Annotated in this window: 54 protein-coding genes and 1 tRNA gene (1 of these 55 running past the window's edge); 32 read left to right on the top strand and 23 right to left on the bottom strand. The window is 70.3% G+C overall.

Annotated features, from left to right (window positions below):
* Window positions 1-1,159: the 3' portion of an NO-inducible flavohemoprotein gene (hmpA, locus tag BLR02_RS21330; protein ID WP_090664584.1), read on the top strand. It extends 56 nt beyond the left edge of the window; 1,159 of the gene's 1,215 nt are visible here — the last part of the coding sequence; its start codon lies beyond the left edge, outside the window; its stop codon occupies window positions 1,157-1,159.
* Between the two features lie 48 nt (window positions 1,160-1,207).
* On the opposite strand, the gene BLR02_RS21325 is transcribed toward hmpA, so the two are convergent.
* Both BLR02_RS21325 and BLR02_RS21320 read right to left on the bottom strand, forming a co-directional pair.
* Window positions 1,208-1,963 carry an alpha/beta hydrolase gene (locus BLR02_RS21325; RefSeq protein WP_090569793.1) on the bottom strand — a complete coding sequence of 252 codons (756 nt, stop codon included), beginning with the start codon at window positions 1,961-1,963 and terminating at the stop codon, window positions 1,208-1,210.
* The gene (locus BLR02_RS21320) at window positions 1,960-3,129 is read right to left on the bottom strand and encodes a fumarylacetoacetate hydrolase family protein (RefSeq protein ID WP_456303773.1); all 1,170 of its coding nucleotides are present in this window, start codon (window positions 3,127-3,129) and stop codon (window positions 1,960-1,962) included. The genes BLR02_RS21325 and BLR02_RS21320 overlap by 4 nt, the downstream gene beginning before the upstream one ends.
* 128 nt (window positions 3,130-3,257) lie before the next feature.
* On the opposite strand from BLR02_RS21320, the gene BLR02_RS21315 reads away from it, so the two are divergent.
* From BLR02_RS21315 to BLR02_RS21305, 3 genes are all read left to right on the top strand, one after another.
* On the top strand, window positions 3,258-3,971 hold the full coding sequence (locus BLR02_RS21315) for a DUF2243 domain-containing protein (protein WP_090664583.1): 714 nt from the start codon (window positions 3,258-3,260) through the stop codon (window positions 3,969-3,971).
* Window positions 3,972-4,072: 101 nt separating this feature from the next.
* The gene (locus BLR02_RS21310; RefSeq protein ID WP_143018228.1) at window positions 4,073-5,311 is read left to right on the top strand and encodes a hypothetical protein; all 1,239 of its coding nucleotides are present in this window, start codon (window positions 4,073-4,075) and stop codon (window positions 5,309-5,311) included.
* Between the two features lie 94 nt (window positions 5,312-5,405).
* Window positions 5,406-6,374, top strand: a complete 969-nt coding sequence (locus tag BLR02_RS21305; RefSeq protein WP_090664581.1) for an SDR family NAD(P)-dependent oxidoreductase — start codon at window positions 5,406-5,408, stop codon at window positions 6,372-6,374.
* A 10-nt stretch (window positions 6,375-6,384) separates the two neighbouring features.
* Here BLR02_RS21305 and BLR02_RS21300 read toward each other — a convergent pair whose 3' ends face one another.
* On the bottom strand, window positions 6,385-7,002 hold the full coding sequence (locus tag BLR02_RS21300) for an NAD(P)H-dependent oxidoreductase (protein ID WP_090664580.1): 618 nt from the start codon (window positions 7,000-7,002) through the stop codon (window positions 6,385-6,387).
* Window positions 7,003-7,104: 102 nt separating this feature from the next.
* On the opposite strand from BLR02_RS21300, the gene BLR02_RS21295 reads away from it, so the two are divergent.
* Window positions 7,105-7,704: a TetR/AcrR family transcriptional regulator gene (locus tag BLR02_RS21295; protein WP_218128018.1), complete on the top strand. Its 600-nt coding sequence runs from the start codon at window positions 7,105-7,107 to the stop codon at window positions 7,702-7,704.
* A 351-nt stretch (window positions 7,705-8,055) separates the two neighbouring features.
* Complete coding sequence (locus BLR02_RS21290) at window positions 8,056-10,512, top strand: P-loop NTPase (protein ID WP_176849723.1); 2,457 nt, start codon at window positions 8,056-8,058, stop codon at window positions 10,510-10,512.
* A gap of 414 nt (window positions 10,513-10,926) precedes the next feature.
* Here the strand turns inward: BLR02_RS21290 and BLR02_RS21285 are convergent, their stop codons facing one another.
* Window positions 10,927-11,688 (bottom strand): SDR family NAD(P)-dependent oxidoreductase, encoded by a 762-nt coding sequence (locus BLR02_RS21285; RefSeq protein WP_090664577.1) that lies wholly within the window; start codon window positions 11,686-11,688, stop codon window positions 10,927-10,929.
* Window positions 11,689-11,846: 158 nt separating this feature from the next.
* Here BLR02_RS21285 and BLR02_RS21280 point away from each other — a divergent pair, with 158 nt between their 5' ends.
* Both BLR02_RS21280 and BLR02_RS21275 read left to right on the top strand, forming a co-directional pair.
* The gene (locus BLR02_RS21280) at window positions 11,847-12,464 is read left to right on the top strand and encodes a TetR/AcrR family transcriptional regulator (RefSeq protein ID WP_090664576.1); all 618 of its coding nucleotides are present in this window, start codon (window positions 11,847-11,849) and stop codon (window positions 12,462-12,464) included.
* A gap of 124 nt (window positions 12,465-12,588) precedes the next feature.
* Window positions 12,589-14,052, top strand: a complete 1,464-nt coding sequence (locus tag BLR02_RS21275; RefSeq protein WP_245704888.1) for an amidase — start codon at window positions 12,589-12,591, stop codon at window positions 14,050-14,052.
* Between the two features lie 155 nt (window positions 14,053-14,207).
* Here the strand turns inward: BLR02_RS21275 and BLR02_RS21270 are convergent, their stop codons facing one another.
* Entirely contained in the window at window positions 14,208-15,173 is a 966-nt protein-coding gene (locus tag BLR02_RS21270) for a LysR family transcriptional regulator (RefSeq protein ID WP_090664574.1), read from the bottom strand.
* A 153-nt stretch (window positions 15,174-15,326) separates the two neighbouring features.
* Between BLR02_RS21270 and BLR02_RS21265 the strand changes: the two genes are divergently transcribed.
* From BLR02_RS21265 to BLR02_RS21240, 6 genes are all read left to right on the top strand, one after another.
* A complete protein-coding gene (locus BLR02_RS21265) occupies window positions 15,327-15,980 on the top strand; it encodes a hydrolase (protein ID WP_090664573.1) in 654 nt (217 codons plus the stop codon).
* Between the two features lie 314 nt (window positions 15,981-16,294).
* The gene (locus BLR02_RS21260; protein ID WP_090565013.1) at window positions 16,295-16,849 is read left to right on the top strand and encodes a DUF1003 domain-containing protein; all 555 of its coding nucleotides are present in this window, start codon (window positions 16,295-16,297) and stop codon (window positions 16,847-16,849) included.
* Between the two features lie 276 nt (window positions 16,850-17,125).
* Window positions 17,126-18,175, top strand: a complete 1,050-nt coding sequence (locus BLR02_RS21255) for an Ldh family oxidoreductase (protein WP_090565011.1) — start codon at window positions 17,126-17,128, stop codon at window positions 18,173-18,175.
* Complete coding sequence (locus tag BLR02_RS21250; RefSeq protein ID WP_090664572.1) at window positions 18,172-19,287, top strand: glycosyltransferase family 4 protein; 1,116 nt, start codon at window positions 18,172-18,174, stop codon at window positions 19,285-19,287. The genes BLR02_RS21255 and BLR02_RS21250 overlap by 4 nt, the downstream gene beginning before the upstream one ends.
* Window positions 19,284-20,210 carry a glycosyltransferase family 9 protein gene (locus BLR02_RS21245; protein WP_090664571.1) on the top strand — a complete coding sequence of 309 codons (927 nt, stop codon included), beginning with the start codon at window positions 19,284-19,286 and terminating at the stop codon, window positions 20,208-20,210. Before BLR02_RS21250 ends, BLR02_RS21245 begins: the two co-directional genes overlap by 4 nt.
* A gap of 100 nt (window positions 20,211-20,310) precedes the next feature.
* Window positions 20,311-21,141: a class I SAM-dependent methyltransferase gene (locus tag BLR02_RS21240; protein ID WP_090664613.1), complete on the top strand. Its 831-nt coding sequence runs from the start codon at window positions 20,311-20,313 to the stop codon at window positions 21,139-21,141.
* Window positions 21,142-21,158: 17 nt separating this feature from the next.
* Here BLR02_RS21240 and BLR02_RS21235 read toward each other — a convergent pair whose 3' ends face one another.
* Both BLR02_RS21235 and BLR02_RS21230 read right to left on the bottom strand, forming a co-directional pair.
* A complete protein-coding gene (locus tag BLR02_RS21235; RefSeq protein WP_090664570.1) occupies window positions 21,159-21,398 on the bottom strand; it encodes a DUF2188 domain-containing protein in 240 nt (79 codons plus the stop codon).
* A 6-nt stretch (window positions 21,399-21,404) separates the two neighbouring features.
* Window positions 21,405-22,301 (bottom strand): NAD(P)-dependent oxidoreductase, encoded by an 897-nt coding sequence (locus tag BLR02_RS21230; RefSeq protein ID WP_090664569.1) that lies wholly within the window; start codon window positions 22,299-22,301, stop codon window positions 21,405-21,407.
* Between the two features lie 183 nt (window positions 22,302-22,484).
* Here BLR02_RS21230 and BLR02_RS21225 point away from each other — a divergent pair, with 183 nt between their 5' ends.
* The 3 genes from BLR02_RS21225 to BLR02_RS21215 are packed head-to-tail and all read left to right on the top strand — an operon-like array spanning window position 22,485 to window position 24,689.
* Window positions 22,485-22,760, top strand: a complete 276-nt coding sequence (locus tag BLR02_RS21225; protein ID WP_090565000.1) for a hypothetical protein — start codon at window positions 22,485-22,487, stop codon at window positions 22,758-22,760.
* Window positions 22,757-23,980: an anion transporter gene (locus BLR02_RS21220; protein ID WP_090664568.1), complete on the top strand. Its 1,224-nt coding sequence runs from the start codon at window positions 22,757-22,759 to the stop codon at window positions 23,978-23,980. Before BLR02_RS21225 ends, BLR02_RS21220 begins: the two co-directional genes overlap by 4 nt.
* Before the next feature lie 19 nt (window positions 23,981-23,999).
* Entirely contained in the window at window positions 24,000-24,689 is a 690-nt protein-coding gene (locus BLR02_RS21215; protein ID WP_090664567.1) for a glutathione S-transferase family protein, read from the top strand.
* Here BLR02_RS21215 and BLR02_RS21210 read toward each other — a convergent pair.
* Both BLR02_RS21210 and BLR02_RS21205 read right to left on the bottom strand, forming a co-directional pair.
* A complete protein-coding gene (locus tag BLR02_RS21210; RefSeq protein WP_090664566.1) occupies window positions 24,686-25,603 on the bottom strand; it encodes an alpha/beta hydrolase in 918 nt (305 codons plus the stop codon). The two genes, BLR02_RS21215 and BLR02_RS21210, sit on opposite strands and share 4 nt — an antisense overlap.
* Window positions 25,604-25,609: 6 nt before the next feature.
* Window positions 25,610-26,509, bottom strand: coding sequence for a LysR family transcriptional regulator (locus tag BLR02_RS21205; RefSeq protein ID WP_090664565.1), 900 nt, complete (start codon window positions 26,507-26,509; stop codon window positions 25,610-25,612).
* A 12-nt stretch (window positions 26,510-26,521) separates the two neighbouring features.
* On the opposite strand from BLR02_RS21205, the gene BLR02_RS21200 reads away from it, so the two are divergent.
* Genes BLR02_RS21200 through BLR02_RS21175 form a run of 6 tightly spaced genes read left to right on the top strand, consistent with a single transcriptional unit; the run spans window position 26,522 to window position 32,672 of the window.
* Window positions 26,522-27,463, top strand: coding sequence for an HpcH/HpaI aldolase/citrate lyase family protein (locus BLR02_RS21200; protein ID WP_218127444.1), 942 nt, complete (start codon window positions 26,522-26,524; stop codon window positions 27,461-27,463).
* On the top strand, window positions 27,460-28,665 hold the full coding sequence (locus BLR02_RS21195; RefSeq protein ID WP_090664564.1) for a CaiB/BaiF CoA transferase family protein: 1,206 nt from the start codon (window positions 27,460-27,462) through the stop codon (window positions 28,663-28,665). Before BLR02_RS21200 ends, BLR02_RS21195 begins: the two co-directional genes overlap by 4 nt.
* A 14-nt stretch (window positions 28,666-28,679) precedes the next feature.
* A complete protein-coding gene (locus BLR02_RS21190) occupies window positions 28,680-30,035 on the top strand; it encodes an LLM class flavin-dependent oxidoreductase (RefSeq protein ID WP_090664563.1) in 1,356 nt (451 codons plus the stop codon).
* Window positions 30,032-31,009, top strand: a complete 978-nt coding sequence (locus BLR02_RS21185; RefSeq protein WP_176849722.1) for a Bug family tripartite tricarboxylate transporter substrate binding protein — start codon at window positions 30,032-30,034, stop codon at window positions 31,007-31,009. The genes BLR02_RS21190 and BLR02_RS21185 overlap by 4 nt, the downstream gene beginning before the upstream one ends.
* Window positions 31,006-32,361 (top strand): acyclic terpene utilization AtuA family protein, encoded by a 1,356-nt coding sequence (locus tag BLR02_RS21180; RefSeq protein ID WP_245704887.1) that lies wholly within the window; start codon window positions 31,006-31,008, stop codon window positions 32,359-32,361. Before BLR02_RS21185 ends, BLR02_RS21180 begins: the two co-directional genes overlap by 4 nt.
* Window positions 32,361-32,672 (top strand): DUF4387 domain-containing protein, encoded by a 312-nt coding sequence (locus BLR02_RS21175; protein ID WP_090664561.1) that lies wholly within the window; start codon window positions 32,361-32,363, stop codon window positions 32,670-32,672. Before BLR02_RS21180 ends, BLR02_RS21175 begins: the two co-directional genes overlap by 1 nt.
* Here BLR02_RS21175 and BLR02_RS21170 read toward each other — a convergent pair.
* The 6 genes from BLR02_RS21170 to purL form a co-directional block, all read right to left on the bottom strand.
* A complete protein-coding gene (locus tag BLR02_RS21170) occupies window positions 32,669-33,277 on the bottom strand; it encodes a cysteine hydrolase family protein (RefSeq protein ID WP_090564985.1) in 609 nt (202 codons plus the stop codon). The two genes, BLR02_RS21175 and BLR02_RS21170, sit on opposite strands and share 4 nt — an antisense overlap.
* Before the next feature lie 36 nt (window positions 33,278-33,313).
* Window positions 33,314-35,356, bottom strand: a complete 2,043-nt coding sequence (locus tag BLR02_RS21165; RefSeq protein WP_090664560.1) for an NAD(+) synthase — start codon at window positions 35,354-35,356, stop codon at window positions 33,314-33,316.
* A 33-nt stretch (window positions 35,357-35,389) separates the two neighbouring features.
* Window positions 35,390-36,895 carry an AAA family ATPase gene (locus tag BLR02_RS21160; protein WP_143018227.1) on the bottom strand — a complete coding sequence of 502 codons (1,506 nt, stop codon included), beginning with the start codon at window positions 36,893-36,895 and terminating at the stop codon, window positions 35,390-35,392.
* A gap of 146 nt (window positions 36,896-37,041) precedes the next feature.
* Window positions 37,042-37,380, bottom strand: coding sequence for a Grx4 family monothiol glutaredoxin (grxD, locus tag BLR02_RS21155; RefSeq protein ID WP_090664558.1), 339 nt, complete (start codon window positions 37,378-37,380; stop codon window positions 37,042-37,044).
* Between the two features lie 17 nt (window positions 37,381-37,397).
* Entirely contained in the window at window positions 37,398-37,631 is a 234-nt protein-coding gene (locus BLR02_RS21150) for a BolA family protein (protein ID WP_043337248.1), read from the bottom strand.
* A 5-nt stretch (window positions 37,632-37,636) separates the two neighbouring features.
* Window positions 37,637-39,832, bottom strand: a complete 2,196-nt coding sequence (purL, locus tag BLR02_RS21145) for a phosphoribosylformylglycinamidine synthase subunit PurL (protein WP_245704892.1) — start codon at window positions 39,830-39,832, stop codon at window positions 37,637-37,639.
* Between the two features lie 106 nt (window positions 39,833-39,938).
* Between purL and BLR02_RS21140 the strand changes: the two genes are divergently transcribed.
* Entirely contained in the window at window positions 39,939-41,402 is a 1,464-nt protein-coding gene (locus BLR02_RS21140) for an LCCL domain-containing protein (RefSeq protein ID WP_090664557.1), read from the top strand.
* A gap of 15 nt (window positions 41,403-41,417) precedes the next feature.
* Here BLR02_RS21140 and purQ read toward each other — a convergent pair whose 3' ends face one another.
* From purQ to purC, 4 genes are read right to left on the bottom strand one after another with little or no spacing between them, the layout of a single operon-like run.
* Window positions 41,418-42,116: a phosphoribosylformylglycinamidine synthase subunit PurQ gene (gene purQ / locus BLR02_RS21135; protein ID WP_090564974.1), complete on the bottom strand. Its 699-nt coding sequence runs from the start codon at window positions 42,114-42,116 to the stop codon at window positions 41,418-41,420.
* Window positions 42,117-42,120: 4 nt separating this feature from the next.
* Window positions 42,121-42,357: a hypothetical protein gene (locus BLR02_RS21130; RefSeq protein ID WP_090564972.1), complete on the bottom strand. Its 237-nt coding sequence runs from the start codon at window positions 42,355-42,357 to the stop codon at window positions 42,121-42,123.
* A 58-nt stretch (window positions 42,358-42,415) separates the two neighbouring features.
* The gene (purS, locus tag BLR02_RS21125) at window positions 42,416-42,655 is read right to left on the bottom strand and encodes a phosphoribosylformylglycinamidine synthase subunit PurS (protein WP_090664556.1); all 240 of its coding nucleotides are present in this window, start codon (window positions 42,653-42,655) and stop codon (window positions 42,416-42,418) included.
* Window positions 42,652-43,416 (bottom strand): phosphoribosylaminoimidazolesuccinocarboxamide synthase, encoded by a 765-nt coding sequence (purC, locus tag BLR02_RS21120; RefSeq protein ID WP_090564968.1) that lies wholly within the window; start codon window positions 43,414-43,416, stop codon window positions 42,652-42,654. Before purC ends, purS begins: the two co-directional genes overlap by 4 nt.
* A 54-nt stretch (window positions 43,417-43,470) precedes the next feature.
* Here purC and BLR02_RS29685 point away from each other — a divergent pair, with 54 nt between their 5' ends.
* Genes BLR02_RS29685 through BLR02_RS21110 form a run of 3 tightly spaced genes read left to right on the top strand, consistent with a single transcriptional unit; the run spans window position 43,471 to window position 47,466 of the window.
* Window positions 43,471-44,025, top strand: a complete 555-nt coding sequence (locus BLR02_RS29685; protein ID WP_176849721.1) for a hypothetical protein — start codon at window positions 43,471-43,473, stop codon at window positions 44,023-44,025.
* A 9-nt stretch (window positions 44,026-44,034) separates the two neighbouring features.
* Window positions 44,035-45,336: a YcaO-like family protein gene (locus BLR02_RS21115; protein ID WP_090664555.1), complete on the top strand. Its 1,302-nt coding sequence runs from the start codon at window positions 44,035-44,037 to the stop codon at window positions 45,334-45,336.
* Between the two features lie 39 nt (window positions 45,337-45,375).
* Window positions 45,376-47,466, top strand: a complete 2,091-nt coding sequence (locus tag BLR02_RS21110) for a BTAD domain-containing putative transcriptional regulator (RefSeq protein ID WP_090564962.1) — start codon at window positions 45,376-45,378, stop codon at window positions 47,464-47,466.
* Between the two features lie 23 nt (window positions 47,467-47,489).
* Here the strand turns inward: BLR02_RS21110 and BLR02_RS21105 are convergent, their stop codons facing one another.
* On the bottom strand, window positions 47,490-47,915 hold the full coding sequence (locus BLR02_RS21105) for a hypothetical protein (RefSeq protein ID WP_090564961.1): 426 nt from the start codon (window positions 47,913-47,915) through the stop codon (window positions 47,490-47,492).
* Between the two features lie 20 nt (window positions 47,916-47,935).
* The gene (locus BLR02_RS21100) at window positions 47,936-49,618 is read right to left on the bottom strand and encodes a peroxidase family protein (protein WP_090664554.1); all 1,683 of its coding nucleotides are present in this window, start codon (window positions 49,616-49,618) and stop codon (window positions 47,936-47,938) included.
* A 183-nt stretch (window positions 49,619-49,801) separates the two neighbouring features.
* Here BLR02_RS21100 and BLR02_RS21095 point away from each other — a divergent pair, with 183 nt between their 5' ends.
* From BLR02_RS21095 to BLR02_RS21085, 3 genes are all read left to right on the top strand, one after another.
* Window positions 49,802-50,809 carry a methyltransferase domain-containing protein gene (locus BLR02_RS21095; RefSeq protein WP_090564957.1) on the top strand — a complete coding sequence of 336 codons (1,008 nt, stop codon included), beginning with the start codon at window positions 49,802-49,804 and terminating at the stop codon, window positions 50,807-50,809.
* A complete protein-coding gene (locus BLR02_RS21090; protein ID WP_090664553.1) occupies window positions 50,806-51,360 on the top strand; it encodes a hypothetical protein in 555 nt (184 codons plus the stop codon). Before BLR02_RS21095 ends, BLR02_RS21090 begins: the two co-directional genes overlap by 4 nt.
* Before the next feature lie 37 nt (window positions 51,361-51,397).
* A tRNA-Tyr gene (locus BLR02_RS21085) sits at window positions 51,398-51,479 on the top strand.
* 10 nt (window positions 51,480-51,489) lie between these two features.
* Here the strand turns inward: BLR02_RS21085 and BLR02_RS21080 are convergent.
* Window positions 51,490-52,737, bottom strand: a complete 1,248-nt coding sequence (locus BLR02_RS21080; protein WP_090664552.1) for a Gfo/Idh/MocA family protein — start codon at window positions 52,735-52,737, stop codon at window positions 51,490-51,492.
* A gap of 39 nt (window positions 52,738-52,776) precedes the next feature.
* Here BLR02_RS21080 and BLR02_RS21075 point away from each other — a divergent pair, with 39 nt between their 5' ends.
* Entirely contained in the window at window positions 52,777-53,226 is a 450-nt protein-coding gene (locus BLR02_RS21075) for a hypothetical protein (RefSeq protein ID WP_090664551.1), read from the top strand.
* A 172-nt stretch (window positions 53,227-53,398) separates the two neighbouring features.
* Complete coding sequence (locus BLR02_RS21070; RefSeq protein ID WP_090564948.1) at window positions 53,399-54,211, top strand: calcium-binding protein; 813 nt, start codon at window positions 53,399-53,401, stop codon at window positions 54,209-54,211.
* A gap of 38 nt (window positions 54,212-54,249) precedes the next feature.
* Here the strand turns inward: BLR02_RS21070 and BLR02_RS21065 are convergent.
* A partial coding sequence (locus BLR02_RS21065) for a transposase (RefSeq protein WP_143018226.1) occupies window positions 54,250-54,590 on the bottom strand: 341 nt, incomplete at its 5' end.

Raw genomic sequence — 54,590 nt, 5'->3', positions numbered from 1 at the left:
CCTCGAAGCCCATGGCCTGACCATCACCCGCCGCATGTATGAGCGGATGTTCCAGAACGAGGCCATCCGGGACCTGTTCAACCAGTCCCATCACGGGGAGACGGGGTCCCAGCCCAAGGCGCTTGCCGTCGCGGTGCTGGCCTATGCGCGGAACATCGACAATCTCGGCGTGCTCACCGCCGCGGTGGAGCGGATCGCCCAGAAGCATGTCGGGCTGAACATCCTGGCCGAACACTACCCCTTCGTGGCGGAAGCCCTGCTGGGCGCGATCCAGGACGTGCTGGGCGAGGCGGCGACGCCGGAGATCCTGGCCGCCTGGGGCGAGGCCTATTGGTTCCTGGCCGATCTGCTGATCGGCCGCGAGACGCAGATCTATGAGGAGCACGCCAGGGCGCCAGGCGGCTGGAAGGGCTGGCGCGACTTCACCGTCCAGGCGAAGACGCAGGACAGCGAGATCATCACCTCCTTCATCCTCGTCCCGGCGGATGGTGGCGCGGTGCTGCGGCACCGGCCCGGCCAGTACCTGACCTTCTGGCTGGAGATTCCCGGCCGCCCACCGCTGAAGCGGAATTACAGCATCTCCTCCGCCCCAGGCGACACGCATTACCGCATCACGGTCAAGCGGGAGCCGATGGGCGTCGCCTCCAACTGGCTGCATGACGCGGTGCAGCCCGGCGCCCGGCTGAAGGTCGCGGCACCTGCCGGTGAGTTTTTCCTGCCGGGCCGGCCGGAGCGACCGGTCGTGCTGCTCAGCGGCGGCGTCGGCCAGACCCCGCTGATGAGCATGCTGCGGGAGGTTGCGGCGATGCCCTCCTCGGCGCCGGTGCAGTTCGTCCACGGCACGCTCTCCGGCGAGACCCATGCGCTGGGCGCCGAGGCCCGCGCCCTGGCCGCCGCCGCCGCCGGCCGGATCGCGGTGACCACCTTCTACGAATGCCCGCGACCGGAGGACCGGCCGGGGCGGGATTACGACCAGGCCGGCCGGATCACCCTGGACTGGCTGCGTACCCAGACCCCGGTCGGGGAGGCGGAGTACTACCTGTGCGGGCCGCGCGAATTCCTGCACGCCTTCGCCGGCGGGCTGGTCACGCTCGGCGTCCCGGCGGCGCGGATCCATTATGAGTTCTTCGGCCCGGCGGACGAGCTGCTGGCCGCCTGAGAAAGCCGCTCCGCGGGCCCGTGCTGCCCGCGGAGCGCGTCCGGCCGGCTACTCCGCGGGCAGCAGATCCCCCACCACCCGCCGCAGCAGCTGCAGGTCCTGCGGCCGCGACAGCCGGTGGTCGCCATCCTTCACCAGCAGCACCTGCACATCGACGCCCGTCAGCGCCTCCGCGATGTCGAGCGCCGTCTCCCAGGGCACATCCGGGTCCTGCTGGCCCTGCAGCAGCCGCACCGGCATCTCGAGGGCGAGCGGCCCGTCGAGCACCAGGTTCCGCCGCCCATCCTCCAGCAGGTCCCGGGTGATGGGGTAGGGGTCGCCATAGGCGCTCGGCCGGTGCCAGACGCCCTCGCGCTCCAGGCTCTCCTGCGCATCGGGCGGCAGCGTCGCCTCGATCCGCAGCGTGAAGTCCGGCGCCGCCGCGATGCCGACCAGCGCCGCCACCCGCTCCGGCTGCCGCCGCGCCAGCAGCAGGCTGATCCAGCCCCCCATGGAGGAGCCGACCAGCACCTGCGGCCCCTCGGTCAGCGCCCCGATCACCGCCTCCGCATCTGCCGCCCAGCGGCCGATGCTGCCGGCCTCGAACTCGCCGCCGCTCGCGCCGTGGCCGCTATAGTCGAAGCGCAGGAAGCCCCGCCCCGCCTTGGCGCAGAAGGCGGCAAGATCCTCCGCCTTCGTCCCCGTCATGTCGCTGCGGAAGCCGCCGAGGAAGACCACGCCCGGCCCCGGCGCCTGGCCGGCCATCCGCCGCCAGGCAAGCTCCACCCCGTCGCCGCGGTCGAGCCGCCCGCTCTCCTCCCTCATGCCCGCGGCAACCCGCGCCGGGCGAGGTTGGCCATCAGCGCCCCGGTGCCGAAGGTCCAGGGCGGGCAGGCATCCGTCCGGTCCACCTCGTTCACCAGCGCGCCGAGCCGGGGCGAGGCGATCCGCACCACGTCGCCCGGGTGGTGGGTGAAGCCCTGGCCCGCCGCCCCGCGATCCTTGCTCGGCGAGAAGGGCGTGCCGAGGAACAGCACCGCCCCGTCCGGATACTGGTGATGCGGCCCGATGAGCTGATCCACCACCTCCGTCGGGTCGCGGCTGATCGAGCCCACCGCGCCCGTCTCCTCCAGCCGGAACCCGTCCCGCCCCTCGATCGTCAGCGCGATCTCCGCCCGCCGCACATCCTCGAGGGTGAAGCCGCCATCGAAGAGCCGCAGCAGCGGCCCGAGCGCGCAGGCCGCGTTGTTGTCCTTGGCCCGGCCAAGCAGCAGCGCGGAACGCCCCTCGACGTCGCGCAGGTTCACGTCGTTGCCGAGCATGGCGCCGAGGATGGCGCCGCGCGCGTTGACGGCCAGCACCACCTCCGGCTCCGGGTTGCTCCACTCGCTGGTTGGATGCACGCCGACCTTGGCCCCGATGCCGACCGAGGCAAGGGGCTGGCACTTGGTGAAGATCTCCGCATCCGGCCCGATGCCGACCTCCAGGTACTGGCTCCACCAGCCCTTCTCCATCAGCGCCGCCTTCACCGCGCGCGCCTCCGGGCTGCCCGGCCGCAGCGTGGCGAGGTCGTCGCCGATGATCTGCCGCACCTCGGCGCGCACCGCCTCGGCCTGGCTGGCATCGCCGCGGCAACGCTCCTCGATCACCCGCTCCAGCATGGAGCGCACATAGGTGACGCCGCAGGCCTTCACCGCCTGCAGGTCGATGGGCGCCAGCAGCCAGGGCTTCGCCGCGTCCCGCCCCGCATGGGCGCTGTTGGCGAGCACCGCCGGCAGGTCGAGCGGCACCGGCACGCCGCGGTTGCGGATCGCCGCCACCGGCTCCGCCTCGTTCAGCCAGGCACTGACCGTGCCGAAGGCCGGCGTCATGTCGAAGGCGGCGCCATTGAGGAGGGCAATGGCCGAAGGCCCCTCGGCGCCCATGATCCGGGCTGCATAGGCCCCATCCGGCCAGTCCTGCGGCAGGGCCGTGCTGTCCAGGCGCATCATCCGTGTCCTCTCCCGTTGGGCACCCATTGTAACGGCCCCGCGGCCGGCGCGAAGCCCCGCCCGCGCAACGGGCCGGAACCCCCGCCCCGCCGCCGCATTGCCCCTTCGGCAGGCGAGGGGAGGGGATCATGAGGGGACGCATCGGCTGGTCCGGCGGGCTCATGGGCTTCGCCTTCGGCGGCTTCTTCGACGGCATCCTGCTGCACCAGCTGCTGCAGTGGCACCATCTGCTGAGCGGCTGGTATCCTGGCCAGACCCTGGTGCTGGAACGCTGGCACATGGCCTGGGACGGCGTGTTCCATGCCATCCACTACCTGGTCCTCGCCCTCGGCCTTGCCCTGCTCTGGCCGCTGCCATCCGCCGCCACGGGCCGCCGCTTCGCGGCCGCCTTCGCCATCGGCTTCGGCGCCTGGCATGTGCTGGACGCCGTGGTGAACCACTGGGCGCTCGGCCTGCACCGCATCCGCGAGGGTGTCGACCAGCCGCTGCTCTACGACCTCGCCTTCTTCGCCCTCGGCCTCGCCGCCATCGGCCTCGGCCTGCTGTGGCGCGAGCGGGGCCCGCGCCTGCCCCCCGGCTCGCTCGCCCTGCTGGCGCTCTCCGCCGGCCTCGGCGCCGCCCTGCCGGCCCGTGGCCCGAGCTTCGTCGCCCTTGCCCTGCCGGGCCCCGAGGCGGCGCTCCGCCTCGCCGCCACGGCGCAACTCGCCGGCGCCGATGCCGCGGGGGACGTCTGGGTCTTCGCCACCCCCGACCCCGCCGGATTCCGCCGCACGGCGCTGGCCCTCGGTGCCCATCCGGCCCCGCTGCCCGCGCTGCCCGGCCTCTGCCTGACGCGGCTGTAAACGGGCCGGGCCGCAACCCGAACGACCCGCCAGCGTTCCATCCCCCACAACCATGGGGCGATGTGTCGATGATGGTGTGCCTGCGGCGATGGATCGCCGCGATGGCCGCGCTCTGGCTGGCCGGCTGCGGCGCAGTGGATTTCAGCCGCCCCGGCATCGCCGATCCCGAGCCCGGCTATGCCGCTGCCTTCCCCCTCTATGCCGAGTTCTGCGCCCTCTCCCAGATACGGAAGCGCCCCGGTTTCGGCGCCGAGATCCGCGGTGATATCGGCGGCCATGCCGTGCTCTACCTCAACGGCGCCTGCCGCGGCCCGGACGGCACGCTCATCCCCTGCGACGCCCCCGGCGCCGGGCCGGAGGAGGGCGTCGGCCTCTCGATGAATGCCCATTTCCGCAACGCCAAATGGGTGGCGGTCCCGGGCCGCGACTTCTTCTTCGAGGGCGGCCTCCGCCCCGGCGAGACCCTTAACCGCGCCCGCTACGCCGAGGTCCAGGCCGAGGCCCGCCGCCTCGGCCTCTACAACACCATCGCCTTCCATCCCGAGGCGCTGGACAAGGCCCCCGCCGGCCTCGACCCGGAGGCCGCGCGCTACGAGATCTCCATCGCCACCGACTATGCCATCGGCCTCGGCCGCGGCCGCTACTGCGCCCGGGTGCCGGTGACGCGGCCGCAGATGCTGGCGATGATCCGCTTCCTCAATGCCGAGAACGCGCCCTACCGCGGCGGCGCGCGCGACTTCCGCTGGTCCATCTTCCAGGACAACTGCATCCATCTCGCGCATAACGCGCTCGCTGCCGCCGGCTTCTGGCAACCCTGGCCGACCAACATGCCGCTGCCGCTCGCCATCCTCGACTTCCCGGTGCCGAAGAACGAGTTCGTCAACCTCATGCGCCGCGGCAACAACCCGGCCCTGCTCGACCCGGAGGCCGCCTTCGCCGACCCGGCCGCCCGCCGCGCCGTGCTCGACTTCGCCCAGCTGCCCGTCCGCCCCGGCATCATCGCCCTCTCGGCCCCGGCCTGGGCGGCGAACGAGGTCTATGAGACCGAGCTCGGCCTCATCTTCTACGACGAGCCGACCATCGGCCCCTACCGGGGCTGGCTCGCCGCCATCCTGGCGACGCCGCGCGACCATGCGCTGGAGCCCAACCTCCGCTGGTATGCCGCCCGCCTGCACCGGCTGCGCGAGGAACGCCGCGCACTCCCCCCGGAGATGGCGGAATTCGAGCGCCGCTTCTACGCCGCCCTCGACCGCGAGCTGGCCGCGACCGACACCCGCCTCGACCGGCTGCGGGAGGCCAGGGCGCGCATTGCGCCGGCGACGGGCCTGGCGCTGCGCTGACACCGGGCCGCGCGGAACGGAGGGCCGGCCCCGCCGTTTCCGGCGGGCTCGCTCCTCACCCCATGTTCCCTTTGTCCCTTGGCGCAGGATCCCCATGCCACGCATCCTCCTGGCGATCCTGCTGCTGCTCCCGGCCGCTTGCGCGATGCCGGTCGTCCATGAATCGGACCGCGCCGCCATCGCCGGCCGCACCTGGGTGGTCACTGGCGCCTCCTCCGGCATCGGCCGGGGCGTGGCGGAGCGGGCCGGCTCCCTCGGCGCCAGGGTCGTCCTCGCCGCCCGCCGCGCCGAGGCGCTGGAGGGGGTCGCGGCGACGATCCGCGCCGCCGGCGGCGAGGCGCTGGTCGTGCCCACCGATGTCAGCCGCCCCGAGGCGGTCGAGGCCCTGGCCGAGACCGCCGAGCGGCGCTTCGGGCGGGTGGATGTCTGGGTCAACAATGCCGGCGTCGCGCCCATCGGCCGCTTCGAGGAGATCCCGGTCGCCGACCATGCGCGGACGGTGGCGGTGAACCTCAACGGCGTCATCTTCGGCAGCCATGCCGCGCTGCGCCTCTTCCGTGCGCAGGGCCACGGCACGCTGGTGAACATGGCCTCGGTGGAGGGGCGCGTGCCGCTGGCCTACCACGCCTCCTACGCCGCGACGAAGCACGCGATCATCGGCCTCGACGGGGCGCTCCGGCAGGAGCTGCGCCTCGGCGGCCTCGACCGCCTGCGGGTCGTGACGATCCTGCCCTGGGCCGTGGACACGCCCTTCTGGGCCAATGCCGCCTCCTATGCCGGGCGCGAGCCGCGCGGCCCCTGGATGGACGGCGCGCGCGACGTGGCGGAGGCCGTGGTCTGGGCCTCGGTCAACGCGCCCTCCGGCAAATTCCCGGTGGGCCCGAAGGCCGCGGCCGCCGTGCTCGGCTCCCGGCTCGCGCCGGGCCTGACCACGCGCATCGCGGGCAGCGTCATCCATCGCCTGCAGATGGAGGACGCGCCGCCGGCCCCCGACGGGCCCGGCAACCTCCACGCCCCCAGCCCCGCGCCGCCGACCGTGGAGGGCGGGTTCCGGGGCCGCTGACGGGCGCCCCTCAGGCGGCGGGTGAGGCGTGCCAATGCGGTGCCCTTGCGGCCAGTCCAGCCCCGATGTCCAAGGCCTGGCGCAGCGCCCGCTCCCGGGATGGCGCATCGGGATGCAGCAGGAAGTCGGACCCCACCACCGGCGCGCCGCAATAGCCGAAGATCCCGTGGTCGATCTGCGTCCGCATGGCATCGGCATAGCCATGGCGCGCATAGGTCCCCTGGTCGGCGCCGCCGATGCCGACGAGCTGCACCGCCAGGCGGCCGAGCAGCTTCACCGTGGCGCCGTCCGGCCCCTCGTCATAGGCCCAGCCCTGGGTGAAGACGCGGTCGATCCACCCTTTCAGCAGCCCGGGCATGGACCACCAATAGACCGGGTAGACCAGCACCAGCAGGTCGGCCCGGTCGATCCTCTGCTGTTCGGCGAGGACGCTGGCATCGGCCGCGCCGCGGCGCTCGAACAGCGCGAGGTCCGTGGCCGTGAAGCGCGGGTCGAAGCCCTCGGCTGTGAGATCGGCCATCTCGCTGGTATGGCCTGGATGGGCATCGAGGCCTGCGATCACCTGCCGTGCGACCGCATGGGTGAAGGACGCGGCGCTGGGATGCGACGTGACGACGAGGGCATGCATGGCGTGGCCTCCTGGCTGGTTGGCTCGGACGCGCGAGCGTTATATACTTTTGGTAAGTTACCTTTGGTAGGTTGTTTGTCAAGCATGCCCGGTGCCAAGCCGATGCCTCCGCCTGCCCGCCGCCGCCTGTCCCGTGAGGACCGGCACGCCCAGTTGATCGACACCGCCCGGCGCCTGGTGCGGGATGAGGGGACGGACGCCCTGACCCTCGGGCGCCTCGCCGAGCAGGCCGGCGTGACCAAGCCTGTGGTCTACGACCATTTCGAGACGCGTAACGGCCTTCTGGTCGCGCTCTACCGCGACTACGACGCGCGCCAGACCGCGATCATGGATGCCGCGCTGGCGGCCTGCGGCCCCACCCTGGCGGCGAGGGCGGAGGTCATCGCCTCGGCCTATATCGGATGCGTCCTGACGCAGGGCCAGGAGATCCCCGGTGTCGCGGCCGCGCTCGTCGGCGCGCCGGAGATGGATGCGTTCAAGCGGGGCTACCAGGCAGGCTTCATCGCCAAGTGCCGCGCCATCCTGGAACCCTTCACCAAGGGCGGCAGCCTCGCACCGGCCACCCTTTGGGCCACGCTGGGCGCGGCGGACGCGCTATCCGACGCCGCGGCCCGCGGCGAGATATCGCAGGACGAGGCGGTGAGGGAGCTGCGCCGCATCATCCTCTCCATGGTGGAAGGCGGACGGCCGGGCCGCCCATGATGCGCGCGAGGCTTTAAGCTCAATCAGGAATAGCAGAGATGAGTGGAAACCAGTCGTTCCGTCCGGATGTGGGTGCGTCTGCTCTGTAACGCATCCGCTTTGCGAAATTCCTTTGAGGAGGATCCGGGGGAGGGCCGCCCTGCAAGCCTGAGCGATAAAACATCCCTCGTAAAAATTTAACCGTAGGGTTACTCTTCTTTTAAGAGGACTGCAATGATCGAAATAGCTCCCGAGAATGAACGTCTACTTCTGACGGCTATGCGCGAGGGGAAGGTTGTCCTCGCCTTAGGTGCTGGCGCATCCGCCACCTCGACGAACGTCAGAGGCGACAAGGTCCGTCAAGGACGTTCGTTGGCTGAACTGCTGGCCGTCAAGGTAGGCCTTTCCTACGCCGAAGACGAACTGCCCGAGGTCATCTCGGCTGTGGTGGGGCCGCGGTTGAGCCACGCGCAGTTCATTCAGGTGCTCCGTGACGAGTACACGCGGGTCAGTCCCTCGGCCGAGCTTCAGCGCCTGCTCAACTACACTTGGCACAGGATCTACACTTGGAACATCGATGACGCTCTTTCTAATACTGCGCATGCAGTTCAGCGCCGAAGATACTTCAATGGTCTCGCTGACAAAGTGTCAGCCCGAGAGGGCCACGAATATCTTCAGATTGTGCATCTTCATGGCGAATCGCAGAAGCCGGAGCACGGCTTTATTTTTAGCCAAGCAGATTACAATGCAAGACTAAATCGTAACGAACACGATTGGTACCGCGAGCTCGCGGCCGATTGCGTTCTACATACCCCGGTCTTCATTGGCAGCCGATTGAACGAGCCAATTTTGTCTGCTGAACTGGACAGAGCCCGCCCCCCTTCTGCCCCTGGCTTAGGACTTGCCTTCTTAGTGACGCCGGACACATTTACGGAAGTTCAGCTGTCCAGCTTCAACACGCGCAACATCTGCGTGATCCAGGCCACGCTCGAAGACTTTGTTGCTTGGCTCGAGGCCAAAATTGGCGGAGCCATCACACCCATCGATGTTTTGCGGGAGAACAATGCCTTTGGGGCCAAGCTCGTCAGCAACACGACCGTCAGTGCAGCCGACTTGGATGCGGCGAAATATATCGTCCTCCGTGATTGGCGTTCCGCGCAAGGAGAGGGAGACAAGCTCGGAGGTTCTACCCGTCGACGCGAAGCGCGGAGCTTCCTTGAGGGAACAGCGCCCACATGGCGTCTTGTATCGACTAATATTCCGGTCTGGCTTCAGCGGACCGAAAGCTTACTTCGAGCCATGACAGACGCAATCCGTGACCGCGAGCGATGCTTCGTGTGCCACGGACAGGCAGGCAGCGGCAAAACAACCGCGCTTATGCAGTGCCTGCTCCGGTTCTCGCGTGAGAATGAAGGATCTATCATTTACGAGCTAAGAAGCGATATCAGATCGCTCCGTGCCGCGCTCCAACTCATCTCCCGCTTGCATAAGACAGAGCATGTGGTTCTTTATATCAGGGACGCTTTTATTTTTGGAGATTCATTCGCCGAAGACGTGCTTGGCATCGATCCTGGACGGATCACTATCGTGACCAGCGCAAGGTCGGGAGAGTGGCGCGACCATATTGAGCGGCGAATCGAAACCTTCACAAAGACATTCGTATACGAACGATTTGGGCCTAACGACTTCGAGCCACTGGTCGAAAGACTTGTCGATTATGTTCCAGCACCAGATTTTCTTAAGCTGTCACAGCCGGAGAAACTGGAAAAATTGCGTTCCTCAAAAAGTCAGCTTTTAATTGCTTTGCGAGAGACGACCGCTTCTGAACGGTTCAGCGATGTCATAACTAAAGAATTTCTTGGTCTTCCCGATGATGACTGTCGGTATCTCGCGATTATTGTTGGGCTTTCCACCCTCGCGCGCTCTGGAATCAAAGAGAGCGAAGCGAAGGCTGCCTACGAGCGAATTTTCACTAAAAGAAATTTCGAACAATGTCTCTTGGCACTTGAAGGTATCGTTTCCAAGGACAGCGGCGGTCGTCTGTGGGCACGACATGAACTCTACGTCCGCCACATAATTGAGAATGTCTGTGATATCAATGTTATCATAGCTTCAATAATAGAAGTTCTGCGAACTTACACAAAGTACAAAATACCTGTCGTAAAGAGCGTGTCGCGTTTGGATTCACTATTGTTCAAATTTCTTTTGAATCACAACTTCACTTCCGAGCTTGCTCGCCGACGTCATGCAAAAGAAGAAGGGCGAGCAATTTATGAGGAGTTCGAAGTCGAGTTCCAGTTAGACGGGCATTTTTGGCTTCAATACGGCCAATACCTCGTCTCGATTGGGCGGGACGAGGAGGCGCTTTCTATATTGAACAAATCGATTAGGGCTTATTCAGATAATCCGTATGCGGTGCACGCCTATGCCGATCTTCAACTAAAAGTCGCAGCTAAACGCCCGTACTATGATTCTGTAACGGAAAAATTGATCGGTGATGCCGTCAAGACACTTGAGGGACAACTCGCGTACGCTGCTTTAGACTGGGATCAATATCCGATTGTGACTCTGAGCGAGAAATACGTTGGGGCGATGATTAAACATAATAAAAACGAAAAGGCTAAGGAGTTAGCGACACAATATTATAGAGAGTTGGAGAAAATCGTTCGCTTCAATGCAGCAAAACCCCTACAGGTTGCTCGGGAAAGACTTCTCCACTACATAAGTACTGGCCGGTGGTATCAGGGCTCCCTCCCAAAGTTTGAGGAAAACCCTAAGGCGCAGCCCCGCGTCGGTTCGCGCGCCAAGCGGGGGCAGCGCACAAATTAAGGTTGAAAGAAGCACTCCCAGAAGCAGTGGGCTCCGAAGGCGTAGCCATGCGCCAACCCTCTCAGCTCCGGTCCATATTACTTAACTACGAAGGGAAAGCTTGCGCCCGTTTTCCATCGGGTATCCCCAAAACGGGTCTGGCAGCTACTTACGATTCTGGTCCTTGGCGCCGTAGTGGCGAGAGTCTGCTCCGGGTCGGAAGCAGCCCTCGCTCATTGGACTTCCGCTCTAGCCGGACCATCCATGTTGAGCCACCGTTGAGGCTTCCGCGCCTTCCAGGCCGCCGACGGGGCGGCGCCCGTCACCGCATCCAAGGGTCCGGATCAGGAGGCACCAGAGGGCCGCAACCGCTGTCTCCCGATTGCGGCCCTGCGGACTGCGTCAACGCCTATCGGCTAGCCTGACCCTTGGGCCTCAGATCGCGAGGCCACCGGCGACATTGATGGTCTCGCCGCTGATGTAGCCCGCAGAGGGTCCGGCGAGGAAGCAGACGGTCTCCGCCACCTCCTCGAGGGTCGCGATGCGGCGGATCGGGTGCATGTCCAGGATGGCCTCACGGTCCGGCAGCTCGCCGGCGACGTCGGAGGCCATGTCGGTCGGCATGATGCCGGGCTGCACGACATTCACGGTGATGTTGCGCGGGCCGAGGTCGCGCGCGATGCCCTTCGCATATCCCGCGAGCGCCCATTTCGTCCCGGCATAGTCGGCGACGCCCGGGAAGGGAATGGCGGAGCCGAGGAGCGAGCCGATGAAGACGATCCGGCCGCCATCGCTCAGCCTCCGCGCTGCCGCACGCGTGTTGGCGATCGTGCCCAGGACATTGACCTGCCACTGGCGATTGTACTTGTCCCAGTCCAGCTCGGGATCATCCACGAGCTGGCCCTGGACCGCGATGCCGGCGTTGTTCACCAGGATGTCGAGCCTGCCGAACTCGGCGATCACCGCATCGATCAGGGGCCTGGCGGAGGACAGGTCGGCCTGGTCGCTCCTGATGGCGATCGCGCGCGCCCCCTTCGCCCTCAGCCTCGCCACGACCGCCTCCGCCTTGTCGGCCGAGGCGGCGTAGCTGATCGCGACATCCGCCCCCTGCGCGGCGAAGGCGTCCGCCGTTGCGGCACCGAGGCCGCGCGAGCCGCCGGTGATCAGCACGACCTTGCCTTTGAAAACCTTCGACATGAGGACCCTTTCAATGGGCGGTCAGGCGCTGCCTGACCGATGGGGCGACCTCGCCCCAATATCGTAACACCGATTACGATAACGCTTGGTATGAAATTGGACAGGGAGGCGTCAAGGGGTTTAGTAATGCTCATTATGAAAATGGCCGGGGCGAGGTGATGGGCCGCCATCGCGAATTCTGCGTCGAGACAGCCCTCGACGCGGCGCTGGGTGTCTTCTGGCGGAAGGGCTACGAGGGCGCCTCCTACGCTGACCTGACCGAGGCGACCGGCGTCGAGAGGCCCGCGCTCTACTCCGCCTTCGGCAACAAGGAGGCGCTCTTCCGCCGCGCCCTGGCCCGTTACGACGAGCGGTACGTCGGCTACGTCCCGGAGGCGCTTGGGCAGCCCACGGCGCGCCAGGTCGCCGCGCATTTCCTGCGCGGCGCGGTCGAGCTCACCACGCGCTATCCCGACCGCACGGGCTGCTTCGGCGTCCACGGCGCCGTGGCGGGCTCGGACGATGCCGAACCCATCCGCCAGGCCCTGATCCAGTACCGCGCCACCGGCGAGGCCGCGCTGCGCGAGCGGTTCGAGAGGGCGAAGGCGGAGGGCGACCTTCCCGGCACGGCCGACTGCGCGACCCTCGCCGCCTATGTCATGGCGGTGGCACACGGCCTGGCCGTGCAGGCCAAGGCGGGTTTCCGCCGCGAGGTTCTCGAAGCGGTGGCCGAGCAGGCCCTGGCCGGGTGGCCAGCGGAGGCCCGCCCCGATCAGCCCGCCGCTCCCGGTTCCTGAGCCAGGACCAGCCGGCCGACCTTCCCCAGCCGCTTCCCCACACCCCTCCGCGTCGCCCTGGCCCGGCCTTTGCTCTACCCTCGGCACGAGACTTCGAGCCAAGGCACCGACGATGACATTGAGCATGAGCTGGGATGAGTGGGCGAAACAGGACGCCATGGGCCTCGCCGCCCTCGTCCGCGGCGGCGAGCTGACCGCCACCGAGCTCGCCGCCCAGGCCGCCGCGGGCATCGCCCGCCTCAACCCCACCCTCTCCGCCGTCGTCGAGGTCTTCGAGGATGCGGTGGCCGAGCCGGCGACCGACGGCACCAATCTCGGCGGCCCCTTCGCCGGCGTGCCCTGGCTGATGAAGGATCTCGGCCCCACCATCCGCGGCAGGCTGCAGGAGATGGGCTCCCGCCTCATGCGCGGGAACCGTCCGGCGGCGGACAGCTATCTCACCACCCGCATCCGTGCCGCCGGCCTCAACATCATCGGCCGCACGACGACGCCGGAATTCGGCTGCTGCTCCTCGGCCGAGAACCCGGAGGTCTATGTCACCCGCAACCCCTGGGACCTTGGCTACACCACCAACGGGTCGTCGGCCGGCTGCGGGGCGATGCTGGCCGCCGGCGTCCTGCCGCTGAGCCATGCGACGGATGGCGGCGGCTCCATCCGCATCCCGGCCGGCGCCTGCGGCAACCTTGGCCTGAAACCCTCGCGCGGCGTGCTCTCGACCGCGCCCTATGCCTCCGACATCAGCAGCCTCGTCTCCACCCAGGGCTGCCAGAGCCGCACGGTGCGCGACACGGCCGCCTTCCTCGACCATTGCCGCGGCGGCGCCCCCGGCGAGTTCATGCCCTATTGGACCGCGCCCGAGCCCTATGCGGCGCTGATCCAGCGCGACCCGCGGCCCCTGCGCATCGCCCTCTCCCACGAATGGGGCGACTACCGCGCCACACCCCACTTCGCAGCCGAGCTGGAACGCGCCGGCCGCCTGCTGGAAAGCCTCGGCCACCATGTGGACTGGGCCTTGCCGGCGGTCGATTTCCGCGCCGCCTTCGCCGCGCAGACCACCTGCTACATCTCCAACTTCGCCCAGACCGTGGCCAACCTCATCGCCCCCCTCGGCCTCTCCCGGCCGCCGGCGGAGCTGGTCGAGCCGATGAACATCCGCATCTGGGAGGCCGGCCTCGACACCTCCTACACGGAGCGGGCGCGGATGCAGGCGGCCTTCAACACCACCTCCCGCGCCTTCGGCGCCTTCTTCGAGGCGTGGGACATCATCCTCACCCCGATCACCGCCCTGCCGACGCCACGCCTCGGCACGACGGAATACCTGACCATCTCCGACAATCCGGACGTGCTCGACTGGTTCGGCAATCTCTGGCGCAACTTCGCCTATACGCCGCTCGCCAACCTCTGCGGCATCCCGGGCCTGTCGATGCCCCTCGGCGTGCAGGAGAACGGCCTGCCGCTCGGCATCCAGGCCCAGGCGAAGCAGGCGGATGACGGGCTGCTGCTGCAACTCGCGGCGCAGGTCGAGCGGGCGATCGGCGGGCAGTGGAATGGCGGGCGCCGGCCGGGCGTGCATGTGACGGTGGGTTGAGGCGCGGCTTAGAATGGATGGTTAGCGGCCATCGCTGCGGTGTCCGCTTCGCGTTCGTGCCGGTCATCCGCGGGCTGCCTTGGGCTGCCCGACAGCGGACGTAAGCTCACCACCGTTATCGAGGCCCGCAAGCCTGCATTGACATGGCGCGGTCCCTACGGGTCCATCCTCGAGCGCGTCCGCCTCCCCATCCGCGGCGAGAGCACGGAGCTACGCTCCGTCCCAGTCCTGGAACCTGCACCGTCAGGGCTTGCGGCCTGATTGAAGCACCCGATGAGCAAATCGGTGAGGACCCGTATTTTTCGTGACGGAAGGGGGCTGGGCGGGCGGATCACGTACACGCCCGCCGGAGGCGGCGGGTATCGTGTCATGACCGGAACAAGCCTGCCAGAGGCCCGGTACTCGTCGGTGATCCCGTCCGGGATCCAGGCGATACCAAGACCTGCCAGCGCGGCGGCGGCAAGAGCAGTGCCATTGTCAGCCTTGAAGCGCCCCTGCGGGCGAACCGTGATGATCTTGTCGCCATCCATGAACTGCCACGCTTCGGTCCCTTGCATGAGTGCCTGATGAGCGAGGAGCTCATCTGGCGTCTCAGGGGAACCATGCGCTTTGATGTAGTCGGGGCTTGCTACAAGCTGGCCAAGGATCGGCCCAACGCGTCTTGCAATCAGGTTGGAATCCGGGAGGTAGCCAATTCGGATCGCGCAATCGAAGCCCTCTGCGATGAGGTCAACGAAGCGGTCGGTGTAGGATGTATGGATGTGGAGTTGCGGGTGCCGTCGTGCCATGTCGGCAAGGACGGGGGCGAGGTGAGTCGGCCCGAAGGTAAGCGGCACGGCAACTCGTAAGCGGCCGCAAAGATGGCCGGCGGGCAGGATCGTCTCCCTGGCCAGGTCGATCTCGGCGCATGCCTTGGCTGCATGCTCCCGAAACGTGCTTCCGGCTTCTGTCAGCGCGGCGCCGCGGGTGGTTCGCGCAAGAAGCTGGATGCCAAGTTCCGCTTCAAGCCGGGCAAGACTCCGGCTGACGATCGACTTGGAGACACCGAGCCGCCGGGCAGCGGGCGAAACGCCCCCGGCATCGGCAACCGCCACAAAGGTCCGCAGATCTTCGATGTCCAAGTTGGCGTTCCCCGATGCGCGACACAGCTTCACATCACCCAAGGCTACCGCGTCGCAAACAGGAACGACAATCTCCGTCCTGGACACCGCCGCAGCCGGCGCATGTCTCTCCGCGAAATCACCTTGTTCACCACAGCGGCTGAGGATGTACTCATGACCATTCGCAATGGCCTTGCTTCGCTTCTTCGTCCCGAGGACTCCGTACTCGTTCTGATCGATCATCAGCCCTATCAGCTTGCGAACGTGAACAGCCACGAACCGCAGATGGTAATCAACAACACGGCCGGGCTGGCGAAGGCCGCCAAGGTCTTCGATGTCCCGACCATCCTGACATCCGTGCTCGCCGCACGAGGCGGCCTCCTCTTCCCGCAGATCACCGATGTCTTCCCCGGCCAGGAGGTGATCGACCGGACGTTCATCAATACCTGGGAAGACCGGAAGGTCGTGGATGCCGTCAAGGCGACGGGCCGCAAGCAGCTGGTCATCGCCGGATTGTGGACCGAGGTCTGCGTCGCGATGCCGACGATCCAGGCGCTTGGCGAAGGCTGGGATGTCACGGTGATCACCGATGCGTCCGGCGGCGTCTCCGTCGAGGCCCATGAGGTCGCCATCAAGCGCATGATCGCCGCAGGCGCCAACGTGATGACCTGGCTGGCGCTGGCGGCCGAATGGCAGCGCGACTGGGCACGGACTGAGCAAGCCGTCGCGCTGACGGAGGTGATCACGCAGCATGCCGGTGGCAGCGGCATCGCCTACCTGTGGGAGCAGCAGCTGCTCAACACGCCGGTGCCGAGCGCCGCGGGCTGAAGCATGCAGGGGATGACGGGACGCGCGAGTGATGCGCGCTCCCAGGCGAGCTGAGCATCCGGGCATCGTCATCCCCATTCCCGCCATCACGGGATGGCTGGACGGGGCGTCCAGGCTGTTGGCGTCCGACCTCCGCGAACGGGGCATCGAAGCTTCAGTCATCCGGGTCCGGCGTCCATGGCGCCTCCGGCCTGAAGGGCATTCAGCCGGAGCCGCTTGTTGCCATTCAGGGCAGGAAACCGGCCCTGCCCCTGTGGTTTAGCAGGGCAGGAGGGGCGCCCGCCCCTGCACAGCACTGCACCCTGGACGCCCGAATGTCCCCCAATTCCCTGCCAGCGACACCCACCGTCCCGCCGCCGCGCCCCGCCAGCCTGAGCGCCTCGCTCCGGCGCAACATCCAGGCCCTGGAGGACCGCCGCCGGCAGGAGGCCGCGGCCGCCACGCGCCAGGAACGCGTCGCCGAGGCGATCACCGCCTTCACCGGCAGCATGCGCTTCGTCTACCTGCACCTGGCCCTCTACGGCGCCTGGATCCTGGTCAATCTCGGCCTCGTGCCGGGCGTGCCGCGCTTCGACCCCTCCTTCGTCATCCTGGCGATGGAGGCCTCGGTCGAGGCGATCTTCCTCTCGACCTTCGTACTCATCAGCCAGAATCGGATGGCCGCCGCCGCGGCCAAGCGGGCCGATCTCGACCTGCAGATCAGCATGCTGGCGGAGCATGAGGTGACCAAGCTGGCCGAGATGCTGGCGGACATCACCGACCATCTCGGCATCAAGCCGCGCAGCCGGCCTGAAATCGAGGACATCCAGCATGATGTGGCACCCGAGGCGGTGCTCGACGAGATCGAGGCGCAGCAGCGCAAGGAATAGGCGGCCGCGAGGATCGGCTTGCCCGGAACTCGGGAATTCCGTATAGGAAAAAAAGCCAAGCCCCCGACCGCACCCGCTGCGGCAGCCCCCGCCTCAATCGCTCAAACCTTCAAATCCCGAGAAATTATTGTGACAAATCAATGTGTTGATGCGGGCAGCCGCTGAGAATTTGATCCGGTTTGAAGCGGCCAGTCCTGCCCGGGCCGCCCCGCTTCCGCTTGACGAAACCCACGCCCGGCCCGAGGAACACCACCCCGCCGCCGCGCCGAGGCCCCGATGACCCGTTACGCCGCCGCCGACCTCACCCAACTCGCCGCCGCCCTCTGCCGCGCCGGGGGCATGGAGACCGAGAAGGCCGCCGTGGTGGCGGAGGTCCTGGTCGAGGGCGACCTGATGGGCCATGACACCCATGGCCTCGCCCTGCTGCCGCCCTATCTCGACGGCCTCGCCAGCGGCGACATGCAGGGCAGGGGGGAACCCACGGTCCTCTCCGGCACGCCGGTGGTCGAGACCTGGGACGGCGGCAAGCTGCCCGGCCCCTGGCTGGTCCGCCGCGCCGGAGACCTCGCCGCGGAGCGCGCCGGGCAATTCGGCCTCGCCGCCGTGGCCATCCGCCGCGCCCACCACATCGCCTGCCTCGCCGCCTATCTCCCGCGCCTGGTCGGGCGCGGCTTCGTCGCGCAGATCTGGTCCTCCGACCCCGCCACCGCCTCCGTCGCCCCCTGGGGCGGCACGCGGCGGATCATCACCCCGAACCCGCTCGCCGCCGGCTGGCCCGGGCCGGGCGGTCCGGTGATGATCGACATCTCGATGTCCATCACCACCAACGGCATGACCGCCCGCCGCCGCGCCGAGGGCACCCGTTTCCCCTTCGACGCCCTGCTGACGCCGGAGGGCCAGCCGACGGACGACCCGGAGGCCTTCTTCCAGGGCGGCACCCTGCTGCCGCTCGGCGGCATGGCCGCCGGGCACAAGGGCTTCGGCCTCGGCCTGCTGGTCGAGGCGCTGACCTCGGGCCTCGCCGGCGCCGGCCGCGCCGAGGCGCCGGGCGGCTGGGGCGCCAATGTTCTGGTGCTGGTGATCGACCCGGCCCGCTTCGGCGGCGCCGAGGGCTTCCTCCGGGAATCCGGCTGGATCGCCGAGGCGGTGCGCACCAACCCGCCGGTCACGGGCGGCGCCCCTCCGCGCCTGCCCGGCGAGCGCGCCTGGCAGCGCCGGGCCGCGGCCCTGGCCGAGGGCGTCGCGTTGCATCCTTCCATCCCGCCCGCGCTCGCCGCCCGCGCCGCCGCCGCCGGCCTGCCGATGCCGGCGCCCATCGCCGCGTGAGCGCACCGACCGTCCTGCAGGTGCTGCCGAGCCTCGTCGCCGGCGGGGTGGAGCGCGGCACGCTCGAGATCGCCGAGGCCATCATCGCCGCCGGCGGCCGCGCCCTGGTCGCCTCGGCCGGTGGTCCGCTGGTCGGCCCGCTGGAGCGGCTCGGGGCCTGCCACGTCACCCTGCCGCTCCGCACCAAGTCGCCCTTCGGCATCCTCCGCAATGCGGGCGCCCTGGCCCGGCTGGTGGAGAAGGAGCGGGTCGGCATCATCCATGCCCGCTCCCGCGCGCCCGCCTGGTCGGCCTTCCTGGCGGCGCGGCGGACGGGCGTGCATCTCGTCACCACCTATCACGGCACCTACAACGAGGGCCTGCCCGGCAAGCGCTTCTACAACTCGGTCATGGCGCGCGGCGAGCGCGTCATCGCCATCAGCCACTTCATCGCCGCCCATATCCGCGAGCGGCACGGCACCGATGCCGCCCGCATCCGTACCATCCCCCGTGGTGTCGATCCGCGCCGCTTCGACCCGGCGCTGATCCCGCCGGCGCGCCTCGCCGCCCTTCGCGCCGAATGGCGCCTGCCCGAGGGACGGCCGGTGGTCATGCTCCCCGGCCGGCTGACCCGCTGGAAAGGCCAGGGCGTGCTGCTCGAGGCCATGGCGCAGCTCCCGGACGGGTACGTCGGCGTGCTGGTCGGCGAGGGCCCGCGCTACCGTCGCGTGCTGGAGGCCAAGGCCGCGCGGCTCGGCCTCGGCGAGCGGCTGCGCCTCGTCGGCCATGTGGAGGACATGCCGGCGGCGCTGCTGCTGGCGGACCTCGTCCTGCATTGCTCGACCGAGCCCGAGGCCTTCGGCCGCACCGTGATCGAGGCCCAGGCCATGGCCCGGCCGGTGATCGCCGCCGATCTGGGCGGCCCGCGCGAGACGGTGCTGCAGAACCGCACCGGCTGGCGCGTCCCGCCGGGCGACCCGGTGAACCTCGCCCGCGCCATCGCCTATGCGCTCGGCCTGCCCGCCGCCCGCCGGGCCGAGATCGGCGAGGCGGCGCGGGCCCATGTGCTGAAGACCTACACCACCGCCGCCATGCAGGCCGCCACCCTCGCCATCTATGAGGAGCTGGCGTGAGCAGCGGCGGCCGGATCCTGGTCATCAAGCTCGCCGCGCTCGGCGACGTGGTGCAGGCCTTCGGCCCCTTCGCCGCCATCCGCGCCCATCATCCGGGCGCCGAGATCACCCTGCTGACCACGCCGCCCTATGCCGGGCTGCTCCGCCGCAGCCCCTGGTTCGACCGCATCTGGGCGGATGGCCGCCCGGCCTGGACCGACCTTCCAGCCCTCTGGCGCCTCGCCCGGCGGCTGCGCGCGGCCCGCTTCGATCGGGTCTACGACCTGCAGACCTCCACGCGCTCCTCCCGCTACCGGTGGCTGGTCGGGCGCCGTCCCGACTGGTCCGGCATCGCCCCCGGCGCCAGCCACCCCCATGCCAACCCTGGCCGCGACCGCATGCACACCGCCGAGCGGCAGCGCGAGCAATTGGAGATGGCCGGCATCACGACCTTCCCGCCCCCGCCACTCGACTGGCTGGAGGAGGATGTCGGCGGCCTCGGCCTGCCGGAGCGCTTCGCGCTGCTGATCCCCGGCGCCTCGCCCGGCCGCCCCGGCAAGCGCTGGCCGGCCGAGCGCTTCGCCGCGCTGGCCGCCGGGCTCGACCTGCCCGTGGCGGTGGCCGGTGGCCCGGCCGAGGCGCCCTTCGCCGCCACCATCGCCGCCGCCAGGCCGGACGGGGCGATCGACCTCACCGGCCGCACCAGCCTGAGCGCGCTCGCCGCCGTGACGCGCCGCGCCGCCTTCGCGGTCGGCAACGACACCGGCCCTGCGCATCTCGCCGCCGCCGCCGGCTGCCCGACCCTGGTGCTGTTCGGCCCGGAGAGCGACCCGGCCCTCTGCGCCCCACGCGGCCGCGCCGTCGCCGTGCTGCGCCATGCCCGCCTCGCCGACCTGGAGGTGGCGGAGGTGCGGGCGGCGCTGGGCGGGCTGGGCGTGGCCTAGGTTCCTCGCCGGTCAGTTCGCGGTGAACGGAGGAGCCCGCGGCCCTGTCTGCCGTATGCTCCCGGCCAGCGCCGGGCCACATGCGCAGGAGGCTGCCGACATGGACGCCGACAGGGTCTTCCGGGGCTCCATCCCCGCCTTGTACGACCAGTATCTCGGGCCGATGATCTTCTCGCCCTATGCGGATGATCTGGTGGCCAGGCTGGCGGAGCTGCGAACCGGCCGCCTGCTCGAGACCGCAGCAGGAACCGGCGTGGTCACGCGCGCCCTGGCGGCTGCGCTGCCCCCGGATGTGTCCATCGTCGCCACCGACCTCAACCAGCCCATGCTCGACCATGCATCGAGCCAGCTCCCATCCGAGCGGGTCACCTGGCGGCAGGCGGATGCCCAGGCGCTGCCCTTCCCCGATGGCATGTTCGACGCGGTGGTGTGCCAGTTCGGCGTGATGTTCTTCCCCGACAGGCCGCGCGCATTCGCCGAGGCATTCCGCGTGCTCAGGCCGGGCGGGCGATTCCTGTTCAGCGTCTGGGACCGCATCGAGGAGAACGAATTCGCGGATCTGGTGGTGAGGGCGGTCGCGGCACTCTTCCCGCGGGACCCGCCGATGTTCCTGGCGCGTACGCCCCACGGGCACCATGACGCCGCGGCCCTTGAGACGCAGCTCCGCGCCGCAGGCTTCGGCGCGACGGGCGTGGCAAGCCTGGCGCGGGAGAGTGCTGCGCCCAGTGCGCTCGCGGTGGCCATCGGCTTCTGCCAGGGCACACCCATGCGGAACGAGATCGAGGCCCATGGCGCAGGGGCCCTGGCGGCGGCGACCGAGGCCGCCGCCGCCGCGATCGCCGGGCGATACGGCGCCGGGCCGATCGCCGGCCGGATCAGGGCCCATGTGATCACGGCCACCCGTCGGGACGAAGCCCGGTCAGCCAGCTGACCGGCGCTCGGCCTCGCTCACCCCGTCACATCCGCATCCGGCCGGTCGTCGCCGGCCGAGTACTCGGTGTGCCAGGCGCCCTTCTCGTCCTGGTACTCGATATAGGCCGCGTTGCCCGGCACGTGCTGCTCCTGCGCCACCCGCTTCGCCGCCGCGACGGCCGCGTCGTGGCTCGGAAAGGATTCCGAGAACACGTCGCCCAGCTTGTAGGCCCAGCCGCCATCATGCTGGACGATCTTGTAGTGGATCTTCGCCATCCGCCTTCACCCCTCCTGCCGCCTGATCTCGGCCCCGGCCCAGCCTTCCATCAGCCGGGCCAATGCCGCGATATCCTCGCCGCCCATGCCCTGGCTTGTCGCAAAGCGCCAGACCCGCGCGGCCTGCTCGATGCCCCACATCGGCACGCCGAGGGCGGAGGCCTCGGCGAGGCCGAGCTGCACGTCCTTGTCCACCACGGCGATCGCCGCGCCGAAGCCGAAGCGGCGCGACAGCACCTCCTCCACCACCCGCTCGGACACCATGCTGCGGCCGGTGCCGGCATTCAGCATCGCCAGCATGGTGTCGCCATCGAGCCCGGCCTTCGCCCCCATCGAGAGCCCCTCCAGAGTGGCGACCATGGTGGCGGCGAAGACCATGTTGTTGACCAGCTTCATCACCTGCGCCTGGCCCGGCCGCTCGCCGATGACGAAGACCTGGCGGCCGATCCGCTCCTGCCAGGGGCGCAGCCGCGCCACCGCCTCCGGCGCGCCGGCCGCCAGCATGGCGAGCGTCCCCGCCCGCGCCCCGCCTGGGCCCCCGCTGATCGGCGCATCCACCATGGCGATGCCGCGCGCCTCGAGCCGCGCCGCGATACCCTCCACCGTAGTGCGGCCGATGGTGGACATCTCGGCATAGAGCCGCACCGCCTGCCCTTCGGCGACCTCCGCCGCCACCGCCTCGCTGACCCTGCCATTCGGCAGGCAGGCGAAGACGATCGCCGCGGCATCCGCCACCGCCCGCGCGCTGGTGCAGCCGATCGCCCCGCGCGCGGCGAAGCCGGCCACCGCCTCCGGCCGGAGGTCGAAGACATGCAGCCGCACATCCGGCCCGAGCAGCCGCTCCGCCATGGGCGCCCCCATCTGGCCAAGACCGAGGAAACCGATATCCGCCGGGCTTTCCATCGCACCGTTCCTTCCCTTGGTCGCCGACTATGGGCGCCCGGATTGCAAGGCGTCCAGCCGGTGGAACCGCGGCGCATCGTTGCCGTTCCGGCCGCGCTCCAGCAGGATGGAACAGTGATGACGGCAACGGTGGGCCGAGGCCCGGGACGGGCTCGGCCCCTGTCTGGCGATCGACCTCCTGCCGTGCATCACTGGGACCAAGCGAGCATCGGCATCACCCTCTCCACCTCCGCCACCGCCGGACCTGTTGCCCGGACGCCGGGTGGGACTCTGGCCGATGCGGTGCGCGCCAAGCGCGGGCTGACCGGCGCTGCGCATCCCGTCTTCGCCCCGGCGATCGCCACCATCACCCTTGGGTTGGCGGGGCGCACCGCCTTCCCCGTGCTCGCCGGCATCGCCGCGGCGGCCACGCTGCTGTTCTGGCTGGCGATGCCGGAAACCGGACCGAAGGACGCATGACCCAGGACGCCACCCGCATCGCCGCGCTGCTCGTCTTCCTTGCCACCTATGCGGTGATGGCGGTCGGCCGGGTGCCCGGTCTCCGCCTCGACCGCACCGGCGCCGCGGTGCTCGGCGGCGCGCTGATGGTGGGCTGCGGCGCGCTGACCGAGCATCAGGCCTTCGCCGCCATCGATCTCGGCACGCTCGCCCTGCTGCTCGGCATGATGCTGCTGGTGGCCAATCTCCGCCTCGCCGGCTTCTTCCGGCTGGTGACGGTGATGGCCGGCGCCCGCGCCCGCCACCCGGCGGCGCTGCTGGCCGCGGTGGTGCTGGTCAGCGGCGGGCTCTCGGCCGTGCTGGTGAACGACACGGTCTGCCTCGCCGTCACGCCGCTGGTCGTGGCGCTGGCGCGGCACCTGCGGCGGGACCCGCTGCCCTATCTGCTGGCGGTCGCCATGGCGGCGAATATCGGCAGCGCGGCGACTATCACCGGCAACCCGCAGAACATGATCGTCGGCGGCTTCTCGGGCCTGGGCTGGGGCGAGTTCGCGCTGGCCCTCGCGCCGGTCGCGGCGCTCGGCCTCGCCGCCTGCTTCCTGCTGATCCTGCTGCTGCATCCCGGTGAATTCCTGGTGGCCCGGCTGCCGCCGCCGGCGCCGGCGCGGCTGCCGCGCATCCACCGCCCGCTCGCGCTGAAATCCGCGCTCGTCGCGCTCGGCGTCGTCATCGCCTTCCTCGCCGGCGTGCCCGTCGCCCTGGCCAGCCTGCTCGGCGGCGCGCTGCTGCTGCTGACGCGGCGGGTGAAGCCCGAGCGCGTCTGGCGCGAGGTGGACTGGCCCCTGCTGGCGATGTTCGCCGGCCTCTTCGTCGTGGTGGACGGGCTGGAGCAGGTGATGCTCACGCCGGAGGTCCTGGCCGCCGCCGCCCGCCTGCATCTCGAGGATCCGCTCTCGCTCACCGTGGTGACGACCATCCTCTCCAGCCTCGTCAGCAATGTCCCCGCCGTGCTGGTGCTGAAGCCCTTCATCGAGGCACTGGCCGACCCGCAGCGCGCCTGGCTGCTGGTTGCCATGGCCTCCACCCTGGCGGGGAACCTGACGCTGGTCGGCTCGGTCGCCAACCTCATCGTCGCCCAGCGCGCGGCGGCGGAGGGGGTGGAGATCGGTTTCTGGCGCTATGCCCGCACCGGCATACCGGTGACCTTGGCCACGCTCGCGATTGGGCTATGGTTGCGTTGAACGAGCGGGGAATGACGCCATGGCACGCCAGCTCTACGAACTCTGCGGCACGGATCCGGAGCGCCGATTCAGCCCCTATTGCTGGCGGAGCCGCATGGCCCTTGCCCATAAGGGGCTGGAGGCGGAGGTGGTGCCCTGGCGCTTCACCGAGAAGGCGGCGCTGGGCTTTTCCGGCAGCGACAAGGTGCCGGTGCTGGTCGATGGCGCGCGGACGGTGGCCGATAGCTGGGCCATCGCGGAATACCTGGAGGAGGCCTATCCGGAGGCACCCAATCTTTTCCAGGGCACGCCCGCGGCGCAGCGCTTCCTCGCCACCTGGTCGGATGCGGTGCTGCTGCCGGCGCTGGCGAAGCTCATCGTCTCCGACATCCCGGCGCTGCTCGGCGCGGCGGACCGCGCCTATTTCATCGAGAGCCGCGAGCGGAGGTTCGGCATGCCGCTCGGCCAGGTGACGGCGGAGCGGGAGGCGCGGCTGCCGGAATTCCGTGCCCTGCTGCTGCCGCTGCGCCACCTGCTGAAGTTCCAGCCCTTCCTCGGCGGCCCGGCGCCGGATTACGGCGACTACTGCGTCTTCGGCACGCTGATGTGGCCGCGCGCCGTCAGCCCCTTGCCGCTGCTGGAGCCGGGCGACGCGGTGCATGACTGGCAGGAGCGCATGCTCGACCTCCATGGCGGCCTCGCCCGCGCCGCGCCGGCCCTCGCGGCCTAATACCCGCCGCGGAGGAAGCCAAGCACATCCTCCCGCACCGGCGCCACGGGCCGCAGCAGCCCGGCGAAGGCGCCGATGGTCATCGCATGCCCGACCTGCGGGTAGTACCGGAGCGTGACCCGGTCGCCGGCCGCGCCCAATGCGGCGGCGAGGCGCGCCGTGTTGGCAGGGTCGACCGTTGTGTCGGCGAGGCCGGTCGCCAGCAGCATCGGCGGCGCACCGGGTGCGACATGGCGGATCGGCTGGGTGTCGGGCCAGCCGGGCTCGAGGCCGAAGATCGCCTGGAGGACCGGGCTCCGCAGCGGCAGGAAGTCATAGGGGCCGGACAGGCCGATCACCCCCGCCAGGTCGCGCCCCGGCCGCAGCCCGGCGGCGCCGAGCCAGCGTCCGTCGAGCGCCAGCATGGCAGCCATGTAGGCCCCGGCGGAATGGCCCATGAGGAAGAGCCGCGCGCCCGGCCACCTCTCCCGCGCCCAGCGCACCGCCTGCGCCGCATCCCGGAGAAAGGCGGGATAGCCAGCCTCCGGCCATAGCCGGTAGGCCGGGATCACGACGCGCACGCCCTCCCGGGCCAGCACCGTGCCGAGGAAGCGGTAATCGCTCGGCATGCCGCTCTCCCAGCCGCCGCCATGCAGGAAGACCAGCACCGGCACCCCGTCCCTTGGCAGCCCGTCCACTGGCGGCGCCGGCTCGTAGAGGTCGAGGCCAAGGCGGCCGGCATAGGGGATGCCGCGCGCGACCGTGACGCCCTCCGCCGGGGCGAGCCGGTTCAGCAGCCCGGTGCCCGAACAGCCGCCGAGTCCGAGCGCAAGGGCCAGCAGGAGCGATCGCGAAATGCGATCAATCGCTTGCCGAAACTCGCTGGACGCCCGGCCGTGGCACGGGCTTCGATCCGGGCAACAGGGTGGAACCATGATGTCCTATACGGCCGGCCGCATAATGGCCGCCTCCAGCAGGCCGATGAAGGCCAGCGCCGCCGGCGAGAGCCGGCTGCCGCGCAGCTGCACGAGGCCGACCTCGCGCAGCATCGGCGGATCGGTGATCGGCAGCACGCGCAGTCCCGGCGGGCGCCGCCGCGGCAGGGCCAGCTCCGGGATCACCGCCACCCCCAGCCCCTCGGCGGCGAGCGCGATGGCCGTCGCCGGCATCTGCACCTCGCAGCAGGGATCGAAGGAGGTGCCGATGCTCGCCGCCGCCTCCTCCACCATCGCCCGCATCGTGTTCGCCCCGCTGGTGATGAGGATGGGCAGCCGCCCGAGCGCCGCCAGCGGCAGGCTCCGCGCCCCCTTCGGGATGAAGCGCGGCACGGCCAGCGCCAGGATCGCCTCCTCCCGGAGCGGGGTGAAGCCGAGGCTCGGCGCATGGGCAGGCCGGGGCCCGATGCCGAATTCCAGGTCCTGCCGCCGCACGCCCTCCAGCACCGCCGCCTGCGGCATCTCGCGGATATGGATGGCGACGCGTGGATGCGCGCGATGGAAGGCGGCGAGCAGCGGCGGCAGCACCGTCTCGGCGATATGCGGCGGGCAGCCGAGGGCAAGCCGCCCGGCCTCCATCGCCGCCGCGGCGCGGACGCGGCGCAGCCCGGCCTCCAGCTCCGCATTGGCGCGGCGGGCATGCGGCAGCAGCGCCTCGCCCTCCGGCGTCAGCCCGACGGCGCGCGTCGTGCGATGGAAGAGCGGGGCGCCGAGCTGCCCCTCCAGCTCCCGCACCTGCAGGCTGAGCGCCGATTGCGAGCGGCCGGACAGCTCCGCCGCGCGGCGGAAGCTGCGGTGCTCGGCGACCAGCAGGAAGGCATTCAGCAGCTTGAGGTTGACGGACATGGAGTGCACAGCGTGACACCGCAGGCGATGAGCGTCGAGGCCAGGGCAGGGCGGCCGCAGCGGAGCGAGCTTTCGGTGCCCGCGACCTCCACGCGCTTCTTCGCCAAGGCGGCGGCGAGCGCGGCGGATGCCATCGTGCTCGACCTCGAGGATGGCGTCGCCGCCAGCCGGAAGGATGAGGCGCGGGCGGCTGCCATCGCCGCCCTGAACGGGGTGGATTGGGGGCCCCGCATCATGTCGGTGCGGGTGAACGGCATCGGCACGCCCTGGTGCCACCGCGACGTCATCGAGGTGGCCGAGGCCTGCCCGCGCCTCGACCGCATCGTCCTCCCCAAGGCAAGCGAAGCCTTCGACATCCGCTTCCTCGCCGCCCTCCTCGACGGCGTCGAGGCGGCGACGGGGCGCCCTCGCATCGGCATCGCCGCGCTGGTGGAGACGGCACGGGGCGTCGGCCGGGTGGAGGAGATCGCCGAGGCCCACTCGCGCGTCGAGACGGTGATCTTCGGCCTCGGCGACTACATGCGCGAGATGCGGACGCCGGATACGGTCGTCGGCCTGCCGAACCCGGACTACGCGCTGGCCGGCGCGGCCAACGACCAGTGGCATTATGCGCTGGCCCGCATCGCCAATGCCTGCCGCGCGGCGGGCGTGCGGCCGATCGACGCCGTCTACGCCGATTTCCGCGACGCGGCAGGGCTGCGCGCCTCGGCCATCCGCTCGCGGGCGCTCGGCTATGAGGGGAAATGGGCGATCCACCCCGACCAGATCGACCCGATCAACGCGGTCTTCTCGCCGGATGAGGCGCGGATCGCCTGGGCAAGGAAGGTCCTGGCGACGCTCGCCCGGGCGGAGGAAGCAGGGGCCGGCGCGGCCGCGGAGGATGGGATGATGGTCGATGCGGTGCATGCGCTGATGGCGCGCGACATCCTGCGGCAGGCGGGGCTCGACGCATGAGCGCGTTGCAGCAACCGATGGCGGGCGTGAAGGTGCTCGACATCGCCACCTTCCTCGCCGCGCCCTTCGCCGGCACCATCCTCGCCGATTTCGGCGCGACGGTGCTGAAGATCGAGCATCCGAAGCTCGGCGACCCGATGCGCGCCTTCGGCACCCCGACCGAGTGCGGCGACACCCTCGCCTGGCTGAGCGAGGCGCGGAACAAGCAGTGCATGACGCTCGACCTGCGCCACCCGGAGGGTGCCGCGGTGTTCCGCAAGCTGGTCGCGCAATCCGACGTGCTGCTCGAGAATTTCCGCCCCGGCACGCTGGAGAAGTGGGGGCTCGGCCCCGATGCGCTGCGCGAGATCAACCCAAGGCTCGTCGTGCTGCGGGTCAGCGCCTATGGCCAGACCGGTCCGAAGCGCGGCCTGCCAGGCTTCGCCCGCGTGGCGCATGGCTTCGGCGGCCTCAGCTTCCTGGCCGGAGAGCCGGATGGGAAACCCGTCGTGCCCGGCTCCACCTCGCTGGCCGACTACCTCTCCGGCATCTGGGGCGCGGTCGGCGTGCTGATGGCGCTGCGCGTCGCGGAACGCACGGGGCAGGGGCAGGATGTCGATATCGGCCTCTATGAATCCGTCTTCCGCCTGCTCGACGAGATCGCGCCGGCCTATGCCAAGACGGGCTTCGTGCGCGAGCGCATGGGCGCCGACGTGCCGACCGTAGTGCCGCATGGCCATTGGCAGACCAGCGAAGGGCGCTGGGTGGCGATCGCCTGCACCAGCGACAAGATTTTTGCGAGGCTCGCCGAGGCCATGGGCCGGCCGGAGCTGACCGCGCCCGACCGCTTCGAGAAGACGGCGCAGCGCATCGCCAACCGCTCGGAGGTGAACGGCATCGTCGCCGACTGGGCGGCGGGGATGACGATGGAGCAGCTCGGCGCCGCCTGCGACGCGGCGGAGGTGCCCTGGGGCCCGATCAACAGCATCGCCGACATCTTCGCGGACCCGCATATCGCGGCGCGCGAGAACATTTTCCGCATCATCGACGAGCGGGCCGGCGAGCTGGCCCTGCCGGCGCCGGTGCCGCGGCTGACCGAGACGCCGCCGACGCTCCGCCATGCCGGGCGGGCGCGGGGGGCCGACACGCAAGAGATCCTGGGCAATTGGCTGGGGATGGTGGCCGAGGACATCGCCGCGCTGCGGCAGTCGGGCGCCATCTGACAGGGAGAACAAGAATGAACCGCACGATCAAGATGGTGGGCTTCCTGCAGGCGCAGAATTGCTCCATCGCCCCCGGCTCCTGGCGGCACCCCGCCGCAGCGACGGATTTCCTCACGCCGGACTACTTCACCCGCGTGGCCCGCATCCTCGAGGAGGGCAAGTTCCACCTCGCCTTCTTCGACGACCGGCTGGCCATGCCCGATATCTACGGGCGCGACCATGTGGCGGCCGTCGAGAACGGCATCCGCGTCGTCAAGATGGACCCGGCGACGATCCTCGCCGTTATGTCGCAGGTGACGAGCCGGCTCGGCCTCGGCGGCACCTACTCGACCACCTATTACGAGCCGTTCCACGTCGCCCGCCTGTTCGGGACGCTCGACCTGATGACGCGGGGCCGCGCCGCCTGGAATGTCGTCACCTCCCTCAACGATTCCGAGGCGGCGAATTTCGGCCGCACCGAGCATCTCGAGCACGACCTCCGCTACGACCGCGCCGACGAGTTCATGGAAGCGGTCATGGGCCATTGGGACAGCTGGGACGACGACGCCATCCTGCTCGACAAGGAGAGTGGCCGCTTCGCCGATGCCTCCAAGGTCCGCCCCGTGCGCTACGAGGGCAAGTTCTTCCGCACCCATGGCCCGCTGCCGGTGCCGCGGAGCCCACAGGGCCATCCGGTGCTGATCCAGGCCGGGCAGTCCGGCCGAGGCCGCCGCTTCGCCGGGCGCTGGGGCGAACTGATCTTCGTCGTCTATCCGCATATCGAGGCGGGGAAGAAGCAATATGCCGACCTCAAGCGCGCCGTCGCTGAATCCGGCCGCAACCCGGACGAGGTGACGGTCGCCCCGGCTGTCTATGTCAACGTCGCCGAGACCGAGGCGCTGGCCGAGGAGAAGCGCCGCTTCACCGAGGCGCTGGCGACGGCCGAGGATGGTGTGGTGCTGCTCTCCGAGGCGCTCAACTTCGACTTCGCCTCGAAGCCGATGGACGAGCCCTTCACCGATGCGGAGCTGGCCGGCCTGTCCTGGGGCGGCTTCAAGGACCGCATCGTCATGCTGAGCGGCAAGCAGAACCCGACGGTGCGCGATTTCGTCACCTATTCGGGCCGCGGCACCACGCGCGAATTCCCCAACTTCACCGGCACGCCGCGGCAGGTGGTGGACCAGATGCAGGCCTGGTTCGAGGGCCGCGCCTGCGATGGCTTCGTCCTCGTCGCCTCGCAGAATCCCGGCTCCTTCGAGGATTTCACCCGGCTGGTGGTGCCCGAGATGCAGCGGCGCGGCCTCTACCACAAGGACTACGCGGGCAGCACGCTGCGCGAGAATCTCGGCCTGGAACGGCCGCAACATGGCGAATGGAGGAAGGCACAATGAGGCAGCTGCTTCTCGGCCGGCGCGGTCTTGCCGCCGCCGGCATGGGCCTGCTGGCGCCGCCGGCGGTGCGCGCCCAGGGCAACTGGCCCGAGCGGCCGGTGCGCCTGGTCGTCGCCTATGCGCCGGGCGGCGGCACCGACCTCACCACCCGCGCCATGGCCGAGGGGCTGACCGCGCGTCTCGGCCAGACCTTCGTCGTCGAGAACCGGGCGGGCGCCAACGGCATCGTGGGTTCGGAGGCCGTGGCCCGCAGCGCGCCCGATGGTTACACCTTCGTCACCGTCACCAGCACCCATGTGATGAACCGCCACATGGTGCCGAACCTGCCCTTCGACCCGATGGCGGATTTCACCCCCATCGCGCTGATGGCGCGCTACCCGCTGGTGCTGATGGCGAATACCGACGCGCCCTTCAAGGACATCCCCAGCCTCATCGCCTATGCCAAGACGCGGCCGAAGGGTGAGATCGCGCAGGCGACCTCCGATGCTCAATCCTCCTATGCCGCCAATCAATTCGCCAAGGCGGCCGGCATCGACCTGACGGAGGTGCCCTATCGCGGCAGCGGCGCCTATCTCGGTGACCTCACCGGCGGGCACCTGAAGCTCGCCTGGGGCAGCACGGCGACGGCGATGCCGCTGCTGACGGGCGGCAAGGTGAAGGTGATTGCCGTCACCTCGCCGGAGCGCTCCGGCTTCCTGCCGGACAGCCCGACCCTGGTCGAATGCGGCTTGCCCGAGTGCACCTTCATCGGCTGGGTCGGGATCTTCGGCCCGGCGAAGCTGCCGGTGGAGATCGCCCGCCGCTTCAACCGTGCCTGCGCCGAGGTCAGCGCGACGCCGTCCATGCAGGAGAAGTTCAGGACCATGGCCTCCGATCCGGCGCCGATGGACCTGGAAGCGCTGGCCGCCACCTTGCGCGACGACGACGCCCGCTGGGCCAAGGCCGCCAAGGAAGGGTTGTTGCCCCGCCAATGAAAACCTTCACCATGCTCTCGACGAGCGGCATTCTCGGCTATGGCTATGCCGAGGAATCGCTCCGCATCGGGATGAGCCGCCAACCGCAGGTCATCGGCTGCGACGGCGGCTCCACGGACCCAGGGCCGCATTATCTCGGCGCCGGTACCTCCTTCTGCTCGCGCCTCTCGGTGAAGCGTGACTTCCGGCTGATGCTGCAGGCGGCTGTGGCCGCCGGCATCCCCTGCATCATCGGCACCTCCGGCGGGGCAGGGGGCGAGCCGCACCTGCAGGGCATGGCGGCGCTGGCGCGCGAGATCGCGCGGGAGGAGGGCCTCTCCTTCCGCATGGCGCTGATCCATGCCGAGCAGGACAAGGCGATGCTCGCCTCGAGGCTCGATCAGACCCGGCCGCTGGCCAGGCTGCCACCACTCGACGCGGCGACCATCGACCGGGCGACGCGCATCGTCGGCATGATGGGGCCGGAGCCGATCGCCCGCGCGCTCGATGGCGGCGCGCAGGTGATCCTCGCCGGCCGCAGCAGCGACCCGGCGCAGTGGGCAGCACCCGCCATCCGCGCGGGCATGGCGCCGGCGCCCTCCTGGTATGCCGGCAAGATGCTCGAATGCGGCGCCGAGCCCACCACGCCGAAGGAGCCGGACTGCCTGCTGGTGACGATCGAGGACGACCACCTGGTCTGCGAGCCGCCCAACCCGATCCGCCGCTGCACGCCCCTCTCGGTCGCCAATTTCGCACTGCATGAGAATTCCAGCCCGACCCACCATGTCGAGCCGGGCGGACTGCTGGATACCTCGGACGTCACCTTCACCCCCGTCTCCGACCGGGCCGTGAAGGTCGCCGGCATGCGCTGGACGCCGGCCGAGACCTACACCGTGAAGCTGGAAGGGGTGGAGCTGGCCGGCTACCGCGCCATCACCATCTGCGCCACGCGGGACCCGGTGCTGATCGGCCAGATCGACGACTACCTCGCCACGCACCGCGCCAAGGTGGAAGCCAAGGCCGCCTCCTTCGGCGTCTCGGCCGACCGCTACCGCATGGCCGTCCGCGTCATCGGGCGGGATGCGGTGATGGCGGGATGGGAGCCGGTGACGCAGGTCACCTCGCATGAGCTCGGCTTCGTCATCGAGGTCCTGGCCGACGAGCAGGAGGTGGCGAATGCCGTGCTTGCCATGGCGCGCACCAGCCTGCTGCATGCCGACTTCCCCGGCCGGCTCTGCAAGGAGGGCAACATGGCCTTTCCCTTCTCGCCCTCCGACATCCCGCTCGGCGAGCTCTACCGGTTCAGCATCTTCCACACCCTCGCGGTGGACGACCCCTGCGCCCTCTTCCCCATCGAATACGAGAGCGTGTGATGCCCCGGATCCGCGACATCGCCCAGGTCTGCAAGAGCAAGAATGCCGGGCCCTTCATGGTCACCATCGACGTGCTGTTCGAGGACCCAGGCCTGTACCGCCGCGTCAAGGCGACGGGCGTGCTGAGCGCGGCGCTCTTCGCCCGGCTCTACGGCGTGGCGGAGGGGGATGTGCTCTTCACCCCCTACGACACCGCCTCCGCCTTCAAGGCGACGCTGCCGCGCCTGGTGCCCGCCGGCGACTTCGGCGACACCGATGTCTATGGCGCGCAGCAACACGCGCCGTTGCTGGATGTGGAGGTACCGATCTAGCGCCACTCCCGCAGGATCAGCTCCGTCGTCACCGCCTCCACCTGCTGGCCGTAGCGCTCGTTGTAGAGGGCCAGCATCGCGTCATGCGTATGGTCGGAGGAGCTGCAAATCGCATCCGTCGGCACCACCACCCGGTAGCCGAGATCGACGGCGCCCAGCACGGCGGCGAGGACGCAGACATCCGTCTCCGCCCCGCTGATGATGAGCGTCTCGATCCCCCGCTCCTGCAGCCGCGGGTGCAGCGTGCCGCAGACCCATGGCGAATAGACCTTTTTGTCGAAGAGCTCCGCCGGCGGCACCAGCCGTTGCAGCGGCGGCAGCAGGTCGATCGCGCCCTCCGGCAGCCGCTCCCGCGTCAGGGAGGGCCAGCGCTCCCAGTAGCGCCGCCAGGTGCCTGTCCCTTCGCCAGGGCGGTCGGCAGGGATGAAGCGGGTGAAGATGGTGCGCTCCGGGTGGGCGGCGGCCAGCCGCTCCACCTTCGGCGCCACCCGCTCCATCCAGGGGGTGTGCCATTCGGTCTGCCCGGCAAAGAGGTTCTGCATGTCGATGCAGAGATGCAGGCAGGTCTCGGTCAGCGGGCCGTGATGCAGTTCGTCTTGTGCCATGCCGCGTGAACGACGCAGACATGGCGGGGATGCAATCTACTCCGGCACGTTCCGGCGTAATTCCTCCACCCAGGCGCGGGCATTGCCATCGGACGGCGCCCGCCAGTCGCCACGCGGCGAGAGCGAGCCGCCGGCCGCCACCTTCGGTCCGTTCGGCATGGCGCTGCGCTTGAACTGGCTGAAGCCGAAGAAGCGGTTGAGGAAGACCTCCAGCCAATGGCGGATGGCCGGCAGGTCATAGGCGTTCCGCTTCGCCTCGGGGAAATGCGGTGGCCACCCGCCCCGCGCGGCATCGCCCCAGGCATGGAGCGCCAGGAAGGCGATCTTGGAGGGGCGGAAGCCGTAGCGCAGCGTGTAGTAGAGGTTGAAGTCCTGCAGCGCATAGGGCCCAACCTTGGCCTCGGTGCTCTGCAGGGCCTGGCCCTCCTCGGCCGGCACCAGCTCCGGCGAGATCTCGGTGTCGAGGATGGCGCCCAGCACCTCGCACACCTCGGCGCTGAACTGCTCCGAGGCGATGACCCAGCGGATGAGATGCTGGATCAGCGTCTTCGGCACCCCGGCATTGACGTTGTAGTGCGACATCTGGTCGCCGACGCCATAGGTGCACCAGCCCAGCGCCAGCTCCGACAGGTCGCCCGTGCCGAGCACGATGCCATCATGGAAATTCGCGGCGCGGAACAGGTAGTCGGTGCGCAACCCCGCCTGAACGTTCTCGAAGGTGATGTCATAGACCGGCTTCCCCTCGGCGAAGGGGTGGCCGAGATCGCCGAGCATCTGCCGCGCTGCGGGGCGGATATCCAGCTCCCGCGCCTCGACGCCGAGCGAGGCCATCAGCCGGTGCGCATTGCCCTTGGTGCCCTCGGAGGTGCCGAAGCCCGGCATGGTGAAGGCGACGATGTCGGTGCGCGGCCGGCCCAGCAGGTCCATCGCCTTGGCGGCGACGATCAGCGCCTGGGTGCTGTCGAGCCCGCCCGAGACGCCGATGACGATGCGCTTGATCCGCGCCGCCTCCAGCCGCTGCACGAGGCCGGCGACCTGGATGTTGTAGGCCTCGTAGCAATCCTGGGCCAGGCGCTCGGGGTTGGCCGGGACGAAGGGGAAGCGCTCGATCGGGCGCTCCAGGCCGAGATCGGCCGCGGGCGGCTCCAGCCGGAAGGGGATGCGGCGGAAGCCGGCGGCGGCCGGGGTGTTGCGCCGGTTGTCGTCGAAGGTGCCCTGGCGCATCCGCTCCTGCCGCAGCAGGTCGAGGTCGATATCGGCGACGGCCATCTGCGCCGCCATCGGGAAGCGCTCCGTCTCGGCCAGCAGGGCGCCGTTCTCGAAGATCTCGGCCTGACCGTCCCAGGCCACCTCGGTGGTCGATTCTCCTGCGCCGGCGGCGGTATAGACATAGGCCGCGAGGCAGCGGGCCGATTGCGACTGGCAGAGCAGCCGCCGCGTCTCCGCCTTGCCGATGGTGATCGGGCTGCCGCTGATGTTCAGCAGCACCGTTGCGCCCGCCAGGGCCGCCGGGCCGCTGGGCGGCACCGGCACCCAGAAATCCTCGCAGATCTCGGTATGGATCACGAGGCCAGGAACATCCTCCGCCTCGAAGAGCAGGCTGGCGCCGAAGGGCGCCGTCTGCCCGGCGAGGCGGATATCGCCCTCGGTCGCCCCGTCACCCTGGGCGATCTGCCGCTTCTCGTAGAATTCCCGGTAATTGGGCAAATAGGTCTTCGGCACCACGCCGAGCAGCCGGCCGCGATGGATGACGAGGGCGGTGTTGTAGACCCGCCCCGCATAACGCAGCGGCGCGCCCACCACCAGCACCGGAAGCAGGCTGCGCGAGGCCTCGATCAGCTCCGCCGCCGCCGCCTCCACCGCATCCAGGAGGACGTCCTGCAGCAGCAGGTCCTCGATCGAATAGGCCGAGAGGGCGAGCTCGGGAAAGACGGCGACGGCCGCCCCCCGCCGGTGGCAGTCCTCCGCCACGCGGAGGATTTCCGCCCCATTGCTGGCCGGGTCGGCCAGCGCGGTGCGGATGGTGCAGGCGGCGACCCGGGCGAAGCCGTGCCGGTAGAGCGAGGAAAAGGGCGTCATCCTGTGGAGGATAACGCCCCTTCCAGGCTTTCGTCAGCAGCGCGGCGCGGAAAGCACCGCCTCGGCGGCGATGCCGAGGCATTCCTCCATCTGCGCTCGGAGCCGCCGCAGGTTGCGGTGGCCGGCGAAGCCGCGCCGCAGCGCCGCCCGCGCCTCCGGCTCCAGCGGCGGCAGGTCGGTGGCGGTGCAGCCCATATCCTCGGCGATGCCGGCGAGCAGCCCGGCATAGGTGCCATCGAAGGCGCTGGCCGGCGGCGGCTCGATATGGTGGACCGAGAGGCGCGACAGCAGCGGGGCGCTGATCCCCCGCGTCTCGTTCGCCGCCATGATCCAGATGGCATGGCGGAGATCGGCCATGGTGCGCAGGCATTCGTCGAACCAGGCGCCGGCGCTTTCCGGCTCGATCATCGCCAGCAGCGTGTCATGCGCCCGGCCATTGGTGTCCCGCTGGCCGCCGGCCTTCTCGATCTCGTCGAGGAAGAAGACAGGGTTGGGGGCGGAGAGGCGGGCCATCTCGGCGATCGGCCAAGCCGGGGTGGTGGCCGACCAGCCGCGCGCCGTGCCCTGGAGGCAACGGTTGTCGGTGGCGCCGCCGAGGTTGAGGCTGGCAAAGGGCAGGTCGAGCGCCGCGGCCAGGCGCCGGGCGAACCAGGTCTTGCCGACACCGGGCGGGCCAACCAGCAGGATCGGCCGCAGCCGTGGCGAGGGCCGCCCGGCATGGGCGGCCAGCGCCAGGGTGCGACGGATCTCGGCCAGCGGGGCGGCGAAGCTGGGTGCCGCCTCGGCCAGCGCGCCGAGCCGGGCCAGCGCATCCCGCGGCACCCGGCGCAGCGGCAGCGGCGTGGTCAGCGGGTGGTAGCTCTGCCACTCGCCGCGGTCATTCGGCGGGGTGAAGGGCTGCAGCACCACGGCCTGGCTGCCGCCGGCCACAGGCGGCGGCGGCGGGGCAGAGGTGGCAGCGGCGGGAGCCGGGGCCTGGGCGGGCAGGTTCAGAACCTCGGCCAGCCGCGCCGTCACCGGCCGGGCGCTCTCCGGCCCGGGGAAGAAGCGCAGCCAGAGATCGGCCGAGAGGCGTGCCGCCAGCACGAAATGCCGCAGCCGGCTCGAGTCGCCGCCAAGCCCACGCGCGTCGCTGTGCAGGCGGTACTGCAGCGTCTCGATGCAGGCCAGCGCGCCCTGGCGGCAGAGCGGCCCGCCCCGCTCCGCGACGATCCGGGCGGCGGCCAGCACCAGGGCCGGGCCTTCGGCGAAGCGGGCGGCGATGGCGCCGAAGCGGGCGGCAAAGTCGAGCAGCGCGGCGTCATCGCCGGGCCGCACCGCATCCTCGCCGATGCGCGAGGGGAAGAGGGGGGAGCGCAGATGGCGCAGAAGCGCCGCTTCCAGCGCGGAGAGCTCGCCCGGCTCGATCGTCAGCCAGAGCCAGAGCGGCGGGTTGCCCGATGTGCCGAACAGCAGCGCGGCATCGGAGACCTGGTCCTCGGAAGACTGGCCGGCCGCCGGAGTGACCAGGGTATCGGTCTGCAGGTTGGTGTCGGGCAATGGACGGCCTCGCTCACGCTGTTCACGAAACAGCGATCACACAACACCGTCATGTTATTTTTGTGAATACAATTCGTCAGCGCCTGCGCGGAATGAATGCAGGCGTGGCGGGGATGCCGTGGCGGCACCCCCGGAGCCGGCTGGCGTCACGCCTCGGCGGAGACGGGGATGCCCTTTTCCTTCAGCATCGACTGCAGCTCACCCGCCTGGAACATCTCCATGATGATGTCGCAGCCGCCGACGAACTCGCCCTGGACATAAAGCTGCGGGATGGTCGGCCAATTGGCATAGGCCTTGATGCCCTCGCGGATTTCCATGTCCTCGAGCACGTTCACGCCTTTGAAGGGCACGCCGACATGGCTGAGGATCTGCACCACGCGGGCGGAGAAGCCGCATTGCGGGAAGACGGGCGTGCCCTTCATGTAGAGGACGACCGGGGTGGCCTTGATCTCGCTCTCGATGCGTTCGAACACTGGATTGGTCATGGTTTGGACTCCGTAGGTCAGGCAGGGGCGGAGGTCTGCAGGGCGAGGGCGTGCAGCTCGCCCCCCATGCGGCCGCGCAGCGCGGCATAGACAAGCTGGTGCTGCTGGACCCGGCTGCGGCCGCGGAAGGCCTCCGAGACGACGGTAGCGGCGTAATGGTCGCCGTCGCCCGCCAGATCCTCGATGGTGACCACGGCATCGGGGAGCGCCGCCTTGATCAGCGCCTCGATCTCCGCAGGTTGCATCGCCATCCCGGTCAGCCCTCCATCAATGCGGGCAAGGTCGCCTCATGCGCCTGCCGCAAGCTGGCGACGGATATGGATCGGCCGTCCGGCAGAACCAAGGCCTCCCCCCCGCTGCGGCCGAGCCGGGTCGCCGGCACGCCAGCGGCCTGCGCGGCGGCCAGCAGGGCGGCGGCATCCGTCACGGCCAGAAGGTAGCGTCCCTGATCCTCGCCGAACCAGTAGGCATGGGCGGGGATATCGGCCGGGCCGGGCAGCAGGGTGACGCCGGTGTCGCCCGCCATGGCCATCTCCGCGACCGCGACGAGCAGCCCGCCATCGGAGCAATCATGGCAGGCGCGGACGGCACCCGAGAGGATCCGGTCGCGGACGAAATCGCCGTTGCGGCGTTCGGCGGCCAGATCGACCGGCGGCGGCGCGCCCTCCTCCCGCCCGGCGATCTCGCGCAACCAGAGCGACTGGCCGAGCCAGCCACGGGTCTCGCCGATGAGGACCAGCTCGGTCCCGGCGGGAAGGGCGAGGCCGATGGCCTGCGCCACATCCTCCAGCACGCCCACGCCGCCGATGGCGGGGGTGGGGAGGATGCCCCGGCCCTCCGTCTCGTTGTAGAGCGAGACATTGCCCGAGACGACGGGGAAGTCGAGCGCGGTGCAGGCGCTCGCCATGCCGCGGACGGCGGCGGCGAACTGCCCCATGATCTCCGGCTTCTCCGGATTGCCGAAATTCATGTTGTCGGTGACGGCAAGCGGCCGGGCGCCGACCGCGGTCAGGTTGCGCCAAGCCTCGGCCACCGCCTGCCGGCCACCCTCCTCGGGGTCGGCGAAGCAGTAGCGGGGGGTGGTGTCGGTGGTCATCGCCAGCGCGCGCCGGTGATCCTCGATGCGGACCACGGCGGCATCGGCGGCGCCAGGGCGCTTGGCCGTCTGGCCGCCGACCATGCTGTCATACTGGTCCCAGATCCAGCGGCGGGAGCAGAGGTCGGGGCAGGCGACGAGGCTGGTCAGCGCCGCCTCAAGCCCCACCGGGTCGGCGACCGCGGCGGCGTCCAGCACCGGCAGCTTCGGCGTCTCCACGGTCGGGCGACGGTAGAGCGGCGCCTCGCTCTCGAGCGGGGCAAGGGGGATGTCGGCCTCGACCTCGCCATGGTGGCGGATGACGATATGGCCGGTATCGGTCAGCCGCCCGATAACGGCGAAATCCAGCTCCCACTTCGTGAAGATGCGCTCGGCGATGTGCTCGGCACCGGGGCGGAGCACCATCAGCATCCGCTCCTGGCTCTCCGACAGCATCATCTCATAGGCGGTCATGCCCGCCTCGCGCTGGGGCACGCGCTCCATGTCGAGCTCGATGCCGACGCCGCCCTTGCCGGCCATCTCGACGGAGGAGGAGGTGAGGCCGGCCGCGCCCATGTCCTGGATGGCGACGATGGCATCGGTCGCCATCAGCTCCATGCAGGCCTCGATCAGCAGCTTCTCGGCGAAGGGGTCGCCGATCTGGACGGTCGGGCGCTTCTCCTCGCTGTCGGCGGTGAATTCGGTGCTCGCCATGGTCGCACCATGGATGCCGTCCCGCCCGGTCTTCGAGCCCACATAGACCACCGGGTTGCCGACACCCGCCGCCGCGCTGAGGAAGATCCGGTCGGCCGGCGCGATGCCGACCGTCATGGCGTTGACCAGCGGGTTGCCGTTGTAGCGCGGGTGGAAATTCACCTCGCCGCCGACGGTCGGCACGCCGACGCAATTGCCGTAGCCGCCGATGCCACGCACCACGCCATCGATCACCTGCCGCATCCGCGGCGCGTCCGGGCTGCCGAAGCGGAGCGCGTTGAGGTTGGCGATCGGCCGGGCGCCCATGGTGAAGACATCCCGCAGGATGCCCCCGACGCCGGTCGCCGCGCCTTGATAGGGCTCGATGAAGGAGGGGTGGTTGTGGCTCTCCATCTTGAAGACGGCGGCGAGCCCATCCCCGATATCGATGACGCCGGCATTCTCGCCCGGCCCATGGATCACCCAGGGGGCCTTGGTCGGCAGCTCCCGCAGCCAGATGCGGCTGGATTTGTAGGAGCAGTGCTCCGACCACATCACGCTGAAGATGCCGAGCTCGGTGAGCGAGGGCGTGCGGCCGAGGATGGCGAGCGCGCGCTCGTACTCGTCCGGCTTCAGGCCGAACTCGGCGGCGAGCTGGCGGGCTTTCTCGGGGGCGAGTGTCACGATATTCACGCGTTCGGGATTCCCATGGGGGCGGAATGTAGGGGCGTTATAGCAGGAAAGGCAGGGCTGGCAGGGGCCGGCTGGCCGCGCGGAGGGAACACCTGCCATGCCGAGAGCAGTCCTGTCGCTCCTTCTCTGGACCCTGCTGGCCACGGCGCCGGCCCTGGCGCAGCCGCTGGACGGCACCCCCAAGGCCCCGGCCGCGCCGAGCCAGTGCCCCGACAACATGGATGCCTATGCCGACAGCGACGAGGTGCTGACCTGCACCTGCCCGGCGGAGCAGATGGGCCAGGGCTCGGTCTGGGGAACGGACACCTACACCGCCGACAGCGCCACCTGCCGCGCGGCACAGCATGCCGGCGTGCTGAACCGCCGCGGCGGCACGGTGGCGGTGGAGATGCAGCCCGGCCAGCCGCGCTACCCCGGCACCACGCGGAACGGCGTCCAGAGCGTCAATTACGGCAGCTACCGCGCCAGCTACCGCTTCCAGGGCGGTGCGCAGCAGGCCCGGGGGGGCGGGCCCCAGGCGGCCGCGCCCGCCCCGGCCCAGGCGGCGGCCCCCAGCCAGTGCCCGGACGACATGTCCGCCTATGCCGACAGCGACGAGGTGCTGACCTGCACCTGCCCGGCGGCGCAGCTCGGCCGCGGCTCGGTCTGGGGGACGGATACCTATACGGCCGACAGCGCCACCTGCCGCGCCGCCCTTCATGCCGGCGCGCTCGGCCGCCAGGGCGGGACGGTGACGCTCGAGATGCTGCCCGGCGAGGGCCGCTATCCCGGCACCACGAGGAATGGTGTCCAGAGCCAGAATTACGGCAGCTACCGCGCCAGCTACCGCTTCCAGGGCGAGCCGCGCCGCAACCAGGCCGCCACCCCAGCCGGCCCGCAACTCTGTCCGGACAACATGAGCAGCTATGCCGAGAGCGACGAGGCCGTCACCTGCCTCTGCCCCGGCGAGGCCACGCTGCGCGGCCCGGTCTGGGGCACCGACACCTACACCGCCGACAGCGCCACCTGCCGCGCCGCCGTCCATGCCGGAATGATCGCCCAGACCGGCGGCTCCGTCTCGATGCAGATGCTCCCCGGCGCCCCGCGCTATCCGGGGACCACCCGCAACGGCGTGCAGAGCCAGAATTACGGCGCCTACAACGCCAGCTTCCGCTTCACCGGGGACCCGCGCGCGGCGAAATCCGCCGCCCCGGTGCAGGCGCCCGTCGCTGAGACCTTGCAACGCACCGGCCAGGTGCAGCTCTACATCACCTTCCGCACCAATTCCGCCGATCTCGACATCGGCGCCGCCCCGGTGCTGACCCAGCTGCGGGATGCGCTGGCCGCCGACCCCGCGCTGCGGCTGCGGCTCATCGGCCATACCGACGCCACCGGCTCGGCCGCCACCAACCTGCCGCTCTCCCAGCGCCGGGCGGAAAGCGTGCGGCAATGGCTGATCGCCAGCGGCATCGCCGCCGAGCGCCTGGCCGCGGAGGGGAAGGGCCCGAACGAGCCCATCGCCGACAATGCCACCGAGAGTGGCCGGTCACTGAACCGGCGGGTGCAGGCGGCGCGGCTGTAGGGGAGGGGTGGCGGCTCAGGCGGCCGCCAGCGCCTCCGCCAAGCCCTCGAAGAGCGGCAACCCATCCGTGCCGTCGATCAACGGATCGACCTGGTTCTCCGGGTGCGGCATCAGCCCGAGCACCCGCAGGTTGGGCGAGAGGATGCCGGCGATGTTCCGGGCGCTGCCGTTGCGGTTCGCCGCCTCCGTCACCTCGCCCGAGGCCGTTGCATAGCGCAGCGCCACCAGACCCTCGCCCTCCAGCCGGTCGAGCGTCGCCGCGTCGGCGAAGTAGTTGCCGTCGCCATGCGCCATGGTGGAACGGAAGACCTGGCCGCGCTGGAAGCGGCAGGTATAGGCCGTATCCGTCCGCTCGACGCGCAGGTGGCAGTCCATCGACAGGAAGCGGAGCGAGGCGTTGCGCAGCAGCGCGCCCGGCAGCAGCCCCGCCTCGACCAGCATCTGGAAGCCGTTGCAGACGCCGAGCACATGCCCGCCCCGCCCGGCGAAATCATGGATGGCCCGCATGATCGGGCTCTGCGCCGCCATCGCCCCGCAGCGGAGATAGTCGCCATAGGAGAAGCCGCCCGGCAGCACGACCAGGTCGGTGCCCGCCGGCAGCTCGGTATCCCGGTGCCAGAGCATGGCGGGCTTCCGCCCCGTCGCGCGCTGGAGCGCCAGCGCCATGTCGCGTTCCCGGTTGGTGCCGGGGAACATCACGATCCCTGCCTGCATCACCTCAACCTCCCTGCCAGACGCGCAACCAATGCAGGCCGCCCAGCACCAGCAATGTCGTCAGCGCCGCCAGCGTCGCCGCCGTCAGCCAGCGGTTCAGCCGGTGCTTCTGCGCCGCCAGGAACCCCTTGCGGCGCGGCGCCACCGCCGGCCGCAGCACCGCCACCCGCTCCTCCCGCCAGCGCAGGCCGATGGCGAACAGCACCGTCAGCCCGAGCATGATGAAGAGCGAGGTCTTCATGACATGGCCTCTGGCACGGGCCGATTCAGCCCTTCGGCGCTCCGGCCATCGGGCCGCATCAGTCGAGCGTCACGCTGAAGCTCTCGATCACCGTATTGGCCAGCAGCCGGCGCGCCATGGCCTCGGCCTCGGCCCTGGCCTTCACCGGGTCGGTCTCGGCCAGTTCCAGCTCGATCACCTTGCCCGCCCGCACCTCGCCGACGCCGGCGAAGCCGAGTCCGGCCAGGGCATGGCCGATCGCCTTCCCCTGGGGGTCGAGCACCCCCGCCTTCGGCATCACCGTCACCTTCGCCCTCATTGCATCATCTCCGGCCCCTTGAGGTCCCGCACCCCGGCCTCGGGCAGGATGCCGAGCCGCCGGGCCACTTCCTGATAGCCTTCCTCGACCTTGCCCAGATCGCGCCGGAAGCGGTCCTTGTCCATCTTCTCGCCGGTCTTGGAGTCCCAGAGCCGGCAGTTATCCGGGCTGATCTCGTCGGCGAGGACGATCCGCATCTCGTCATTCTCGTAGAGGCGGCCGAACTCCACCTTGAAGTCGACCAGGGTGATGCCGACCCCGAGCAGCAGCCCGGTGAGGAAGTCGTTCACCCGGAGCGCCAGCGCCACCATGTCGTCGAGGTCCTGCGTCGCCGCCCAGCCGAAGGCGGTGATGTGCTCCTCGCAGACCAGCGGGTCGTTCAGCGTGTCGTTCTTGTAATAGTACTCGATGATCGAGCGCGGCAGGCGGGTGCCCTCGGCGATGCCGAGCCGGGTCGAGAGGCTGCCGGCCGCCACGTTCCGCACCACGATCTCGAGCGGGATGATCTCCACCTCGCGGATCAATTGCTCCCGCATGTTCAGCCGGCGGATGAAATGGGTCGGGATGCCGATCTCCATCAGCCGGGTCATCAGGTATTCGCTGATCCGGTTGTTGAGCACGCCCTTGCCGGTGATGGTGCCCTTCTTCTGGGCATTGAAGGCCGTGGCGTCGTCCTTGAAGTATTGCACCAGGGTCCCGGGCTCGGGCCCCTCGAACAATATCTTGGCCTTGCCCTCATAGAGCTGACGGCGTCGCGCCATGGTGACAGGTATCCTTCTTCCGGCGACTTCCCGCTGGCGCATCCTGGAAGGGGCGTGGCGCGGCCCCGCCTTCCCGGGTGCTCCGGCGGGTGGGGTATAGCAAGGGGTGGTCGATACCGCCACGGCCCCCCTGGCGCAACGAAGCCCTCTCCGGCCACGCTTCCTTTACCAGCCGGTCCGACCCTGCGGCCCCCAGGAACAGGATCAGGATGGCCATGGCCCCCTCATCATCGGGTTTCGCATCGATGCCGGCGCCACGGGGGATGGCATCACCGCCGATGCCGCCTCGCTGCTGCAGGGCACCGCCACGCCCGGCACCCTGGCGCGGCTGATGCTCGGCACCGGCCAGACCGGCATCGCCCTCGGCCGGTTGCTCGGCGGCGGGGTGGTCACGAACCGGGTCGCAATGCGGCCGCCAATGCGGTCACCGGCAATGAAGCTGCCAACCTCCTCTCCGGTGGGGCCAGCGCCGATACGCTGGAGGGTGCGGGCGGCAATGACGTCCTCTTCTGCGGGCTCCTGGCGGCGACGGCATCACTCTCACGGGCACCGCCAAGGCGGCGCTCTCGGCCGGCGATATTCTCTTCGCCTGAAGCAATGATGGTCTAGCCTCGCCGGATGCACGAGACCGCCGCGATCTGCGAGGCTGCCGCCCGCCACCTGCTGGACCCGGCAAGCCCCGCCGGGGCGGAGGCGCCCGACTTCCTCGACTGGCTCGGCTGCCCCGTCCCCCCCCGGCCCGGCCCGGCGGAGCGCAACCGCGCCCTGTTGCTGCGCGCGGCCTCCCGCTTCACCCGGCTCTTCAGCCTCGACTGCCCGACCGCGCCCGGGCTCGCGGTCTTCGGGGCCGAGGTTCCGCTCGGCCTGCTGGCGGCCGCGCCCGGCCTGCCGCTGGCCGGCGCGTCCGGCACGGGCAGCAGCCTGCTCGCCGCCTTCGAGGGCTGCGTGGGGGAGGGGGTGGAACTCCTCTCCTCGGTTGAGACGCTGGCGGACCGCGACCGCTGCCGCCCCAGGCCGCCGAAGCTCGACCATGCCGAATGGCTCGCCCGCCTCCTGCCGCCCGGCGCCGTGCCGGGGTATTGGCTGGAGGTGCTGCGGCTTGACGGCCCTGGCACCGCCTGGCTGCCCGCCGGGCTCTGCCTGCGCCGCGCCACGCCGGAATTCCCTCCGCCCTGGCCGCTCAGCATCGGCTGCGCCGCCGGGCCGACGCCCGAGGCGGCGGCGCTGCACGCCCTGCTCGAACTGGTCGAGCGCGACGCGGCGGCGCTCTGGTGGCGCGGCGGCCAGCGCGGCCGGCCGGTGGCGCTGGAGGATCCGGCCGCCGAGGCCGCCATGCCGCTCATCGCCGCGCTGCGGCAGGGCGAGCAGGGGCGGCGGAGCTGGCTGCTCGACCTCACCGGGGGGCTCGGCGTGCCGGTCATCGCCGCGCTCTCCACCACGATGGCGGGGAATGGCTTCTGCTGCGGCCTCGCCGCCCGCCCCTCCCGCGCGGCCGCCGCCCGCGCCGCCATCCTCGAGATGGCGCAGATGGAGATGGCCCATGCCGTGGTGCTGGCGAAGCAGGCGGAGGCCGGGCCGGCCGCGCTGAACCCGCATGACCGGGCCGTGCTCGCCCGCTTCCATGGCATCGGCGCCGAGGGCTGCGCCCTGCTCCACCCCGCCGGCCCCGCCGCGCCCGGGCCCGACCTGCCATCCGACCCGGCGGCGGCGATGGCGCTGTTGGTCGGCCGGCTCGGGGCGGCCGGCCTGCCGGTTCTGGCGCTCGACCTGACGCGGCCGGAGCTTGGGTTGCCCGTCATCCGCATCCTCGTCCCCGGGCTGGAAGCGGAGCCGTCACGCGTCATCGGCGAAAGGCTCGCCACCACTATCGCCCGCACCGGCGGCGGCGATTGCCAGACGCATGGAATTGCGTTGATGTAACACACGGACCTTTGGCGGACAGGTCGGACCGGGGATTGGATGGACGAGTCAGCGCAGCAGGCCATCACCACGGGGGGGCGTGCTGCGCAGGCGGCACCCGCCCTGCTGCAGGCCTCGCTCTTCGGCCCGCTGCGCGCCACCTTCGCCGGGCAGGAGCTGCGGCTCCGCAGCCGCAAGGCCCGCGCCCTGCTCGGCTACCTGCTGATGACCGAAGGTGGCGAGGAAAGCCGCGAGCGCCTCGTCGGCCTGCTCTGGAGCGAGACGGGGGAGGACAAGGCCCGTGCCTCGCTCCGCCAGGTGGTGCATGAACTGCGCGAGGCCATGGAGACCGCCGGCTGCGATGCGCTGCGGGCCGGCCGGCTGACCATCTGCCTCGACCTCAGCGCCACCCAGCCCGATGCGCGCGACGTGCTGCGCGCGGCGGAGCGCGGCATCGCCCATCCGCTGCTGCTCTCGACGCCGCGGCTGAGCGAGGCGCTGCTGCAGGGCCTCGATGATCTCGACCCGGCCTATCGCGGCTGGCTGAGCGTCACGCGCCAGGCCTTCCATGACCGGCTGATCCGCGCCCTGGAATCCGCCATGCGGGTCGAGAGCCAGCCGCGCAGCCTGCGCCAGCGCCTGGCCGAGGCCATCCTCCGGCTCGACCCGACGCATGAGGAGGCCTGCCGCGACCTCATGCGCCACAATGCCGAGGCGGGCGACACCGTCGGCGCGCTGCGCGCCTATGACCAGCTCTGGCACCTGCTGGAGGAGGAGTACGACACCGAACCCTCGGCGGCCACGCAGGCGCTGGTCGCCGATATCAAGCTCGGCCGCATCGCCCCGGTCGCGCCCGGCCTTGCCGGCCCGCCGGTCGCGGAGGCGGAGCTCGAAGCGCTGACGCCCGCCCCGGTGCCGCGCCCCGCCGGCACGCCCTCGCGCATCGCCTTGCTGGTCGAGCCCTTCGCGGTGAATGGCGTCGGCCCGGACCAGATGCATCTGGCACTCGGCTTCCGCCACGACCTGATCGCCTGCCTGGTGCGCTTCCGCGAATGGTTCGTCATCGACGGCCCGGCCATGCCGAGCGCCGAGCAGACCGGCAACCGCGTCTCCGCCCGCTACCGCATCAGCGCCACGGCCTATCAGGTGGGCGACCGCATCAGCCTCGTGCTCACGCTCGCCGAGCAGGACAGCGGCATCTTCATCTGGTCGGAGCGGATGGAGCTGCGCCTCGATGGCTGGTTCGAGGCGCATCGCGACATCGTCCGCCGCATCGCCATCGCGCTGAACCTGCAGATCTCCTCCTCGCGGCTGCAGCGCCTCGCGGTCGAAGCCGACGTCTCGCTCGAGAGCTACGACCGCTGGTTGCGCGCCACGGCGATGATCCGCAGCTTCAGCCCGCAGAACTGGGCGCGCGCCGGGCAGCTCTTCCGGGAATGCATCGAGCGCACGCCGGGCTTCTCCTCGGCCTATAGCGGCCTCGCGCAGATGGAGAACTCCGTCCACATCATCCATCCCGGCGAGCGCCGCAGCCGGGAGAGGGAGGCGCGCGCGGTCGAGCTCGCCCGCCGCGCCGTGCATCTCGACCCGACAGATTCCCGCGCCCAGCTCACCCTGGGCTGGTCGCTGGCGATGAGCGGCCAGCATGCCCAGGCGGAGGTGCCGATGCGCCTTGCCTGCGAACTCAACCCGAACGACAGCTGGACGCTGATTTCCACCGCACTGTTCCACAGCTTCGCCGGGAATCATGACCGGGCGGCGGAGCTGGCGGCGCAATCGCTCGAGATGACGCTGATGCCGAGCCTCACCCATTGGGGCTACCAGGTGACGATCGCCTATCTGCGCGGCGACGATGCCGCGACGCTCGAGGCCTGCGACCGGGCGCAGGATGTGATCCGCACCCTGCCGGCCTGGCGCGCCGCCGCACTCGCCCGGCTCGGCCGCGAGGAGGCGGCGGCTGAGGCCGCCCAGCGCTATCTCCAGGGCGTCCGCGAGGCCTGGTTCGCCGAGGCGCCACCGAGCGACCTGGAGATGGTGCGCTGGCTGCTGCATCTCTATCCGATCCGCCGGGCCGAGGAATGGATGCGGCTGCGCGACGGCATCGCCGCCGCCGGGCTGCCGACCTTCGGCGCCCGGCACGGGGACTGGTAGCGCGACGCGTCCATGCCCCTGGCCTATTGGCAGTTGGCGATCGAGTAGTCGCCGATGCGCTGGGCGTGGAATTTCATCCGCGCCGTCTTGTCCGGCAGCTCCGGCGCCGCCGTGCCATAATGATCGTTGTAGAAGGGCGGCAGGGAGTAGTCCTTCGTCTCCAGCCGCTTCTCGGACGCCTTCACCAGGTCAGGTGGCGGCAGGCGCAGCAGCAGCGTGTCGCTGCGGCCGACCACCACCTGCAGGTGCTGGATGCGGGCCGGCAGCTCGAGGCCGGTATTCGCCGCCCGGAGCTGGCGCTTCACCTCGTCGAGCGTCTTCGGCACCGGATATTTGTGGCCGTTCTGGATGTAGTCCTCCCCGGTCGCCCAGGTTTTCACCAGCTTGCCCCAATTCTCGTAATTCACCGGCGTCATGTTGACCGGCTCGATCGGGTCGATGGGCGGCATGTGTGTTCTCCTCTGGGTGATCACAGGAAGGCCGGCTGGGCCGCGGTGAGGTCGAGCCGGCGCGCGACGAATTCCACCAGCCCGGGCATGTCCTGCACCAGCGGCGGATCGGGAAGGCGGAAGTCGCCGAGCCAGGCGGCGCACAGGCGGTCGAGCGCGGCGGCCAGCCCACCCTCGCCCTCGGAGGCCAGCCGCTCCCGCGTCAGCGCGCCATAGGCCGTCTCGGCGACGAGCACCGAGCCGAGCGTGCCGAGCCGCTCGCCCGCCGCTTCCCGCTCCGCCTCGAAGAGGATGTAGAAGGGCAGCGGCGGATCGGCCGCGAGCGCCGCGACATCCTCCGGCGCCAGCAGGCTGAGATCGGCATCATGCGCCAGCCAGTCGGCGAGCGCGGCCCGCCGTGCCGCCGCATCCGCCAGCAGCGGCGACCGCGCGGCGAGCACCGGCCGCGCCCGCGCCACCCGCTCGCACAGGCTTGCCACCGAGCGCATGCCGCTCAGCGAGGCGCTCATCAGGTCGCGGAAGGCGACGCCGGCCGGGTCACCTGCCTCGATCGGGTCGAACAGCCCGTCGCCCAGCAGCATGGCGGTGTAGCGCGGCCCTAGCCGCATGCTGAAATTCGGCGCCGGCCGTCCCGGCAGGCTGAAGAATTGCGACCAGCGCAGGACCCAGTCGCGGCTCAGCGGCACCGAATTCGGGCTGCGCGACGAATTCAGCCGCAGCACGTCCACCAGCGTCGCATCCTCGAAGCCGCCGATCTGGTAGCGGTCGCGCAGCATCGCATGGGCGAAGCGGAAGGCGCCATGCGAGGCCTCGAGCGGCATGCCGGGCCCGGCCCCCGGCTCCAGCAATTCGGGTGCCGGGTTGTCGTAGAGCGCGCGCACCTCCGGGTCGAGCAGGCGCGGCAGCAGGTCGCCCCGCAGCACGCTGCGGAAGACGAGGATGGTCGCCTCCTGCGCCACGGCGAAGCGCGCCGCCGTCGCCTCGCGCAGCGCCCGGGCTGGCAGGGTGGTCGGTGCCGGGATCATGCCGAGGATGGCGTTGTGCAGCATCTGGAACAGGCCGGTGACCTGGGAGAGCAGCACCGTCTGGTCATTGCGGCTATCGGCGATCAGCGCCTCGCCCCGGCCGGCGCCGGCGAAGCCGCCCCGGTTCCCGAGCGTGCCCGGCGTCGCCGCCCGCCCGATATCGCGGAAGCTCGCCGGCGTGTCCGGCGCCCCGGCATAGGCCGAGAGGCGGAATCGGCTGCGGGATTGGTCCCGCGCATCGTCGGGCACGAAGGCGAAGGGGCAGGCGCCCGGCCCGCCGCCATAGAGCGTCCGCAGCCGGAGCGGCGCGCCGAGCGTGTTGGCGATGCCCGGCGCAGCCATGTCCGCCGGCCCGCCGCCTGCCGCCCAGAAGGCCATGCTGGTCGAGACCATGTCATGCGCGGCGAATTGCAGCAGATAGGTGTAGCCCGAGGGCAGGTTCGGGTTCTCCGCTGCATCCGCGGGGCGGGCACCCATCAGCGTGGCGAGGCCGCGCAGCCGGCGGCGCAGCGTGGCGAGGGCGGCCGGCGAATGGCGCGGATCCTCGCCATCGACCTGGAAGCGCTCCGCCGGCACCGGCTCCCCGAAGATATGGCGGAAGCCCGGCAGGGGCGCGGACCGCCCGCCTGCCGCCGCGCCGCCGAAGGGGCAGGCCCCCGCTGAACCGCTCTCCGTCATCCCCCGCCCTCCATGCCGGCCTCCCCTGCATCATGCGCAGGCCAGCGTGACCGTAGCGTGATTTCTCGGGAGGCGGCGCGGCTGCGGCGGCAATCACGCTGGGGTCACGCTGCCTGCCGCATGGTCCGCTCATCCGATGGCGCCTGCCTGCCCGGCAGACCATAGAATGAGTGAGGCGACCCAATGACCCATATGCCGCTGCAGGCCGCCGCCCCGGCCCAGATCTTCCGCCCGGCATCCGCGCCGCTGGCTTCCGCCCCGCCCGACCCGCGCCATCTGCTCGATGAGGCGCTGGTCCGGCTGCGCGGCGCGGCACCGGCTGCACCGGTGCTGGAGGCGCTCACCGAAGGGCTCCGCTGGCTGCGCAACACCGCCGCGCCCTCCGCCTGGCAGCGCAGCGTGGCCGCGCTCCGCGCCCATCCGCTGCTGGCGCTGCTGCACGAGAACCCCTTCGCCCATCGCGGCTTCACCAAGCCGCGTGGCTATGCCGGCGACGCGCCGATGCTCGATCTGCTCTATCGCGGCGAGGCGGCGCTGGAGCCGGGCCGCATCACGCCGCTCGGCCTGCAGCTCTTCCGACACGAGCTCGCGGCACCCCATGCCGTCGCGGCGCGGGAGCGCCTGCGCCTGGTGGCGGGGCGGATCGACGCCGTGGCCGAGACGCGGCGCAACCCGCATGTCCTCGCCCTCGGCTGCGGCCATCTGCGCGAGGCGGAGCTCTCGGCGGCGGTGCGGGCCGGGCGGATCGGCCGCTTCGTCGCCCTTGACCAGGATGCCGCCTCGCTCGCCATGGTGCAGATGGAGCATGCGGCGCAGGGGATCGAGACGCTGCACCGCAGCCCGAAGGCGACCTTCGACGGCACCCTGCCGCGCGGCGGCTTCGACCTCATATACGCGACGACGCTCTATGACGACCTGACAGACAGGCTCGCCCATACCGTCACCGCCGCCTGCTTCGCCCTGCTGCGGCCGGGCGGCCGGCTGGTGGTGCTCAATGCGGATCGCGACATGGCCGATGCCGGCTATCTCGAAGCCTGTTGCGACTGGGTGCGCTTCCTCCGCGATTCGCCGGGGATGATGCGTCTCTCCCACGGCATCCCGCCGGCCGAGGCGGCGCTCTGCCAGGTGCGCGAGGGCGGCCACCCGGCCACCCAGATGCTGGAGATCGTCAGGCGAGGGGAAGGCGCATGAGCCATATCGCGCAGCAGCGCATGCTGCCTGCCGGCTTCCTGATGGCGATGCGCGGCAGCCTGGCCGAGGCACCCTATGGCGCGCCGCATCGCTCGGGCCCGCCCCGCCCCGAATGGCTCATCCTCTGCCGCTGGGGCGAGGCGGGCGAGTTCCTCACCATCGGCCGGGCCGGCCCGGCCGAGGGGCCGGAGGATGCGCCCCCGCCACTCGGCCTCCGTCCGCATGCGACGCTATTGGGCCTTGGCCTCGCCGCGATGGGGGAGGGCGATTCCTTCCTGCTGGTCCGCTACCTGCCGCCCGGCCTGACGGTCGCCGGCACCTTCCACCCGAGCGACGGGATCGTCCGGCTTTCCGGCCCGGCTTCTGTGCTGCGGCTGGAGGCTGCGGGCCGCTACGCCCACCGGCGGGCCATCGGCGAGGCGGGCGAGCAACGGCTCGACCTGCCCGATCCCGCCAAGGGGGTGGCGGATGCGCTGGCCTGGCGGCTCGATGCCCGCCGCGTGCCCTGGCTCGGTGAATTCCTCGCACCAGGAGGCGGTGCGGCGCATTGACAGGGCAGGGGGAAGCCGGATATCCCCCCGGCTCCCTGGAGGGGTGCCCGAGTGGCTAAAGGGGGCGGACTGTAAATCCGCTGGCTTCGCCTACGTTGGTTCGAATCCAACCCCCTCCATACCCCCGCCTCAGGCCGGATCCGGCCCACGGGTCGGCCCCGGCGGCGGCTCCATCCGCACTGGCCGCCCTTCAGCCGCCGAGCGGTACAGCGCCTCCATCAGCGCCTGGTCCTGCACACCCTCCTCGCCCGGCGTATGCGGCTGCCGCCCGGCGCGGACGCAGCCGGCGAAATGGTCGATCTCCTGCGCGAACTGGTTCTTCGGCTTGACGATCCGCTCCTCCTCCGCCGCCACCTGGCCGACCCGGCGCTGCACCACCAGCCGCTGGCCCTGGTAGTCGAAGGCATGCGGCATCTCGATGCTGCCGCGCTCGAAATGCAGCCGCAGCATCCGGTTCTGGTAGGCGCCGTAGCTGGTGAGGCAGTTGGCCAGCACGCCCGAGGGGAAGCGCAGCTGGAAGGCCATGCTCTCCTCCACCTCGGCATAGCGCGGGTCGCCCGAGGGGTTGTGGATGGTGGCGAAACCCTCCACCGGCTCCTCGCCTGTCAGGTAGCGCGTGGCGTTCAGGCAATAGAGGCCGATATCCGGCAATGCGCCGCCGCCCGCCATCTGCTTGCTGTAGCGCCATTGCGGGCCGGGCCCGTTGGCCTGAGTGTTGCTCGCCTCGATGAAGCGCAGCCGGCCGAGCTCGCCGCCGCGGATGAGCGCGATCGCCGCCCGGTGATGCGGCTGGTATTGCGAGCGGTAGGCGACCATCAGCCGCACCCCGGCCCGTGCGCAGGCCTCGGTCATGGCCCGGCAATCCGCCAGGCTGTTCGCCATCGGCTTTTCGCAGAGCACATGCTTGCCGATGGCGGCGGCGCGCTCCGTGAATTCGCGGTGCATGGCGTTCGGCAGGGCGATGTAGACCGCCTGCACCTCGGGCCGGTCGCGCAGCCGCTCCAGCTCGGCATAGCCGAGCACCGCCTCGGCCGGGATGCCGTACTGCGCCGCGGCCAGCCGCGCCTTCTCCGGGCTGCCGCTGACCAGCGCCACCGGCCGGGCCTCCTTGCACTCGGCGAAGGCGGGCAGCACCTCCTCCAGCGCGATGCGGCCGAGGCCGATGATGGCGAAGCCGATGCGCTCGCCGGGCGGCCGCGGCTGGGGCAGGGCCCCGCTCGGCGGGTCGGCCGGTGCGCGCCAGTCGGGGAACTGGATGCGCCCGCCCTCCACGCTGCCGCTGTCGATGGGCGAGGGAGGCGGGTAGCCCGCGCCACCGGCGCCGAGGGCAGCGGCAGCCAGGACGAGGCCGCGGCGCGGCAGGTCGTGCTCAGCCATGGGAATCCTTTGCGGGAAGCGAGAGGGCCTTCCCTCTCCATGCAAGGCGAACGGATCGCCGCGAGCGAGGTTGCCCTGGCGCCGCCACGGCGGCGCCACCGCGGCGTCACTGCCCAGGCGCTGACTGTCCCCGGACACGACACCTATCTGGAGGATGACGCCATGCTGCGCCGCAGCCTCATCGCCGCGACCCTCACCCTGCCCACCGCCGCCCTGGCGCAGCCCTGGAGGGAGGGCGAAGGCGAGCGCCATCGTCACCATGAGGAGGAGGATCGCCGCCGCGCCGACCGGGACCACCACCGGGCGGAGGCCGACCGCGAGCGGGTGGAGGAGCACCGGCACCGCATGGAGGCGCGCCGCCATGAGGAGGAGGACCGCCGCCGCGCCTGGGAGGAGCGCCGCCGCTGGGCGGAGGAACGCCGGCGGGGCTGGGAGGAGCGGCGCCGCTGGGAGGAAGACCGCCGCCGCCGATGGGAGGACTGGCGTTGAGCCGGATCGATCCACAGGCCCGGCCAGGATGAATAATTTGGAAATACTGATGCTATGGCTGTGATGCCGAATACATGCGGTTGCATGCTTTAGTGTCGCCACGACCGGCGGCAGTCATAGCGAGCCATCCCCTGCCGAGCCGCCTGCCCGTCCGGTCGCTGGAGGAAAGACCATGCCGCAATCCGCACCGATTGTCGGGACCGCGGGCCGGGACCGCCTGTATGGCTCGTCGAGGGCCGAGACCCTGGATGGGCTGGCCGGCAACGACACCATCTTCGCCGGTGGTGGCCATGACGTGATCCTCGGGAATGGCCCCGAGGGCGGCTTCGGGAATCCGCTGGCCGGCCCCGGCAACAACCTGATCTTCGCCGGCAGCGGCAACGATACCATCTATGCCGGTTATCAGTCCGACACTGTTCATGGCGGCCTTGGCAACGACAGCATCGACGGCTCCGGCGTCTTCGCCTCGAGCGGCGCGGGCGCTGGCGTGAGCGCGGCGCTCGACCTCGGCGACCTGTTGGACGGGGGCGCCGGGCGCGACTGGATCGATGGCGAGGGTGGGGCCGATACGCTGCTTGGCGGGACCGGGAACGATACGCTGCATGGCAATCTCGGGCGCGACCTGCTGAGCGGCGGCTCGGGCCACGACCTCTTCCAGTTCTACTTCCGCACCGGCTTCGGCGTCTTCGACTCGGATACCGGGACGGATGCCGCGACGCGCGACGTCATCCGCGACTTCCAGCAAGGCCAGGACAAGATCGACCTGCACGCCTATGCCGGACAGACGGATGGGGCGAATGCGCCGGTCTTCCTCGGCACCGGGGCCATCACCGCGGCCAATGCGCTGCAGGTCCGCTACGAAACCGAGGGCAACCATACGGTCGTCGAATTCTATGTGCCTTTCGCCTATGCGCCCCAGCCGACCGTCTACGAGATCGAGCTGGCCGGGCATGTCGCCCTGCAGGCCGGCGACTTCATCCTCTGATCCTGGCGGCCCGGACGGCCCTCCGTCCGGGCTCCTGCCTAGGGTCTGTGACCGAACTCAGTGGTGCGCAAGTTGATCATGGTGGCAGCAAGATGGGCGAAGCCCATCCAACTGCGGCGTGTCTTGTCGCGTCGCAGGGTGATGCGAGCAAAGTCCTTGAGCCGGGAAAACAGGTTTTCGACGCGGTGGCGCCGGGCGTACAGCACGGGATCCCATGCGGGCGGATCAACCATGCCCCGCTTGGGTGGGGTATGGACGGTGCAGCCCTCGGCGGCGAAGGCCGCGCGGAGCGGCGCTGAGATATAACCGCGATCAAGCGCCACGTCGCAGGCTGGGATGCCCGAGGCCAGCGCTGTCGCATAGCGCAGGTCGGAATGCT

Origin of the sequence: Belnapia rosea (assembly GCF_900101615.1) — a bacterium.
GTDB classification, from domain to species: domain Bacteria; phylum Pseudomonadota; class Alphaproteobacteria; order Acetobacterales; family Acetobacteraceae; genus Belnapia; species Belnapia rosea.
Note: the sequence above shows the minus strand (reverse complement) of the source record. Positions and strands in the feature narration are given on the sequence as shown.

What these genes read in the sequence shown, in the direction of transcription:
- BLR02_RS21325 (WP_090569793.1), bottom strand. Translation starts at nt 1,963, where the DNA reads ATGAGGGAGGAGAGCGGGCGGCTCGACCGCGGCGACGGGGTGGAGCTT.
- BLR02_RS21320 (WP_456303773.1), bottom strand. Translation starts at nt 3,129, where the DNA reads ATGATGCGCCTGGACAGCACGGCCCTGCCGCAGGACTGGCCGGATGGG.
- BLR02_RS21315 (WP_090664583.1), top strand. Translation starts at nt 3,258, where the DNA reads ATGAGGGGACGCATCGGCTGGTCCGGCGGGCTCATGGGCTTCGCCTTC.
- BLR02_RS21310 (WP_143018228.1), top strand. Translation starts at nt 4,073, where the DNA reads ATGGCCGCGCTCTGGCTGGCCGGCTGCGGCGCAGTGGATTTCAGCCGC.
- BLR02_RS21305 (WP_090664581.1), top strand. Translation starts at nt 5,406, where the DNA reads ATGCCACGCATCCTCCTGGCGATCCTGCTGCTGCTCCCGGCCGCTTGC.
- BLR02_RS21300 (WP_090664580.1), bottom strand. Translation starts at nt 7,002, where the DNA reads ATGCATGCCCTCGTCGTCACGTCGCATCCCAGCGCCGCGTCCTTCACC.
- BLR02_RS21295 (WP_218128018.1), top strand. Translation starts at nt 7,105, where the DNA reads ATGCCTCCGCCTGCCCGCCGCCGCCTGTCCCGTGAGGACCGGCACGCC.
- BLR02_RS21285 (WP_090664577.1), bottom strand. Translation starts at nt 11,688, where the DNA reads ATGTCGAAGGTTTTCAAAGGCAAGGTCGTGCTGATCACCGGCGGCTCG.
- BLR02_RS21280 (WP_090664576.1), top strand. Translation starts at nt 11,847, where the DNA reads ATGGGCCGCCATCGCGAATTCTGCGTCGAGACAGCCCTCGACGCGGCG.
- BLR02_RS21275 (WP_245704888.1), top strand. Translation starts at nt 12,589, where the DNA reads ATGAGCTGGGATGAGTGGGCGAAACAGGACGCCATGGGCCTCGCCGCC.
- BLR02_RS21265 (WP_090664573.1), top strand. Translation starts at nt 15,327, where the DNA reads ATGACCATTCGCAATGGCCTTGCTTCGCTTCTTCGTCCCGAGGACTCC.
- BLR02_RS21260 (WP_090565013.1), top strand. Translation starts at nt 16,295, where the DNA reads ATGTCCCCCAATTCCCTGCCAGCGACACCCACCGTCCCGCCGCCGCGC.
- BLR02_RS21255 (WP_090565011.1), top strand. Translation starts at nt 17,126, where the DNA reads ATGACCCGTTACGCCGCCGCCGACCTCACCCAACTCGCCGCCGCCCTC.
- BLR02_RS21240 (WP_090664613.1), top strand. Translation starts at nt 20,311, where the DNA reads ATGGACGCCGACAGGGTCTTCCGGGGCTCCATCCCCGCCTTGTACGAC.
- BLR02_RS21235 (WP_090664570.1), bottom strand. Translation starts at nt 21,398, where the DNA reads ATGGCGAAGATCCACTACAAGATCGTCCAGCATGATGGCGGCTGGGCC.
- BLR02_RS21230 (WP_090664569.1), bottom strand. Translation starts at nt 22,301, where the DNA reads ATGGAAAGCCCGGCGGATATCGGTTTCCTCGGTCTTGGCCAGATGGGG.
- BLR02_RS21220 (WP_090664568.1), top strand. Translation starts at nt 22,757, where the DNA reads ATGACCCAGGACGCCACCCGCATCGCCGCGCTGCTCGTCTTCCTTGCC.
- BLR02_RS21215 (WP_090664567.1), top strand. Translation starts at nt 24,000, where the DNA reads ATGGCACGCCAGCTCTACGAACTCTGCGGCACGGATCCGGAGCGCCGA.
- BLR02_RS21210 (WP_090664566.1), bottom strand. Translation starts at nt 25,603, where the DNA reads ATGGTTCCACCCTGTTGCCCGGATCGAAGCCCGTGCCACGGCCGGGCG.
- BLR02_RS21205 (WP_090664565.1), bottom strand. Translation starts at nt 26,509, where the DNA reads ATGTCCGTCAACCTCAAGCTGCTGAATGCCTTCCTGCTGGTCGCCGAG.
- BLR02_RS21195 (WP_090664564.1), top strand. Translation starts at nt 27,460, where the DNA reads ATGAGCGCGTTGCAGCAACCGATGGCGGGCGTGAAGGTGCTCGACATC.
- BLR02_RS21190 (WP_090664563.1), top strand. Translation starts at nt 28,680, where the DNA reads ATGAACCGCACGATCAAGATGGTGGGCTTCCTGCAGGCGCAGAATTGC.
- BLR02_RS21185 (WP_176849722.1), top strand. Translation starts at nt 30,032, where the DNA reads ATGAGGCAGCTGCTTCTCGGCCGGCGCGGTCTTGCCGCCGCCGGCATG.
- BLR02_RS21180 (WP_245704887.1), top strand. Translation starts at nt 31,006, where the DNA reads ATGAAAACCTTCACCATGCTCTCGACGAGCGGCATTCTCGGCTATGGC.
- BLR02_RS21175 (WP_090664561.1), top strand. Translation starts at nt 32,361, where the DNA reads ATGCCCCGGATCCGCGACATCGCCCAGGTCTGCAAGAGCAAGAATGCC.
- BLR02_RS21170 (WP_090564985.1), bottom strand. Translation starts at nt 33,277, where the DNA reads ATGGCACAAGACGAACTGCATCACGGCCCGCTGACCGAGACCTGCCTG.
- BLR02_RS21165 (WP_090664560.1), bottom strand. Translation starts at nt 35,356, where the DNA reads ATGACGCCCTTTTCCTCGCTCTACCGGCACGGCTTCGCCCGGGTCGCC.
- grxD (WP_090664558.1), bottom strand. Translation starts at nt 37,380, where the DNA reads ATGACCAATCCAGTGTTCGAACGCATCGAGAGCGAGATCAAGGCCACC.
- BLR02_RS21150 (WP_043337248.1), bottom strand. Translation starts at nt 37,631, where the DNA reads ATGGCGATGCAACCTGCGGAGATCGAGGCGCTGATCAAGGCGGCGCTC.
- BLR02_RS21140 (WP_090664557.1), top strand. Translation starts at nt 39,939, where the DNA reads ATGCCGAGAGCAGTCCTGTCGCTCCTTCTCTGGACCCTGCTGGCCACG.
- purQ (WP_090564974.1), bottom strand. Translation starts at nt 42,116, where the DNA reads ATGCAGGCAGGGATCGTGATGTTCCCCGGCACCAACCGGGAACGCGAC.
- BLR02_RS21130 (WP_090564972.1), bottom strand. Translation starts at nt 42,357, where the DNA reads ATGAAGACCTCGCTCTTCATCATGCTCGGGCTGACGGTGCTGTTCGCC.
- purS (WP_090664556.1), bottom strand. Translation starts at nt 42,655, where the DNA reads ATGAGGGCGAAGGTGACGGTGATGCCGAAGGCGGGGGTGCTCGACCCC.
- purC (WP_090564968.1), bottom strand. Translation starts at nt 43,416, where the DNA reads ATGGCGCGACGCCGTCAGCTCTATGAGGGCAAGGCCAAGATATTGTTC.
- BLR02_RS21115 (WP_090664555.1), top strand. Translation starts at nt 44,035, where the DNA reads ATGCACGAGACCGCCGCGATCTGCGAGGCTGCCGCCCGCCACCTGCTG.
- BLR02_RS21110 (WP_090564962.1), top strand. Translation starts at nt 45,376, where the DNA reads ATGGACGAGTCAGCGCAGCAGGCCATCACCACGGGGGGGCGTGCTGCG.
- BLR02_RS21105 (WP_090564961.1), bottom strand. Translation starts at nt 47,915, where the DNA reads ATGCCGCCCATCGACCCGATCGAGCCGGTCAACATGACGCCGGTGAAT.
- BLR02_RS21100 (WP_090664554.1), bottom strand. Translation starts at nt 49,618, where the DNA reads ATGACGGAGAGCGGTTCAGCGGGGGCCTGCCCCTTCGGCGGCGCGGCG.
- BLR02_RS21095 (WP_090564957.1), top strand. Translation starts at nt 49,802, where the DNA reads ATGACCCATATGCCGCTGCAGGCCGCCGCCCCGGCCCAGATCTTCCGC.
- BLR02_RS21090 (WP_090664553.1), top strand. Translation starts at nt 50,806, where the DNA reads ATGAGCCATATCGCGCAGCAGCGCATGCTGCCTGCCGGCTTCCTGATG.
- BLR02_RS21080 (WP_090664552.1), bottom strand. Translation starts at nt 52,737, where the DNA reads ATGGCTGAGCACGACCTGCCGCGCCGCGGCCTCGTCCTGGCTGCCGCT.
- BLR02_RS21075 (WP_090664551.1), top strand. Translation starts at nt 52,777, where the DNA reads ATGCAAGGCGAACGGATCGCCGCGAGCGAGGTTGCCCTGGCGCCGCCA.
- BLR02_RS21070 (WP_090564948.1), top strand. Translation starts at nt 53,399, where the DNA reads ATGCCGCAATCCGCACCGATTGTCGGGACCGCGGGCCGGGACCGCCTG.